This is a genomic window from Lysinibacillus sp. NPDC096382, assembly GCF_044762845.1.
Classification (GTDB): Bacteria; Bacillota; Bacilli; order Bacillales_A; family Planococcaceae; genus Lysinibacillus.
Genome location: NZ_JBIWFC010000003.1, coordinates 112572 through 170242 on the forward strand (window position 1 = coordinate 112572; position 57671 = coordinate 170242).

General features: G+C 36.7%; 55 protein-coding genes (2 of these 55 cut by a window edge). 46 read left to right on the forward strand and 9 right to left on the reverse strand.

The window, feature by feature from the left end; all coding sequences use genetic code 11:
* A protein-coding gene (locus ACIQZA_RS06850) for a methyl-accepting chemotaxis protein (RefSeq protein WP_403009866.1) crosses the window boundary here: on the reverse strand, window positions 1-663 show its start. Its footprint begins 1035 nt before the window's first position; 663 of the gene's 1698 nt are visible here — the first part of the coding sequence; the start codon lies at window positions 661-663; the stop codon falls past the left edge of the window.
* Complete coding sequence (locus ACIQZA_RS06855; protein WP_400936471.1) at window positions 641-2290, reverse strand: pyridoxal phosphate-dependent decarboxylase family protein; 1650 nt, start codon at window positions 2288-2290, stop codon at window positions 641-643. The genes ACIQZA_RS06850 and ACIQZA_RS06855 overlap by 23 nt, the downstream gene beginning before the upstream one ends.
* A gap of 509 nt (window positions 2291-2799) precedes the next feature.
* Between ACIQZA_RS06855 and ACIQZA_RS06860 the strand changes: the two genes are divergently transcribed.
* The 3 genes from ACIQZA_RS06860 (at window position 2800) to chrA (ending at window position 6448) form a co-directional block, all read left to right on the forward strand.
* On the forward strand, window positions 2800-3990 hold the full coding sequence (locus tag ACIQZA_RS06860) for a DHH family phosphoesterase (protein WP_400936469.1): 1191 nt from the start codon (window positions 2800-2802) through the stop codon (window positions 3988-3990).
* A 340-nt stretch (window positions 3991-4330) separates the two neighbouring features.
* Complete coding sequence (locus ACIQZA_RS06865; protein ID WP_400936467.1) at window positions 4331-5176, forward strand: DUF4179 domain-containing protein; 846 nt, start codon at window positions 4331-4333, stop codon at window positions 5174-5176.
* A gap of 111 nt (window positions 5177-5287) precedes the next feature.
* Window positions 5288-6448: a chromate efflux transporter gene (gene chrA / locus ACIQZA_RS06870; protein ID WP_402880949.1), complete on the forward strand. Its 1161-nt coding sequence runs from the start codon at window positions 5288-5290 to the stop codon at window positions 6446-6448.
* Between the two features lie 685 nt (window positions 6449-7133).
* Here chrA and ACIQZA_RS06875 read toward each other — a convergent pair.
* Window positions 7134-7253 carry a hypothetical protein gene (locus ACIQZA_RS06875; RefSeq protein WP_400936463.1) on the reverse strand — a complete coding sequence of 40 codons (120 nt, stop codon included), beginning with the start codon at window positions 7251-7253 and terminating at the stop codon, window positions 7134-7136.
* Between the two features lie 177 nt (window positions 7254-7430).
* On the opposite strand from ACIQZA_RS06875, the gene hemW reads away from it, so the two are divergent.
* From hemW to ACIQZA_RS06960, 17 genes are all read left to right on the forward strand, one after another.
* Entirely contained in the window at window positions 7431-8576 is a 1146-nt protein-coding gene (gene hemW, locus ACIQZA_RS06880; RefSeq protein ID WP_400936511.1) for a radical SAM family heme chaperone HemW, read from the forward strand.
* An 89-nt stretch (window positions 8577-8665) separates the two neighbouring features.
* Entirely contained in the window at window positions 8666-9694 is a 1029-nt protein-coding gene (gene hrcA / locus ACIQZA_RS06885; protein WP_400936461.1) for a heat-inducible transcriptional repressor HrcA, read from the forward strand.
* A 17-nt stretch (window positions 9695-9711) separates the two neighbouring features.
* Window positions 9712-10278: a nucleotide exchange factor GrpE gene (grpE, locus tag ACIQZA_RS06890; protein WP_400936459.1), complete on the forward strand. Its 567-nt coding sequence runs from the start codon at window positions 9712-9714 to the stop codon at window positions 10276-10278.
* Between the two features lie 75 nt (window positions 10279-10353).
* A complete protein-coding gene (gene dnaK / locus ACIQZA_RS06895; protein ID WP_400936457.1) occupies window positions 10354-12192 on the forward strand; it encodes a molecular chaperone DnaK in 1839 nt (612 codons plus the stop codon).
* Window positions 12193-12426: 234 nt separating this feature from the next.
* Window positions 12427-13545 (forward strand): molecular chaperone DnaJ, encoded by a 1119-nt coding sequence (gene dnaJ / locus ACIQZA_RS06900; RefSeq protein WP_400936455.1) that lies wholly within the window; start codon window positions 12427-12429, stop codon window positions 13543-13545.
* A gap of 21 nt (window positions 13546-13566) precedes the next feature.
* Window positions 13567-14508 (forward strand): 50S ribosomal protein L11 methyltransferase, encoded by a 942-nt coding sequence (gene prmA, locus ACIQZA_RS06905; protein WP_400936453.1) that lies wholly within the window; start codon window positions 13567-13569, stop codon window positions 14506-14508.
* A gap of 82 nt (window positions 14509-14590) precedes the next feature.
* On the forward strand, window positions 14591-15328 hold the full coding sequence (locus ACIQZA_RS06910; protein WP_402880943.1) for a 16S rRNA (uracil(1498)-N(3))-methyltransferase: 738 nt from the start codon (window positions 14591-14593) through the stop codon (window positions 15326-15328).
* A 920-nt stretch (window positions 15329-16248) separates the two neighbouring features.
* Complete coding sequence (locus ACIQZA_RS06915) at window positions 16249-17067, forward strand: CsxC family protein (RefSeq protein WP_400936449.1); 819 nt, start codon at window positions 16249-16251, stop codon at window positions 17065-17067.
* Window positions 17068-17390: 323 nt separating this feature from the next.
* Window positions 17391-17555 (forward strand): hypothetical protein, encoded by a 165-nt coding sequence (locus ACIQZA_RS06920; RefSeq protein ID WP_400936447.1) that lies wholly within the window; start codon window positions 17391-17393, stop codon window positions 17553-17555.
* A gap of 114 nt (window positions 17556-17669) precedes the next feature.
* Window positions 17670-19331 (forward strand): BC_2427 family protein, encoded by a 1662-nt coding sequence (locus tag ACIQZA_RS06925; protein WP_402880940.1) that lies wholly within the window; start codon window positions 17670-17672, stop codon window positions 19329-19331.
* Between the two features lie 136 nt (window positions 19332-19467).
* Entirely contained in the window at window positions 19468-20253 is a 786-nt protein-coding gene (locus tag ACIQZA_RS06930; protein WP_400936443.1) for a CsxC family protein, read from the forward strand.
* 457 nt (window positions 20254-20710) lie between these two features.
* Window positions 20711-22060, forward strand: a complete 1350-nt coding sequence (mtaB, locus tag ACIQZA_RS06935) for a tRNA (N(6)-L-threonylcarbamoyladenosine(37)-C(2))-methylthiotransferase MtaB (RefSeq protein WP_400936441.1) — start codon at window positions 20711-20713, stop codon at window positions 22058-22060.
* Window positions 22061-22247: 187 nt separating this feature from the next.
* A complete protein-coding gene (deoC, locus tag ACIQZA_RS06940) occupies window positions 22248-22919 on the forward strand; it encodes a deoxyribose-phosphate aldolase (protein WP_400936439.1) in 672 nt (223 codons plus the stop codon).
* 672 nt (window positions 22920-23591) lie between these two features.
* On the forward strand, window positions 23592-24077 hold the full coding sequence (locus ACIQZA_RS06945; protein ID WP_400936437.1) for a DedA family protein: 486 nt from the start codon (window positions 23592-23594) through the stop codon (window positions 24075-24077).
* Between the two features lie 193 nt (window positions 24078-24270).
* Entirely contained in the window at window positions 24271-24498 is a 228-nt protein-coding gene (locus ACIQZA_RS06950) for a spore coat associated protein CotJA (RefSeq protein WP_142509871.1), read from the forward strand.
* On the forward strand, window positions 24491-24754 hold the full coding sequence (locus tag ACIQZA_RS06955) for a spore coat protein CotJB (protein WP_134018446.1): 264 nt from the start codon (window positions 24491-24493) through the stop codon (window positions 24752-24754). The genes ACIQZA_RS06950 and ACIQZA_RS06955 overlap by 8 nt, the downstream gene beginning before the upstream one ends.
* A 115-nt stretch (window positions 24755-24869) precedes the next feature.
* The gene (locus ACIQZA_RS06960; protein ID WP_053484665.1) at window positions 24870-25439 is read left to right on the forward strand and encodes a manganese catalase family protein; all 570 of its coding nucleotides are present in this window, start codon (window positions 24870-24872) and stop codon (window positions 25437-25439) included.
* A 347-nt stretch (window positions 25440-25786) separates the two neighbouring features.
* On the opposite strand, the gene ACIQZA_RS06965 is transcribed toward ACIQZA_RS06960, so the two are convergent.
* Together ACIQZA_RS06965 and ACIQZA_RS06970 are read right to left on the reverse strand one after the other, a co-directional pair.
* Window positions 25787-26443 carry a potassium channel family protein gene (locus ACIQZA_RS06965; RefSeq protein ID WP_402880934.1) on the reverse strand — a complete coding sequence of 219 codons (657 nt, stop codon included), beginning with the start codon at window positions 26441-26443 and terminating at the stop codon, window positions 25787-25789.
* A 25-nt stretch (window positions 26444-26468) separates the two neighbouring features.
* Window positions 26469-27806: a TrkH family potassium uptake protein gene (locus tag ACIQZA_RS06970; RefSeq protein ID WP_402880931.1), complete on the reverse strand. Its 1338-nt coding sequence runs from the start codon at window positions 27804-27806 to the stop codon at window positions 26469-26471.
* Window positions 27807-28291: 485 nt separating this feature from the next.
* Here ACIQZA_RS06970 and rpsU point away from each other — a divergent pair, with 485 nt between their 5' ends.
* The 13 genes from rpsU (at window position 28292) to recO (ending at window position 39820) form a co-directional block, all read left to right on the forward strand.
* Complete coding sequence (gene rpsU / locus ACIQZA_RS06975; protein ID WP_004227078.1) at window positions 28292-28465, forward strand: 30S ribosomal protein S21; 174 nt, start codon at window positions 28292-28294, stop codon at window positions 28463-28465.
* 311 nt (window positions 28466-28776) lie between these two features.
* Window positions 28777-30105 (forward strand): NfeD family protein, encoded by a 1329-nt coding sequence (locus tag ACIQZA_RS06980; RefSeq protein WP_400936431.1) that lies wholly within the window; start codon window positions 28777-28779, stop codon window positions 30103-30105.
* 3 nt (window positions 30106-30108) lie between these two features.
* Window positions 30109-31113: a flotillin-like protein FloA gene (gene floA / locus ACIQZA_RS06985; protein WP_402880928.1), complete on the forward strand. Its 1005-nt coding sequence runs from the start codon at window positions 30109-30111 to the stop codon at window positions 31111-31113.
* Between the two features lie 26 nt (window positions 31114-31139).
* Window positions 31140-31622 carry a hypothetical protein gene (locus ACIQZA_RS06990; RefSeq protein ID WP_402880926.1) on the forward strand — a complete coding sequence of 161 codons (483 nt, stop codon included), beginning with the start codon at window positions 31140-31142 and terminating at the stop codon, window positions 31620-31622.
* Window positions 31623-31676: 54 nt separating this feature from the next.
* A complete protein-coding gene (locus tag ACIQZA_RS06995) occupies window positions 31677-31937 on the forward strand; it encodes a hypothetical protein (protein WP_049663771.1) in 261 nt (86 codons plus the stop codon).
* Window positions 31927-33045, forward strand: coding sequence for a sporulation protein YqfD (locus tag ACIQZA_RS07000; RefSeq protein ID WP_142509864.1), 1119 nt, complete (start codon window positions 31927-31929; stop codon window positions 33043-33045). Before ACIQZA_RS06995 ends, ACIQZA_RS07000 begins: the two co-directional genes overlap by 11 nt.
* Before the next feature lie 2 nt (window positions 33046-33047).
* Window positions 33048-34004: a PhoH family protein gene (locus ACIQZA_RS07005; protein ID WP_142509863.1), complete on the forward strand. Its 957-nt coding sequence runs from the start codon at window positions 33048-33050 to the stop codon at window positions 34002-34004.
* Between the two features lie 254 nt (window positions 34005-34258).
* On the forward strand, window positions 34259-36382 hold the full coding sequence (locus tag ACIQZA_RS07010) for an HD family phosphohydrolase (protein ID WP_400936426.1): 2124 nt from the start codon (window positions 34259-34261) through the stop codon (window positions 36380-36382).
* A gap of 8 nt (window positions 36383-36390) precedes the next feature.
* The gene (gene ybeY / locus ACIQZA_RS07015; RefSeq protein WP_142509861.1) at window positions 36391-36864 is read left to right on the forward strand and encodes an rRNA maturation RNase YbeY; all 474 of its coding nucleotides are present in this window, start codon (window positions 36391-36393) and stop codon (window positions 36862-36864) included.
* A complete protein-coding gene (locus ACIQZA_RS07020) occupies window positions 36865-37215 on the forward strand; it encodes a diacylglycerol kinase family protein (protein ID WP_400936424.1) in 351 nt (116 codons plus the stop codon).
* A 106-nt stretch (window positions 37216-37321) separates the two neighbouring features.
* Window positions 37322-37735 carry a cytidine deaminase gene (locus ACIQZA_RS07025; RefSeq protein WP_142509859.1) on the forward strand — a complete coding sequence of 138 codons (414 nt, stop codon included), beginning with the start codon at window positions 37322-37324 and terminating at the stop codon, window positions 37733-37735.
* Window positions 37722-38639 (forward strand): GTPase Era, encoded by a 918-nt coding sequence (era, locus tag ACIQZA_RS07030; RefSeq protein ID WP_402880923.1) that lies wholly within the window; start codon window positions 37722-37724, stop codon window positions 38637-38639. Before ACIQZA_RS07025 ends, era begins: the two co-directional genes overlap by 14 nt.
* A 386-nt stretch (window positions 38640-39025) precedes the next feature.
* Window positions 39026-39820: a DNA repair protein RecO gene (gene recO / locus ACIQZA_RS07035; RefSeq protein ID WP_400936420.1), complete on the forward strand. Its 795-nt coding sequence runs from the start codon at window positions 39026-39028 to the stop codon at window positions 39818-39820.
* A 40-nt stretch (window positions 39821-39860) separates the two neighbouring features.
* Here the strand turns inward: recO and ACIQZA_RS07040 are convergent, their stop codons facing one another.
* A complete protein-coding gene (locus tag ACIQZA_RS07040) occupies window positions 39861-41282 on the reverse strand; it encodes an S-layer homology domain-containing protein (protein WP_402880920.1) in 1422 nt (473 codons plus the stop codon).
* 710 nt (window positions 41283-41992) lie between these two features.
* Between ACIQZA_RS07040 and ACIQZA_RS07045 the strand changes: the two genes are divergently transcribed.
* The gene (locus ACIQZA_RS07045; RefSeq protein ID WP_402880917.1) at window positions 41993-43738 is read left to right on the forward strand and encodes an HD-GYP domain-containing protein; all 1746 of its coding nucleotides are present in this window, start codon (window positions 41993-41995) and stop codon (window positions 43736-43738) included.
* A 50-nt stretch (window positions 43739-43788) separates the two neighbouring features.
* On the opposite strand, the gene ACIQZA_RS07050 is transcribed toward ACIQZA_RS07045, so the two are convergent.
* Complete coding sequence (locus ACIQZA_RS07050) at window positions 43789-45174, reverse strand: glycine--tRNA ligase (RefSeq protein WP_142509856.1); 1386 nt, start codon at window positions 45172-45174, stop codon at window positions 43789-43791.
* A gap of 452 nt (window positions 45175-45626) precedes the next feature.
* Between ACIQZA_RS07050 and ccpN the strand changes: the two genes are divergently transcribed.
* The 11 genes from ccpN to ACIQZA_RS07105 all read left to right on the forward strand — a co-directional run bounded on the left by ccpN (window position 45627) and on the right by ACIQZA_RS07105 (window position 55494).
* Window positions 45627-46259: a transcriptional regulator CcpN gene (gene ccpN, locus ACIQZA_RS07055; RefSeq protein ID WP_142509855.1), complete on the forward strand. Its 633-nt coding sequence runs from the start codon at window positions 45627-45629 to the stop codon at window positions 46257-46259.
* A gap of 19 nt (window positions 46260-46278) precedes the next feature.
* Window positions 46279-47091 carry a pyruvate, water dikinase regulatory protein gene (locus ACIQZA_RS07060; RefSeq protein ID WP_142509854.1) on the forward strand — a complete coding sequence of 271 codons (813 nt, stop codon included), beginning with the start codon at window positions 46279-46281 and terminating at the stop codon, window positions 47089-47091.
* A 205-nt stretch (window positions 47092-47296) separates the two neighbouring features.
* Window positions 47297-49129: a DNA primase gene (dnaG, locus tag ACIQZA_RS07065; RefSeq protein WP_402881199.1), complete on the forward strand. Its 1833-nt coding sequence runs from the start codon at window positions 47297-47299 to the stop codon at window positions 49127-49129.
* A 32-nt stretch (window positions 49130-49161) separates the two neighbouring features.
* Window positions 49162-50289: an RNA polymerase sigma factor RpoD gene (rpoD, locus tag ACIQZA_RS07070; protein WP_049663796.1), complete on the forward strand. Its 1128-nt coding sequence runs from the start codon at window positions 49162-49164 to the stop codon at window positions 50287-50289.
* A gap of 303 nt (window positions 50290-50592) precedes the next feature.
* Window positions 50593-51156: a hypothetical protein gene (locus ACIQZA_RS07075; protein ID WP_400936413.1), complete on the forward strand. Its 564-nt coding sequence runs from the start codon at window positions 50593-50595 to the stop codon at window positions 51154-51156.
* Between the two features lie 435 nt (window positions 51157-51591).
* Window positions 51592-51939 (forward strand): c-type cytochrome, encoded by a 348-nt coding sequence (locus ACIQZA_RS07080; protein WP_400936411.1) that lies wholly within the window; start codon window positions 51592-51594, stop codon window positions 51937-51939.
* A 182-nt stretch (window positions 51940-52121) separates the two neighbouring features.
* Window positions 52122-52814, forward strand: coding sequence for a tRNA (adenine(22)-N(1))-methyltransferase (locus ACIQZA_RS07085; protein WP_402880912.1), 693 nt, complete (start codon window positions 52122-52124; stop codon window positions 52812-52814).
* 1 nt (window position 52815) lies between these two features.
* The gene (locus tag ACIQZA_RS07090) at window positions 52816-53937 is read left to right on the forward strand and encodes a Nif3-like dinuclear metal center hexameric protein (protein WP_402880909.1); all 1122 of its coding nucleotides are present in this window, start codon (window positions 52816-52818) and stop codon (window positions 53935-53937) included.
* 15 nt (window positions 53938-53952) lie between these two features.
* Entirely contained in the window at window positions 53953-54177 is a 225-nt protein-coding gene (locus tag ACIQZA_RS07095) for a hypothetical protein (protein WP_323653497.1), read from the forward strand.
* 348 nt (window positions 54178-54525) lie between these two features.
* A complete protein-coding gene (locus ACIQZA_RS07100; protein ID WP_400936405.1) occupies window positions 54526-54774 on the forward strand; it encodes a DUF2164 domain-containing protein in 249 nt (82 codons plus the stop codon).
* Window positions 54775-54957: 183 nt separating this feature from the next.
* Window positions 54958-55494, forward strand: a complete 537-nt coding sequence (locus ACIQZA_RS07105; protein ID WP_400936403.1) for an NADPH-dependent FMN reductase — start codon at window positions 54958-54960, stop codon at window positions 55492-55494.
* Between the two features lie 452 nt (window positions 55495-55946).
* Here the strand turns inward: ACIQZA_RS07105 and ACIQZA_RS07110 are convergent, their stop codons facing one another.
* Window positions 55947-56315, reverse strand: coding sequence for a hypothetical protein (locus ACIQZA_RS07110; RefSeq protein WP_400936401.1), 369 nt, complete (start codon window positions 56313-56315; stop codon window positions 55947-55949).
* A 291-nt stretch (window positions 56316-56606) separates the two neighbouring features.
* Here ACIQZA_RS07110 and ACIQZA_RS07115 point away from each other — a divergent pair, with 291 nt between their 5' ends.
* Entirely contained in the window at window positions 56607-57497 is an 891-nt protein-coding gene (locus ACIQZA_RS07115; protein WP_402880905.1) for a PhzF family phenazine biosynthesis isomerase, read from the forward strand.
* Window positions 57498-57567: 70 nt separating this feature from the next.
* Here ACIQZA_RS07115 and ACIQZA_RS07120 read toward each other — a convergent pair whose 3' ends face one another.
* A protein-coding gene (locus ACIQZA_RS07120; RefSeq protein ID WP_142509847.1) for a hypothetical protein crosses the window boundary here: on the reverse strand, window positions 57568-57671 show its 3' portion. 76 nt of this gene lie beyond the right edge of the window; only the last 104 of its 180 coding nucleotides appear in the window; the start codon falls outside the window, past its right edge; its stop codon occupies window positions 57568-57570.

Below are 57671 nucleotides of genomic sequence, written 5' to 3' on the forward strand. Positions count from 1 at the left end.
ACCAACATAGTTAGTCATATTTTTAATTGGTTTTATAATCCCTTTACTAATGAAATAAGCCACAATAAAACCGAATATCAAAAACATCACGGTCATAATGATACAAGTCCAAAGAGTCTTCGTTTGAAGTTTAGAAATGAAGGAAGCGTCCATATCTAAACCAAAAAGAATATCCGTATCTTTAAATGGTACAAAAATGGATTTATGAATACCGTATTCATCTTTATAAATATCACTAGATTGAACGGTTCCAGTATTTAGCGCTTCATTCATGTCCTTAGTAAAAACATAGCCCTCTTGATAATCATCTTTCTTACTTAATGCCACAATATGTTCTTTGCCATTTGCACGTGAAAGAACGTAAGCATTTTGAATATCGTACTCGTTCATTGTTTCATTTAACTTATTTAATATTCCTTCATATTTATCCTTATCGCCGTTATCTGCAGCTTTAACATCTTCTTTATCTATATCATCAAAAATTGTTTGAGATATTACCTCTAATGATGTCTCAAATTGTGTAATAACAAAATTATCGATAATCTGATAAGACGAAATAAATAATACGATACTAAATATGACCGAAATAATAGCAATTGGAATAGTAAAACTAGCAATATATTTATAGAGTAAAGAGCTTTTAAATTTTTTGACTATACTCAACTTTAACATCCTCCAATACTTTCACCTTTTGTTGTAAAAAATGAATCATATCACTAATATGTTCTGTCTCTGTATAAGGAGAGATTGAAAAGAATTTTGCGGCAGCGACTGGAATTTGTTGTTTTGTATCACTAGTGTTGACAGTGCAAACTCGTGTAGTATCACCGAAAAATACTTCGTCGCGACCTTCTCCTATAATTTCAAATAAAGAAGCGTTAAGGCCATTAATATATTCAATCTGATCTTGTGCATAGCTACCTGATTGTTCAGATTTCCAATTAAAGCCTTCAGGATACAAACGAAATGCTGTAACTGGTCCAATATTAGACTCATTGACTACTTGTAACATTGGAATTTTCTCAGCTAACTGCGCACGGAATGCTAAATTTACACGCACATAATTTGCTAATATTTGTTGGTAACCTTCTTTCCCAAACGCCTGTAATGCAGCGTAAATAGCAATTGAACTACCCATACGAGAGCACTCTAATGTATAACCTGTATGATAAGAACCATAGCCCCGATTACCAACATAAGGTGTGTCGAAGTCCTCGATATCTAATAGCTGTAAATGTTTTCCTTCTTTTATTAAGAATAAGCTTGTTAAATAAGGCGTTTGACCAAGCTTTTGGAAGTCGAAGCAAAGGCTATCTGCAATAGGTAGATATTGCATACGTTCTTTAATTTGTTCCAGTGCTTGTAAAACATTAGTCTCTAACTGAAGTGGATTTGCCTTGAAATCATAATCGTTGAAAAATGCGTAAAAACCACCTAAAGCTGAATCAGCGTGAATATGTATAGGTTTTAATGAATGTTTTTGTTCAAGGTCAGTTGTAACTTTTTTGATTGCTTGTACATCATCAATGGCAAATTGATCTGTAGCGCCTGTTGTAGCAACTACGTACACTGGAATACCACCATTTTCGATCACTTCAGTCATACGCATACGTAAATCTTCGATATCCATTGAATGGTCTTTGCCAGCTTTAATACGAATTAAATGTTTGCTACCGATGCCTACTGCTTCAATTGATTTTAATAAGCTGTAATGTGCATTTTCTGAAGCAAAGCAATATAAATTATTTGGTACGCCATCTTCTTTTGCGTTAGGGAATTGTTTAGCAATCGCAAGACGAAGTCCACTGAAAACAGCCCCTTGTCCACCCCAAGTTGTGTAACCAAAGCTTTGAGTATAGTCGTAGCCAACTAATTTCGACATCATTGCTACTACCTTTACCTCACATTCTGCGGCAGCAGGTCCGTATACATCCCATAGATTGTTACCGTTAAGTAGCGCATTTGTGAATTGTCCTAATATACCAGGAATGCTAGCCATTGGTAAAACATTTGTTACAAAGTTACGTGTATGGTAAGGATGTCCTTGCATCAATTGCGTTAAATCATTCACAACCTGATCAAGTCCGACACCTGAAGTTGGTACTTGATTTTCTTGCATTAACTCTTTATAGAAATTGTCAGAGCGCTCTTTCATTGGTCCAAGAGTTGTTGTTTTTGGGTTTTTTAACTCATCTAATGATGTAACAATTTTCTCTAATAGGGATAAAAAATTCTCCCTTTGTTCGATATTACCATCTTCGCTTTGGAATAATTGTTGGATTTTTTTCATGTTCATCATCCTTTTTAGTTCGTTTTTCCTCTATTTTTTTATTTAACAAAAATAGGTCGTTTTACTAAAATTATAATAACATATTATAACAAAGAATGAGTTTATATTTTATAGGATAATTATTTTCAGTTATTTCCAAATAATCTGATTTAACTTAGAATGAAATATATGGAAAAATATTATAATGGATTATGTTCGTAAATGTTGAATTAAAGGGGTTTTTATGACTTTTTTTAATACAAAGCTAATGATGGGAAAGTGCTAGAAGGAGGTGGGGATTTTTACAATCAATACTATTTTAAAAATAATATTGTTTTATTTAAGAGTGGTGAGTATTTTAATGCTTTATGACTATTAAGGGTAATAAATATCTATTAATTTACTTTTAGTCAAAAAAGATTCTACATAAGTTTTTCATCTGTCTAGTGATGGGAGCATATTACATAAACACGTCTTACAATACCTATAATTTTTTCAATGATAAACCATACTAATATTGAGGTGAAAAAATGTATAAATTGCTATCGCATAATGATTTAGATGGAGTTAGCTGCGGGATTTTAGCCAAGCTTGCCTTTCAAGATCAAGTAAAGGTTAAGTACAATTCAATTTCAGCGTTGGACCGCGAAATTGAGTATTTTTTAGACAATAACGAACAAGATACATTTGTATTTATTACTGATTTATCTCCAAACGAGGAAAATGAAAGGAGGTTAAATGACTATTATATCGCAACGGGCAAAGTTCAATTGCTTGATCATCATAAAACGGCTTTACATTTAAACGATTATGAATGGGGTAAAGTATCAATAGAAGATGAAAAGGGCCATTTAACATCCGCAACGTCTTTACTTTATCAGTATCTTGTTACACATGGATTTTTAGAACAAAGGAATTCCATCACAGAATTTGTAGAGTTAGTGAGACAGTACGATACGTGGGAGTGGGAAAAGAATGATAATCAGCAAGCACGTCGACTCAATGCACTCTTTTTTTTAGTATCAATCGAAGAGTTTGAAGAAAAAATGCTTGAACGTTTAAAGATTAGCGACCATTTTGACTTCGATGAATTTGAAAAGAAAATTTTAACAATGGAAGAGGAGAAGATAGAACGGTACATCCGTCGAAAAAAAAGGGAGTTAGTGCAAACATCGATAGGAGAATACTTTACAGGTGTGGTTTATGCAGAATCGTATCATTCAGAGCTTGGTAATGAATTGGGAAAAGAAAATGTACACCTTGATTTTATAGCTATATTAAATATGGGTGGCAAAAAAATTTCATTTCGTACGATTCATGATCACATAGATGTTTCGGCAATTGCAGCAGAATTCGGAGGGGGAGGGCATCAAAAAGCAGCGGGTTGCTCTTTAACGGATGAAGCTTATGAGCAGTACGTGGCGCAAATATTTCATATAGCACCAATACCAGAGGATGCGAAACGAAATCGCTATAATTTAAGGTTCTCTTCTTTTGGGACAATGTATAAAAACCTTAAGGAAGAATTTTTCCTCCTATATTCAATAAGTGATTTTGATTGGGTAATTGAAAAAAATAAACTTCCATTAGATCAAATCTTTACAAGTTTTTATGAAGCAGAATGGTTTTTAAAAAGAAATTATCAAGCATGGTTAGTGAAAGATGAGTTATTTGTAGATTATTTAATGGAAGAAGCCAAAAAGGTTCGTCATCAAGAGTAAGGATAAAGGATAAAGGATTTACGCACAGTTTTGTGTGTGAATCTTTTTTTACTCTTGGGGAGGTGGTTGTCGATAAAATTCAAAAGTTGGGTGATAAAACATGAAAGTTAGTCGATAAAATTCAAAAGTTGAGCGATAATTCCTGAAAGTGTTCGTTAAACTGAAAAGGTGGATGTCGTACTAATTGTTTCAACACATAAAAGGAATTTAAATTATTTCTATAGATACATAGTGAAATCAGCCAAACCTTGACATCGTTAGAGGTTATATAATGTCCAATTGAAAACTACAATAAATAAAAAGCATTTGTGAAGACATACTTTCTTAAAATGAGGTGTATATGGTGTCCAATGATATACTTCTTGTCGAGAGTGAGCCTAAGGAAAATCGAGGGCGGAAAATATGGTTTATTGTTGTATTGCTTTTATTGGTAGCTACTTGTGTAATTGTTTATTATTTTTTGTTTAAGAAGGATTTAAATTTTGAAGCCTACAAAACAGTGATCGATAAAACTGCTGAAAATAGTCTCGGACGTTTAACGTTAAATGAAATAATTATTGATGATAATCAAATACTATTGAATGCTACCTTTAAGCCAGTAAAAGGCTTAAATTTCGACTACCGAATCTTTTTCTTTCCACAGGTTTTTGTGAATGGAAAAGAGTTCACGGTTAGAAATGGAGGACAGACTATCCAACAATCTGATAAAACCTATACAATCTATAGTAGTGTGAAATTAAGTGAACTACCAGATGATAAAATATTAAACTTAGATATTCGTTATAACGACTGGAACGGCGAAAAAAAAATTGACGTGCCGTGGGAATTTCAAGTGGAAGCTTCACAAGAGCAATTACAAGAAGATAGAAAGGTCTTCCCTGTTGAGAAAAAAGTAAAGCTTTTAGATGGTCAGGAAATAACAATAGAGGAGGTTGTTTCTACACCTATATCAACAACAATATACTTTCATTCAGAGAAAAGCTTACTCAATGAAGCGTTGCATTTTAAAATCCAATCAGCAACAGGGGAATCTTGGCCATTTAACGTAGCATATCCTTTGAATGAAGAGTATACAAAGTGGGGTGTTCGCCTCGATGCATTATATTTAACGGGGAAGAGCTATGAGCTTATTCCGGTAGCTGCAAATGGAAGTGAGCTTGGCTCTGCCGTCAAGATTGGAGATTAAGAACGAAAACATGACTCCCATATTTTTTTAAAACTTTACAATATCTTAAACCAAAAGGTTGATTACCCCTTGTACTATAAATATAGACGACATGGAAAGTAGTTGAAAATATTGCAAAGGTTATGGGAGATTTTTTTAGTTTCGCTTACATTAGGTTGTACATCTTTTGGTGGCCCCACTGCACATTTAGGGTATTTTCAAAATGAATATGTTCAGAAGCGTAAATGGTTATCTGATCATGACTACATTCAGCTTGTTGCACTCAGTCAATTTTTACCTGGGCCAGCATCGAGCCAGGTAGGGATGGGGATTGGCTTATTAAGAGGCGGTTTATTTGGGAGTATTGTGTCATTTGTTGGTTTTACATTGCCGTCAGTTTTGCTACTTATGGCATTTGCGTATTTCTCTGTACATACAGAGATGGATATGGGGTGGATTCATGGTTTAAAATTGGTGGCCATTGCGATTGTTGCACAAGCTATTTTTGATATGTCAAAAAAATTAATCCTTAGTATTCGCCATCTTATAATCGCTTTGTTGGCACTGGTGGCAGTGCTTTTGTGGGTCCATCCACTTGCTCAAGTGACGACTATTATTGTGGCTTCTTTTCTCGGCTATCAATTTTTTAAGAAAATCAATCAACGAGAGAACCCAGAAGAAACGGTTGTACCTATTTCAAAAACGACAGGTAAATGTTTTTTAGCACTGTTTGTTATACTTCTTGTTGGTTTACCAATTGTTAGCCCACTAATACAATATGAATGGTTTACGATCCTTGAAAAGTTTTATCTATCAGGTGCATTAGTGTTTGGTGGAGGTCATGTCGTATTACCTTTACTAGAGGCACAGTTTGTCCAAAGTGGGTTAATAAGTTCTTCAGATTTTTTAGCAGGATACGGATTGACACAGGCAGTCCCAGGTCCATTATTTACCTTTGCTTCCTACATAGGTATGGTCATTGCTGGAGTACCTGGGGCCATTATCGCTACGATAGCTATTTTTTTACCGGCATTTTTGCTAATAATAGGGGCAATGCCTTTTTGGCTAGCTCTTAATCGTTTCGCCGGATTAAGAAGGGCGATGGCTGGTGCAAACGCAGCAGTTGTTGGAATATTAGCCGCAGCTTTTATTCATCCGATTGTGACACAGACAATTCAAAATGGTTTAGACATAGTACTTGCAGCCGCTTTTTTATGGTGCTTGATGAATTGGAAAGTTCAACCTTATTTGCTCGTACTAATTGGCATTTGCGTAGGAATTGTATGTTATTAAGGATACAAAAAAACCAAAACCATTATTGCATTGGTGTTGATTTTTTTTTTGTGAAATGAATTGAAAGCTTAGATAAACGCTTCTTTTCGAATCGCTAGTTTCTTCATATGATGTTATAGAGATTGGCGAGAAATATTTAATTGTTAGCAGCTGCTGAAATATTGCCGTTACACTGCTTTAGAATTTTGCGGATATATAGCTCCTCGTTTGTATGTCCAGTAGAGTTAACACTACATTTGGTTTTCCGGGAGATTACATCGTATATGAGGAAGTAAGTAGAAGTATTGGCAAAACGGATGATGAACAGAAAAAAATCTTCAGTGAAATTTTAACACCAATGTAGATGGATTCACGACTGTAACTATTGGAAGTGTTGTTATTGCGAGTATATATGTATCGATATTATAAGTATTGGATAATGACAAGATGTGGGTTATCCAAAAGAGAAAATAGTATGCTTGAGGAGCCTTCAAGCATACTATTTTTTTACTTTTAAGAAGTTTAAGGAGTCTATTTCTTTCTATTTCTTCTCGCGAAAGGACGTATAGCCAAAACCACATTCAGTATAGGAAAATCGTTTTCATGTTAGAACAATGATTATATGGATGGGTTGTAAAATTTATAATGCCTTTCGTTTGTTTGCTGCTGGTATTCCTAACTCTTTACGATATTCTCTAATTGCTGTTCATACAGAAATTGTCACAAGTTCAAGTGTTGTATATTGTAGTAATTCAAAAGATGTGTGTAATTGAGGTGTCATCATCATTTTCTGTTGCGGTTGTTGCTTTAAAATTATGTCCATCATAATTACTCCATTTCTTGTTTTTAATTAGCACAACAAAAAGGTGTGAATTTTCGGATAATAATGTTAAAGTAACATAGTTTTGATTTAGTTATTTTACTAACTTGATTCATGGCGTTCCGTGCCGCTATTGTTTATAATGAGGAAATGGAAAAGACTAACGAGAAAGAAGGGATAGTTATGGCACGAGGTGTTTACATTCATATTCCTTTTTGTCATCAAATTTGTAATTATTGCGATTTCAATAAATTTTATTTTAAAAATCAACCAGTGGATGAATATATAGAAATGCTTGGCAAGGAGATGGAGCTTGCGACAAAAAAATATCCCGAGAGTTTTAAGCAAATCGAAACGATATTTCTTGGTGGCGGTACACCAACAGCACTATCACCTAAGCAAATAGACAGACTTCTTGAGCTTATTCGTACGTATATTCCGATGGACAATGTGACAGAATTTACATCAGAGGCCAATCCGGACGAGCTTTCAGAAGCAAAAATGCAAGCATTGTTTGACGGTGGTGTAAATCGCTTAAGTATGGGTGTACAATCCTTTGATCAAGAGTTGTTAAAGAAAATTGGTCGTACTCATAGCAACAATCATGTTTATGAAACAATTGCCTTGGCGAAAAAGGTAGGCTTCAGAAATATTAGTTTGGATTTAATGTACGGTTTGCCGGGTCAGACGATGGCACAATGGAAGGACACCTTAGAAAAAGCGTTCGCTCTTAAAATACCACATTATTCTGCTTATTCACTAATAGTGGAGCCAAAAACGATTTTTTATAATCAATACACAAAAGGGAAGCTCCATTTACCAACTGAAGATCTTGAAGCGGATATGTACGATGTGCTAATGAACCAGATGGAGGCGTATGGACTTCAACAATACGAAATAAGTAACTTTGCTCAATCTGGTTTCAGTTCTAAACATAATAAAATATACTGGGAAAATGATGAATATGCAGGATTTGGTGCTGGTGCTCATGGGTATTTAGCGGGTCAGCGTTATTCAAATCATGGACCATTGAAAAAGTATATGGATGCAGTAAATGCAGGGGAACTACCAATTGTCTATGAGCATGTTGTAACAGAGAATGAGAAGCGCGAAGAGCAAATGTTTTTAGGTTTGCGTAAAACAGAAGGAATTACACACTCTATATATGAAGAAAAATTTAAAGAATCAATGTATAGGGATTACTCATATGTCATAGAAAAGTTAGTTTCAGAAGGTCTTTTGGAACAGGATACTAAAGGAATTCGACTTACGCGAAAAGGTCGCTTTGTAGGTAATGAAGTATTTCAACAATTTTTACTAGAAGATTGAGCGATATCGTTGACATAAAATGTAGGATTTGATAACTTAATAATAGTATTAGCACTCCTCTTAGTTGAGTGCTAACAGAGGTGATAATCATGCTAACAAATCGGCAATTACAAATATTGCAAGCTATCGTAGACGACTTTATTATGTTTGCACAGCCGGTAGGTTCTCGCCAAATCTCCAAAAAGCAAGAGATTACATTTAGTCCAGCCACAATTCGAAATGAAATGGCGGATTTAGAGGAATTAGGCTTCTTAGAAAAAACGCACACTTCCTCTGGTCGAGTGCCTTCGGAAAAGGGTTATAGATTTTATGTAGATCATTTGTTGAATCCCCAAGGCATTAATTCGAGGGATATTCAGCAAATCCAATCAATTTTTAACGATCGCTTAGTAGAAGTAGAGCATATTATCAGAAAGTCAGCCAATATTTTATCAGAACTGACCTCGTATACATCGATTCTTTTAGGACCAGATGTTCAAAGACATCGAGTAAAACGATTTTCAATTGTGCCACTTTCTAGCGATACAGCAGTAGCGATTATCGTAACGAATAACGGGCATGTAGAAAATCGCATGTTTAGTTTACCGCCTAATTTTACCGCTACTGATTTAGAGAAAATGGTTAATATCTTAAATGAACGACTAGTTGGTGTTTCATTAGAGGATATTCATAAAGAACTCGAAGCTGAAGTGCTAACAGTATTACACCAGCATGTTCGATCAGCGGATGATTTTATTCACGCTCTCGTGACAGCGACGATGCATAATTCAGAAAGTAAAATTTTCTATGGCGGTAAAACAAATATGTTCAACCAACCTGAATTCCACGATTTAAATAAAGTCCGTATGATTTTGGACTTAATGGAAACGACTAGCCAAGTGCAGTCACTCTTCCATCCTAATGAATCGGGCATTCACATTCGTATTGGTTCAGAAAATAAACAACTAGAAATGGAAAACTGTAGTGTCATTACGACCACTTATTCTATTGGTGAAGATCAGCAAGGGGCTATAGCAATTATTGGTCCAACACGAATGGATTATAAACGTGTTGTTGCTTTACTAGACGTAATGCGCTTGGATTTAACACAAGCCTTTACGAAGAATCGTAGTGATTGATAATGAGGAGGATAAAAGTGACGGAAAAAACTGAAAACAAAGACCTTGTACAGGATTTACAAGCTGAAAATGAGGTAGAAGAGACAGAAGTAGTAGAAGAACAAAAAGCTGAATTAACAATCGAAGAACAGTATGAAGCAAAACTAGCTGAGTTACAAGCAAAGCTAGCCGACGAGGAAAATCGTCATCTACGCTTACGTGCTGACTTCGATAATATTCGCCGCCGCAATCAACTTGATCGTGAGGCTGCTGAAAAGTATCGCGCTCAGAGCTTACTGTCTGATTTATTGCCAGTAATTGATAATTTTGAACGTGCCTTACAAGTTGAAGCGACTTCTGAAGAAACTGCTTCCATCGTGAAAGGTATTGAAATGGTGTACCGTTCTCTGATAGAAGCTGCTGAGAAGGAAGGCTTACAGATTATTAAAGCTGAAGGGGAGCAATTTGACCCTAATATTCACCAAGCTGTCATGCAAGAGCAAGATAGTGAAAAAGAGACGGGTGTTGTCTTACGCGAGCTTCAAAAAGGCTATATGTTAAAGGATCGTGTATTACGCCCAACAATGGTATCTGTAAACGAATAGACTTAGTACTATTTAATTTATTACATTTAGATAGAAAACGCATCATTTGCGTTTAAATAATAGGAGGAAATTTTTATGAGCAAAATTATCGGTATTGACTTAGGAACAACAAACTCTTGTGTTTCTGTACTTGAAGGCGGAGAACCAAAAGTAATTCCAAATCCAGAGGGGAACCGTACAACACCATCTGTTGTTGCGTTTAAAAATGGCGAACGTCAAGTTGGTGAAGTAGCGAAACGTCAATCAGTAACAAATCCTAACACAATTATTTCTATTAAATCTAAAATGGGTACATCTGAAAAAGTTAAAGTGGAAGATAAAGAATATACTCCACAAGAAGTTTCTGCAATGATTCTTCAATACTTAAAAGGCTATGCTGAAGACTACTTAGGTGAAAAAGTAACAAAAGCAGTAATTACTGTACCTGCTTACTTCAACGACGCTCAACGTCAAGCTACTAAAGATGCTGGTAAAATCGCAGGTTTAGAAGTAGAGCGTATTATCAACGAACCAACAGCTGCTGCACTTGCTTATGGTTTAGACAAACAAGATACAGATCAAAAGGTATTAGTATTTGACCTTGGTGGCGGTACGTTTGACGTATCTATTCTTGAATTAGGTGACGGTGTATTTGAAGTATTAGCAACAGCTGGTGATAACAAACTAGGTGGGGACGATTTCGACGATGCTATCATCGAGTATCTTGTAGCAGAATTCAAAAAAGAAAACGGCATTGACCTTTCTAAAGATAAAATGGCTATGCAACGTCTTAAAGATGCGGCTGAAAAAGCGAAAAAAGACTTATCAGGTGTAACATCTACTCAAATTTCTTTACCATTCATTACTGCTGGTGAAGCTGGTCCATTGCACTTAGAAATTGCTTTAACTCGTGCAAAATTTGACGAAATTACATTACCATTAGTAAACCGTACAGTAGGTCCAGTACGTCAAGCATTATCTGATGCAGGTCTTTCAACATCTGAAATTGACCAAGTAATCTTAGTTGGTGGTTCTACACGTATTCCAGCAGTACAAGAAGCTGTACGTAAAGAAACTAATAAAGAGCCACACCGCGGTGTAAACCCTGACGAAGTTGTAGCGATGGGTGCTGCTGTTCAAGGTGGCGTATTAACTGGTGATGTAAAAGACGTAGTTTTACTTGACGTAACTCCACTTTCATTAGGTATCGAGACTATGGGTGGCGTATTCACAAAATTAATCGACCGTAACACTACGATCCCAACATCTAAATCACAAGTATTCTCAACTGCAGCGGACAACCAACCAGCAGTAGATATTCACGTACTACAAGGTGAACGCTCAATGGCGGCAGACAATAAAACATTAGGCCGCTTCCAATTATCGGATATCCCACCAGCACCACGTGGTGTACCACAAATCGAAGTAACATTCGATATTGATAAAAATGGTATCGTATCTGTTAAAGCGAAAGACCTTGGTACAAACAAAGAACAAACTATTGTTATTCAATCTGATTCTGGTTTATCTGAGGAAGAAATCGAGCGTATGGTAAAAGATGCTGAAGCAAATGCTGAGGCGGATACTAAACGCAAAGAAGAAGCAGATCTTCGCAACGAAGCTGACCAATTAGTGTTCCAAGTTGACAAAACAATTGCTGACTTAGGCGAACAAATTACAGAAGATGAGAAAAAATCTGTTGAAGATGCTCGTGACGAACTGAAAAAAGCGCTTGAAGCTGGCGAATTAGAAGGCATTAAATCTGCTAAAGAAAAACTAGAAGGCGTATTACAGCCATTAGTTATGAAAGTATATGAACAAGCTGCAGCAGCTGCTCAAGCAGCTCAAGGTGGCGATGCTGGTGCAGATGCTGGCGCTGGTAAAAAAGACGATATCGTAGACGCTGATTTTGAAGAAGTAAAAGACGATAAATAATAGTAAGTAACACAGTTGAGTGAAGAAGCCAAAGACCGCTTGCGGCTTTGGCTTTTCTCTTTATCTTAGATATATCCACTCACATTTAATCGTCTAGATGCATAGGTTATGTGCGAGAAATGTGAAAAAACATATATGCAACATTTTTAAATGAATATTTAATAATAAAATAGAGGCAGTTTTTTTAACTGCGTGATACAATAGATTTTATGCAAAAAGAGCGGAGTGTGAATCATGGAGAAACGCGATTACTACGAGGTGCTTGGTTTAACGAAATCGGCTTCTAAAGATGAAATTAAAAAAGCATACCGTAAATTATCAAAACAATACCATCCTGACCTTAATAAAGAGCCAGGTGCAGATGAAAAATTCAAAGAAATCGCTGAAGCTTATGAAGTTTTAAGTGACGATCAGAAAAAAGCACGCTATGATCAATTTGGCCATGAAGATCCAAATGCAGGCTTTGGTGGTGGCTTCGGGGGCGGCGGCTTTGGCGGCTTCGAGGATATTTTCAGCTCATTCTTTGGTGGTGGCGGTCGCCGTCAGGATCCGAACGCACCACGCAAAGGTGACGACCTTCAATATCGTATGAATATTACATTTGAAGAAGCAATTTTCGGGAAAGAAACAGAAATCGAAATTCCGAAAGATGAATTATGTGATACTTGCCACGGTTCGGGTGCAAAACCAGGTACTAATCCTGAAACATGTTCAACTTGTCAAGGTGCGGGTCAAGTAAATCAAGCTGTAGATACACCTTTCGGCCGTATGATGAATCGTCGAACTTGTTCTACATGTCATGGTACAGGTAAAAACATTAAAGAAAAATGTTCAACTTGTCGTGGCGAAGGTAACGTTCAGAAACGTAAGAAAATTAAAGTTAACATTCCAGCAGGTGTGGATGATGGTCAGCAAATTCGTGTGTCTGGTCAAGGAGAGCCAGGTATAAATGGCGGCCCGGCGGGGGATTTATATATTATGTTCCGCGTTCAAGGACATAAAGAGTTTGAACGTGATGGCGATGATATTTATTACGAACTAAAACTGACATTCCCACAAGCAGCTCTTGGTGATGAAATAGAAGTCCCAACGGTTCATGGAAAAGTAAAACTACGTATTCCTGTGGGAACACAGTCAGGTGCGCAATTCCGTCTAAAAGACAAAGGTGTCAAAAATGTACATGGCTATGGTACAGGAAATCAATATGTAACAGTAAAAGTTGTAACGCCAGAAAAATTAACTGAAAGACAAAAGCAATTACTACGTGAATTTGCGGAAATCAGTGGTGACATTCCTGAAGAACAAGGAAGCTCACTATTCGATAAAATTAAGAAAAAATTCCAAGGTGAATAATTAGAGGAGCTGAAGAGCTACGTGAAGTGGTCAGAATTATCCATTCATACAAAAAATGAAGCGGTAGAAGCAATTTCGAATATTTTGCATGAAGCAGGGGCAAGTGGTGTAGTTATTGAGGATTCTGCAGAATTTGCGAAGCCACGAGAGGATCAGTATGGTGAAATTTATGCGCTAAATGAAGCGGATTTTCCGAGAGATGGTGTTATTGTTAAGGCGTACTTATCGGAGTCTAGTTTTTTAAATGAAACAGTCGAAGAAATTAAGGCGGCTATAACAAATTTAACGAACTTCAACATCGATATTGGTGAAAATGTTGTATCGATTGTGGAAGTTAACGAGGAAGATTGGGCAACAGCATGGAAGCAATATTATCATCCTGTAAAAATTTCTGAACGCTTTACAATTGTACCAACATGGGAAGAATATGTACCAGTATCAACAGATGAATTAATGATTGAATTAGATCCTGGTATGGCCTTTGGTACAGGAACACACCCTACAACTGTTATGTGCTTACAAGGGCTTGAGAAGGTTGTAAAAGAGGGCGATACAGTTATCGATATCGGTACGGGTTCAGGCGTTCTATCAATTGGTGCAGCTTTACTAGGAGCTAAGAGCGTACATGCACTTGATTTAGACGAAGTAGCTGTTCGTTCAGCACAAGAAAATGTTGCATTAAACAAAGTAGATGATAAAGTATCTGTATTCCATGGAAATCTATTGGATACAGTTAAGGAACCAGCTGATGTCGTTGTGGCTAATATTTTAGCAGAAATTATTATGTCCTTTACTGACGATGCATTTTCAGTTGTTAAACCGGGTGGATTATATGTCACTTCAGGCATCATTGGCGCGAAACGTGATGATGTAAAAGCAGCACTAGAAGCTTCAGGGTTTGTAATCGAAGAAGTATTACTAATGGAAGATTGGGTAGCGATCATTGCCCGTCGACCACAATAAATTGATTGAGGAAGCGCCAAATCGTGAGCCGAGTGCTGGCGATTTGGCGTTTTCTCTTCTTGCTATAAAGGAGTATGGTAACATGCAACGCTATTTTATTGAGACGACCATTGAGGAAGCACGTATTAGTGGGGAGGATGCGCGACATATTGAACGAGTAATGCGTATGAAAGAAGGCGACAAAATCGTTGTAGTTGCACAAAATACCGCTCATATATGTGAAATTGTATCCTTCGAAGCCGATGAGGTACACGTTCAAACTACAGGTGAAATTATTCCTTCTCCAGAGTTACCTGTTCATGTAACAGTGGCATGTGGTTTGCCAAAGGGCGATAAACTAGAACTTATTACGCAAAAGGCAACGGAGCTTGGAATGTTTGCCCTAATGCCATTTGAAGCAGAGCGTTCCATCGTTAAATGGGATAAAAAGAAAGGTGCCAAAAAGCAAGAGCGGCTACAAAAAATTGCAAAAGAAGCAGCTGAGCAATCCCATCGTACACATATCCCAGAAATTTATGAACCAATCTCTTTTAAACAGCTACTAGAACAAGTTGGCCATTTCGACGCCGTATTTATAGCAGATGAAGAGGATGCAAAAGCACAACAACGCACAAGATTTGCGGAGAAGTTAAAAAAAGTGTATGACAAGAAGTCGAAATCCGTTCTTATTATCTTTGGTCCAGAAGGTGGCATTGCTAGAAAAGAAGCAGATGCACTGCTTCAAGCCGGTGCCCAAACGATGTCATTAGGACCCCGAATTTTACGTGCAGAAACAGCGCCACTATATGCACTGTCTGCAATATCTTATGAATTTGAATGAAATAGGCATTTAACCTTGTCAAAAGAGCCTTTTCAAACAATGGCTGTGCATGGGTAAACGGCAATATAATGACGTGTAAGTGCAGTCATTGCAAGGTTTGAAGGAATAGGAAAAGACCACAATCAATGACTGTTTTTTATTAATAATCCTAACAAAAAGAGCCGATTCAGAAAAATTTGAATCGGCTCTTTTACATTGTAGTCCAAAACAGACTCGTTAGAATAGGTTTAATTTTTTAGTAAAATCCTCATTTAAATATTTCCCTATTATCATTGACATTCATTTTAGTTTTTATTTAGGAACTTGTAAGAAATAATTATTTTTCAAAGTCGTTGTTGTTTTATTGGTAGTTAGTTATTTTTTAAAGAAAGCTTTAAGAAATAATGAAGCATCTCTTAATTATTTCTATTTGTGTTTATTTCATAAATTATATTTTTCAAAACATAGGGCATTCACCTTTTTGTATAGTTTAGTTTCGTCGCGACAAACATACCCATTTTGGGGAGAAGCCCGTTTTTTATTGTTTTATATCTTAATTATTTATTTTTGTAATTGCTTCTATGATCTATTCTGCAACCTTAATTGCTACAGGACTATATACTATTTCCTTTCCTGAATGATTTAGTATTTGTTTACATGAAGTAGGTAAAATACCAATTACCGTTTCAATAGTAGTTTAGTTAGTTGGGTTGGATTCGGCATTTTTCGTATTATGGGAAAAAGTAAGTGAATAATTCAACGATTTAACTGTGAGGACCGAGTTTAAAGAAAAGCTTTAAAACACAAGTAAGACTCAACTCAAAAATCCCATTTTTATTATAAGTAAATAAACTAGTATACAAGTCCATGTATAGTTTTAAGTTCTTCATATTCTACTATAGAGCGCTCCTAATACTAAAAAATGAAAAGAGGGAATTTTTTTGAGTGATCAATTAGATATTCAAGTTAATCAAGTCGAACCTTGTCCAGTAACATCAACAGAACAAATACCATTAACTACTGAGGTTACTCCAGTAGTTGCTACACCGTTAGTGACGCCAACTATTAAAGTTCCGGTTGTACTTGCAGAACCAACACTTCAAATTGTTGTAGAGTCGGATATTACGCTTACACCTGCAGCAACTGAAATCAAAAGAGTGAAAAAAAATGTATTCCTGAATCAAGTGAAACTAGTACCTGTTGCTTTTGCACGTATTGGCACTACTGACTTTTTTGCGGTAACAAGAGCTAAATTATTTGTAGCAGGACATATTCGCAAAAATATAGAATATGCTACAGCAGCATGTAACGCGGCACTCCAAGATAGAATTGCCGATGTTCCGTTTTCAGGTTTTACAGACCTTACTTTCCCACAAACACTTGGAGGCCCTACTCCGATTTTAGGAATTTCCGAGTTTGCCGAAGCGAACTTCCTTAATGAAACTACGCAAATGGATGCTCGATTGGATAAAGCATTCTTCCAAAATCTAGTTAAATACAATGAACAACCATTTGGCGAGTTAGTAGCTGCAAACTTCTTTGAACTTGACTTTTCACCGGTTATGGCAGCACCAGAAGGCACTTTCGACACATTACGTGAAAAAATCGTGCTAGAGCTTACTGTAAAAGTACTGCAAGTTCAACAAATTCGCCTTGGAGTTGGCACTAATGTTATAACTCCTGTTCTTACAGGGCTTACTCCTCCAGTTAGTCCGACTCCTCCGACTCCTCCGACTCCTCCTTCTAATCCTTGTTGTTAATCTAGGTTTTTAGAGGAGCATAATAGATAAGAAAGGGCATTTCGTAGGCACTGAAAAAATCTAAAATTTTTGTTGGCAGTTGAAAGTTCGGTTAAATCGAACTTTCAACTGCTTTTTGTATTAAAGGATCTATCAAATAATTGAGTTGAAAACAAAATAGTGGATAGATAAAATTTTGGGTGCGATCGTCTCTCAAACACATGGGTATCTTAATTGCTACCTGAAATTTGGAAAAGTACTCTGTGACAAAAGTAAAAATAAAGCATAAAATGGATTGTAATTAGTGCAATACCTAGATCAAAATAAAAGTAGCTCATAATCGTTTGACAATATTTTTAAAAAAGGGACATTCATTAAAAGCTTTACACATCTATAAATATATTCGAGCAAAAATAGAAGAAAAAGTGTTTAGCTGTTATCAAACATTAAAAGAAATGAAAAGGGCAGTTTTACCAATCCCTATTCATCATGGCAACGTAAGTAAATGAAAACGGGTTATTCGTGAGTTTTTCCCTGAAGAAAACGATTTTGAACATGTTTCTCTTATCGTAGGATTTTATGGATCAAATGTTTCACAATAAACATTATTTGGGAGTGAACGAATGCAAACTCCATGGATTAACTATAAAGTGATGAAAGAGATAAGTTCCGAACAAAAATATAATTGTCAAATTGAACCCATCGAAATGGATCAAGCATCGCAACAGAATTCTCCTTATTCCGATTTTATAAATGATTTCCTTGATGTGGAAAAAGAAAGTGAATTCAGCCTTGCATCACATGTAGATTCCAATTGTGAACTACTCACTCCTTTTGAAACGAATGTAGGGGATGAAATGGATAATCCTCTTGATACAGACGATGTAGAAGAAACCAAGCCCGTGGAAGAACAGAATGATGTATCTCCTCTAGATTTCAATCGTGAAAAACTTATTCCTTTTGAAACGAATGTAGGGGGTGAAATGAATAATCCTCTTGATACAGAAGAAGCAGATGAAACCATGCCTGTGGAAGAACGGGATTTTGTAGCCCAACTAGATTCCAACTATGAACTATCTATTCCTTTTGAAACGAATGTAGGGGGTGAAATGAATGATCCCCTTGATTCAGAAGATACAGATGAGACCAAGCCCATGGAAGAGCAGAATTTTGTAGCTTGTTTAGATTCCGTCATTCCTCCTGAAACTAATATAGAGGATAAAATGAATGATCCTCTTAATATAGAAGACGCAGAAGAAACCAAACCTTTGGAAGAACAGGATTTTGCATCTCCTCTAGATTTCGATTGTGAACTACCTAATCCTTCTGAAACGAATGTAGGGGATAAAATGAATGATTCCCTTGATTCAGACGATGCAGAAGAAACCAAGCCTGTAGAAGAACAGGATTTTACAAACCGAATAGACTTCAAACGTGAAACTTGTAGTCCTTCTGAATCCGATGCTGGGAAGAAAAATATTGATTCAGAAGAGATGGAGAATAACAATTTTACAGATCGTGTTCATGCATTTCCTGGGTCAGTACAAGGGGAAGTATATTCTAAAACCAAAAAAAGCCCATTCTCTACTCACGTAGAAATTGATGATTTTCTTCATGCTCCTATCTGTGGGGAGGCTGTTAAAAATACATTTGATTTTCTTGATCCAAACAATCATCTTACTCCGCAATTTGAAACCAAACTATTTAGTACTACAACGAATTATCCTGAACAACCTGATTGTCGTTTGGTTCACTCAAAAATTAATCAAATTACATTTTTAATGAAAACTGATACTTATGATAAAAATAATCAGGAGAGTAATCCGTCTAAATCAGTTGTTGTTCCCTTACATAACACACCATCAACTAAAAAAGGAGAAATCGATTATCACACTTACAGTTCCGGTGACTTTATGCACATTAGAGCGCCAGTTGTAGTAGGGGAATATAAAATAGAAATATGCCTTGAAGAGAAGATCCTATTTGAAAAAGGAATTGAGGGGGTTAAAGATATCTTGAATGAGGTAGTATTAACCAATTGTAGATTCGTTCCTAATCAATTTTCTCAATCATTAGGTAATGGGACATGTTCAGCATTGAGGGGGAATTTATTTATTGAAGGTTATATTCATCAGAGTATTGAATATACAGCATCCCGCATTGGGAAAGCAGTACCTGCACAAAATGATTCATTAATTCATTCAAATCAAATGTGTCAAAACATAGTATTAGAAATAATCATTCATTTGCTACAAGCACAAAAAATTCGAGTGCCTAAGATCTAAAGGATACTTAAGCATATATCTCTGCTCAAAAAACTCTTTTTAAAAAAACTAGTGTAAATGTCCATATATGGATTAAATCCCTACATATTCTAGCGATATGAGTACTCTCATAAAAAAAATGAAAAGAGGGAACATTTTGAGTGATCAATTAGATAATCAAGTTAATCACGTTAGTAAAGCCGAACCTTGTCCAGTGGCATCAACTGAACAAATACCATTAACTAGTGCTATTACTCCAGTAATCGCTACACCGGTTACGGCTCCAACTATTAAAGTTCCAGTTGTACTTGCTGAACCAACAGTTCAAATCGTTGTGGAGTCGGATATTTCGCTCACTCCTGCAGCAACTGAAATCAAAAGAGTGAAAAAAAATGTATTCTTAAATCAAGTTAAATTAGTACCGGTTAGCTTTGCGCGTATTGACAACACTGACTTTTTTGCGGTAACAAGAGCTAAATTATTTGTAGCAGGACATATTCGCAAAAATATAGAATATGCTTCATCTGCATGTAATGGGGCACTTCGTGATAGAATTGCCGATGTTCAGTTTTCTGGTTTTACAGACCTTACTTTCCCACAAACACCTGGAGGCCCTACTCCGATCTTAGGAATTTCCGAGTTTGCCGAAGCGAACTTCCTTAATGAAAAAACGCAAATGGATGCTCGATTGGATAAGGCTTTCTTCCAAAACCTGGTGAAATATAATGAACAACCATTTGGCGAGTTAGTAGCTGCAAACTTCTTTGAACTTGATTTCTCACCAATTATGGCAGCACCAGAATGTACTTTCAGCACATTGCGTGAAAAAATTGTGCTGGAGCTTACTGTAAAAGTTCTGCAAGTTCAACAAGTCCGCCTTGGAGCTGGCACTAATGTAATAACTCCTGATCTTTTCGGACTTACTCCTCCTACTAGTCTATGATAATCTCTAGTTTTTAGAGGAGCAGAACAAATAAAGGTAGTTCTCTTTAAAAAATGTATTTGGAAAAACAACAACTATGTAATATTTAATGGGCACTAATAAAAATCCAATATTTGAGTAGGCAGTTGAATGTTAGGTTGCATCTAATTTTCAACTGCCTTTTTATAATTATATAACCAAAGGAATTGATTTCTTACATGGGTGTATTGAGGAGCTAGAGGGTTGTTAAATGATGTGGGGAATAGCAGGGCCTTAAAATAAAATGGGGCAAGAAGGATTTTGGTTTTAGTGGAACAGCCTATGAACAAGCAGGTACTCAATACTATAGTGCCTGTTTTTTTATTCAAAAAAATAAGCTTAGCCAAAAAGCTAGGCTCATTATATTTATTTGTGCTATTATAAGACACGTTAATAATTTTATTTATTGTAGTGTACTCTTGAAAGGATGATATATATTATGAGTAACGAGCGACCGAAAATCGTGAGTTTCCATACTCTAGGTTGTAAAGTGAATCATTATGAAACAGAAGCGATTTGGCAGCTATTTAAAGAAGAAGGCTATGAACGTACGGAGTTTGATCGTCAAGCAGACGTTTATGTCATTAATACATGTACAGTCACAAATACAGGGGATAAAAAATCACGTCAAGTTATCCGTCGTGCTATTCGTCAAAACCCAGACGCTGTCATTTGTGTAACAGGATGTTACGCTCAAACATCTCCAGCTGAAATTATGGCGATTCCTGGTGTTGACATTGTTGTAGGTACACAGGATCGTACAAAATTAATTGGCTACATAGACCAATATCTTACTGAACGCCAACCAATTAATGCTGTACGCAACATTATGAAAAATCGTGTTTATGAGGAATTAGATGTGCCAGCATTTACAGACCGTACACGTGCATCTTTAAAAATCCAAGAAGGCTGTAATAACTTCTGTACGTTTTGTATTATTCCATGGGCACGTGGGTTAATGCGTTCTCGAGATCCTCAAGAAGTATTGAACCAAGCTCAACAATTAGTGGATGCAGGGTATCTTGAAATTGTTCTAACTGGTATTCATACAGGTGGCTATGGACAAGACTTAAAAGATTACAATTTAGCTCAGCTATTACGTGATTTAGAGGCAAATGTGAAAGGCTTAAAACGTCTTCGAATCTCTTCGATTGAGGCAAGTCAATTAACAGATGAAGTGATTGAAGTTTTACGCGAATCAAAAATCGTAGTTAATCACTTACACATTCCAATCCAATCTGGCTCTAATACAGTTTTAAAACGTATGCGTCGTAAGTATACAATGGAGTTTTTCGGTGAACGCTTAACTAAACTACATGAAGCTTTACCAGACTTAGCTGTCACTTCTGACGTAATCGTAGGTTTCCCAGGAGAAACTGAGGAAGAGTTCATGGAAACATATAACTTTATACGTGATCATAAGTTTTCTGAATTACACGTATTCCCGTTTTCTCCACGTACAGGTACACCAGCAGCGCGTATGGAGGATCAAATTGACGAGGATATTAAAAACGAACGTGTTCACCGATTAATCGCATTAAATGACCAATTAGCAAAGGAATATGCTTCTCGCTTTGAAGATCGAGTACTAGAAGTAATTCCTGAAGAATTCGTGCATGATGGAAGTAATGAAGAAGGGCTTTTAACGGGCTACACAGATAATTACTTAAAAGTAGTCTTTGAAGGTCCTGAAAGCCTAATCGGTCAGCTTGTAAAGGTGAAAATTATTCAAGCTGGATATCCACATTCTAAAGGACAATTTGTTCGTGTTTTAGAAACTGTAAAATAAAAATAGTGTAACTATGAAGAGAAACACCGTTCGAACTTTGGACGGTGTTTTACTTTTTTGATTAAAGAGATGGCGTATTTATCTTATAGAAATCCCTTACTATAAAAGAAATTAGACGGAAACGTTAAAAAATGTTATGATGCCAAAGAGGTACGTACAACTTGTTGGTAGAGGAGAGTTTATAAAAATGGAACAAAATTTTGCGCGTATGATTGATCACACATTATTAAAGGCTGAAGCAACAAAAGAGCAAATCGAAAAATTATGTGCGGAGGCAAAACAATTTAACTTTGCTTCTGTTTGTGTAAATCCAACTTGGGTAAATTATAGCAGCGAGCTTTTACAAGGCTCAGAGGTCTTAGTTTGCACTGTAATTGGCTTCCCTTTAGGTGCTAACACGTCAGCTGTTAAAGCATTCGAGGCGAAAGATGCGATTGCTAACGGTGCTAAAGAGGTAGACATGGTTATCAATATCGGTGCGTTAAAGGATAAAAACTATGATCTTGTGCAAGCGGATATTGCTGCAGTTGTTGAAGCGGCGAAAGGCAATGCACTTGTTAAAGTAATTATTGAATCTTGCCTTTTAACTGACGAAGAAAAAGTAATAGCATGTGAGTTAGCTGTGGCAGCAGGTGCTGATTATGTGAAAACATCAACTGGTTTTTCTACTGGAGGCGCAACAGCAGAAGATATTGCATTAATGCGTAAAACAGTAGGCCCAGATTTAGGTGTAAAAGCCTCTGGCGGTGTCAGAAGCTTAGAGGATATGAAAAAGATGATTGAGGCTGGAGCAACTCGTATCGGAGCAAGCTCTGGTGTTGCTATTATGAACGGATTAATTGCAGATTCTAATTATTAATAGTAATGAAAAATACTTATTGGTAAGTTATGGGGCTGTTCGTTATGGACTAGCCCCCTATACATTTAGAATTTAAAAACCCCATTAACCCCCACGATTAAAATCCTTCAACAATTTATAACAAATATTTAATCAATCGATCTATTGTCATTATTTCATCCATATCCCCCTCTTTTTAACTTATAGTAGATGATGTATTATTGAGAGTAATTGCAAAAATGTATAGGGAGGAATATGATAAATTTTAGGTTTTACAATAAAGTTTTTATAGATAAAAAAATATTGTAATTGGACTGATAAATTTTTTCTTTATAAGAACATTGTATAGGTACAAACCGACTTCTTACATAACTTAGTAACATAAAGTATCGTAAAATGAACGGGTCAATCATTTGTTAACTACTATATTTTCGTCTGAGTTGCCTCTCAAATTTTTAACTTCTTTCAACAAATGTTTTGGCAGCGAAAGCGAAGCATCAGCTGCAAAAGTCTCCCACTTCTATAGGTGATGAGATAATGTGGAATTAAGTTACTTTTCAGCGGGTGTACAAACATCTGCTATTATGCCAAGGTATTATTGATTAATCATCCCGGTGTTTTAATAAGCAAAAATGGGGTAATATAGATATTTGATAAAAGTAACGAATTGTATTAAAAAAGGAGAAACTATCTGTGGAATTCATAAGCAGTTTTATAAGTCAATATGGATATATTGCTATATTTTTACTTTTATCTTTAGGGATAATTGGCTTACCTGTCCCAGATGAAATCTTGATGACGTTTGTGGGATTTATGTGTCAAGAGGGGCATTTAAACTATCTATTGAGTATACTTTTAAGTTTTCTAGGCTCATCTACTGGTATGATCATTAGCTATTTAATTGGTAATAAATTAGGGAAACCTATACTATTAAAATATGGGAAATGGATTGGTCTCAATAATAAACGGTTCATTAAAGTTGAACGATGGTTTCATCGTTTTGGACCATGGACAATAATTATCGGATATTATGTTCCAGGTATTAGACATGTTACAAGTTACATGTCTGGAATAACTCAGATGAACTTTAGGACTTATCTTGCTTTCGCTTGTTTTGGAGCTTTGACATGGGTCATTATTTTTATTTCTATAGGATATTTTCTTGGTATAACTATATAAAAATGCATAATAGGTACAAAAAACAGCTCGCGTTTTTCGAAATGCGAGCTACTTTTGTGTTCTTTGTACGCGAGTGATTACCAATTTTGTTTTGTGATGTGACTTCCTCCAGATCAAAACTCTACTTTGAATAAAAAATTCATCTACCTCATATACTCCACTGATGTAAATTGATTACAGAAGGGAGGATACAATGTTCACTCAATATAAATATTGGAAGCCTTTTATTAGCCCATTCGATCCATGTCCACCTATAAGGGTTAAAAGTTTTGCTACACCACCCCAATTGTATATGAGTTTTCAACCGCCTGGGCTACCACAATATCAAACCCCTCAAGAAGCCCTTAGATCCGGCACATTATGGCCTCAATTATTTAGCCCCTATCCAAATCCCCAAAAAGGAGGGATGAAGAATGAGTAAAGAGATGCCACCAGAATTTTATAAGCTACTTGAAGAAATACAAGCAATTGATTTTGTAATAGTGGAATTAAATCTTTATTTAGATACTCATCCTCACGATTATGATGCTATCCAGCAATTTAATGAAAACACTGAAATAAGCATGCGACTTAAGGTTGAATTTGAGCAAAAATTTGGTCCGCTTATGAATTTTGGGAGAAGTTATTCAAATTATCCTTTTAATTGGGTAGATACACCTTGGCCATGGCAAGTTTAACTTTATCAGCATTTTGGTAGCGAAAGCGAAGCGGCAGCTACAAATGTTTTGGTTACGTTCCGAATGCAATTTATGCCTAGGTATAATTGATTATGAGTAACTAGGAGGAATTTTTTTGTGGTATTACGAAAAGAAGCTCCAGTATCCAGTAAGGGTGAGTACATGTAACCCAATGCTAGCTAAGTATTTAATTGAGCAGTATGGTGGTGCGGATGGAGAATTAGCAGCGGCACTTCGATATATGAATCAGCGCTATACTATTCCTGATAAAGTGGTTGGTTTATTGACAGATATAGCTACAGAGGAATTTTCTCACTTAGAAATGATTGCCACGATGGTTTATAAACTTACGAAGGATGCCACTCCAGAGATGCTGAAAGAGGCAGGTCTTGGAGAACATTATGCCAATCATGACAGAGCATTATTTTATCAGAATGCAGCTGGATCACCGTTTACGGCAACTTATATTCAGGCTAAAGGGGATCCGATTGCTGATTTGTACGAGGATATTGCAGCTGAAGAAAAGGCACGTGCGACATATCAGTGGATTATTGATTTATCAGATGACACAGACTTGAATGATAGCTTGAAATTTTTACGCGAACGAGAAATCGTCCATTCTCTACGTTTCAGAGAGGCGGTAGAGATTTTAAAAGACGATAGGGATAGCAAGAAAGTCTTTTAATTGCCTCCATCCATTATTTTCTGTAAACGACAGCAAATCGATAGGTACAAGTGTTTTCAGCGGAAGTTCAAACCGCTGCTGACATAGGAGAACTCAGTATAAGAATGCCACGTCCTGTGGAAAAAATCGTGCAAGGCTAAGCACAATGTCCACTCTAGACGCATTGTTTATCTAGGTGACAGCGGCAAATGTTTACTGCGCGAAAGCAAAGCGACAGCGGCAAATGTTTACTGCGCGAAAGCGAAGCGACAGCGGCAATTATGCAAAAGCATAATTGATAAAATATAGCAGGCTGTTTCAGGGGGAAATCACCTTTTGACGCAGCCTCTTTTAATTTATGCTTTTTTCTATTCAATATTTGAAAATACAGTGAGATCCTTTCTATGCCCAATCATAACTAATATATCTTTTTCCTTAATAATTTCATCTGGAGAGGGTAAAATGGTAATATTACCGTCTCGAATTATGGCGATAACACTGACATTATATTTAGCTCGAATGTCTAAATTCCGTAAATTATGGCCAGCCATTTTAGAAGGAATCATAATTTCCTCTATACTGTATTCTTTTGACAATTCAATGTAATTTAGCATATTCGGTGAAAGTAGCTGATTGGCTACACGTTCCCCCATATCTCTCTCAGGGTAAATAACCCATTCAGCACCTACCTTATCTAAAACTTGTCCATGTCTTTTTCCAAGAGCCTTTGCAATTATTTTTTTGATACCTAGCTCTTTTAATAAGGAAACAGTTAAAATACTTGATTGCATATCAATACCTATAGCAACAATGACACAATCGAAATTTCTTATCCCAATGGAGTTAAGAGCTTTTTCTTCTGTCGTATCGGCAACTACTGCATGTGTAACATATTGTTCGGCATCTTCAACTCTTTCCTCGTTAATATCGATTCCTAAAACTTCGTGCCCAGCTTCATACAACTTGCGTGCTACGCTAACTCCAAACCTACCAAGACCTATTACAGCATATTGTTTGATAGACATTGTACACATCGCTCCTTTATCATCGTTATCCAATCATAATATTTCCTTTTGGATGATGGAAAGCCTCTTTTTTCCGTCGATTTGTAATGGCAAAAGCAATTGTTAAAGGGCCTAATCTTCCGATAAACATCGTTAATATGATAAGAAGACGGCCACCAATTGATAGCTCGGGCGTTAGCCCCATTGAAAGTCCAGCTGTTCCAAATGCAGAAGTAGCCTCAAATAAATACATCATAAAACTATGACGTTGTTCAATGATACTTAAGACAATGGTAACAAGTACGACAATCATCATCCCACACATTGTGACTGTTAAAGCTTTTAAAATTGTTTCATGAACGATCCTACGTCTAAAAAGCACAACATCTTCTTGCCCTTTTAATTGAGACCACATCGTAGCAACTAAAACAGCAAAAGTCGTTATTTTAATACCACCAGCCGTTGATCCAGAACCGCCTCCGATGAACATTAGCCAAATGATTAAAAATAATGTTGAATGTGTTAAATCACTAATAGGAAGGGTATTAGAGCCAGCTGTTCTTGGTGTAACCGCTTGGTATAATGAACCAAGAATTTTGCCCCATCCAGATAGTTGCCCAAGGGTTTTACTATTTCCGTATTCAAATAAGAAAATTAAAAGTGTCGAGCCGACTGTTAAAATAAGCGTTGTCGTTAATACAATTTTTGTGTGCACTGAAAGTCGTTTCGTTTCACGGTATTCATATAGTTCATTTATAACAATAAACCCTAAGCCTCCAATCGTAATAAGTGCACAAATAGTTATTACTACGAATGGATCGTCTACGTACTCTGTTAAGCTCTTAAACCCACCCATTAAATCAAATCCTGCATTATTAAAATTCGATATGGCATGGAAAAATCCGAAATAAATGGCCTTACCTACTGGCATATCGAACGAAAAACGAATAGATAAAATGATACCACCTATAAATTCAATCAGTGCGGTAAATAACAGTATCCTTTTAACTAATTTAACTAGACCAGCAATTGAAATATTATTAAATGCTTCCTTTAACAAAAGCCTTTCTTTTAAAGAAATTTTTTTCCCCAATAGCAAAAATAATAACGTCGCGAACGTCATAAAGCCCAATCCGCCAATTTGGATAAGAAACAGAATAACTAATTCCCCAAATATCGAAAATGTATCACCGGTATCTACAACAACGAGTCCTGTTACACAGGTAGCAGAGGTCGCAGTAAATAAAGCATCTAAAAATGAAAGACCTTTACTATCGACCGTTGCAACGGGGAGCATTAACAAAAATGTTCCGATTGAAATGATGACGGCGAAGCCTAGCACAAGTATTTTTGGAGGATTTAATTTATTTTTAAATGTTTTCATGTTTATCTCCTCATTAAACCTTTCATTTAACTTCTTTCAGCAGGTGTCCAAACATCCGCTGAAATAGAACGCCACGCCCTGTGGCAATTTATCTACAAGTTGCTACCGCTGGGTTAGCACATTGCTTTCACGCAAAAACATCTGTAGCTGTCGCTTTGCTTTCGCTACAAAAAACATTTGCAGCTGTCGCTTTGCTTTCGCTACACAAAACATTTGCCGTTACGCTTTCGCGCACATCTGCAGGTCTAAGCTCAAAGCTAATTCCGGACGCAATTATGACGAGATATAATTGATCACTTTGTATGTTTATGGTGTCCAAAAGCAAGCTGAAAATTCTTAAGGTAATAAAACCAAAAATTCATCGGATTAATTCGTACACTTTCTATTGACCATTTTTAGACAATACGTTATAATTCTTTAGTACACAGCAAATGGTTATTTGCCTATTTGTGTATTGACGTGTGTTCGGAGGGAGGGAAAGAGAGATGTCAAAAACTGTCGTTCGCAAAAACGAATCGCTTGAAGATGCTCTTCGCCGCTTCAAACGTACTGTATCAAAAAGTGGTACAATTCAAGAAGTTAGAAAGCGCGAGTTCTACGAAAAACCTAGCGTAAAACGTAAAAAGAAATCAGAAGCTGCACGTAAACGTAAGTGGTAATTTAATTTCCCATTAAAAATCCCTACGTTCATAACACGCAATTGTATGATTCACTGAGCAGAAAAAGATATACCTGAAATTAATCGCATGTCGGTTAATTTCAGGTATTTTACTTTAAGCACTCAAATTTACGTACATATTGAAGAAGCCGAATGTGATCCCTGAGATTCATTCGGCTTTTATGTTATATTCTGATTGTATAAACGTAAATTAATAATTCACGGTATAATAAAATTATTAGGATTTTTGAAACTTTTCGGTTAGTCAGTCGTATATACAGAAGAGAAGCATGTTAGAAGGGAGGGAAAAAGATGCGGAGACGAAGAATCCTCAGTTATTTAATAGTTACTTGGATGACATTTTTGTTAGCGTTTCCATTAACGTCGGCTTTTGCAAGTAGTAAGGTCTACCACATACCTATTCATAATGAAGTAGAACGAGGACTTCACGCATTTTTAGAACGAGCTTTTAAAGAGGCGGAAGAAAACTATGCAGAGGCGATTATTTTAGATATTCATACGCCTGGCGGTTTCGTGAATGCAGCAGGTGATATTGCTATGCTAATGGATGCAACGGATATACGTAAGATTGCGTATATTAACAAAGACGCGCATTCTGCAGGTGCTTTTTTAGCCTTACATGCGGATGAAATCTATATGGTGCCAAATGGAACGATCGGGGCGGCTGCAGTAATTGATTCAGCAGGGAACGCAGCAGACTTAAAGGCTCATAGTGCATGGGTTGCTCAAATGGAGGCAGCTGCAGAATCGAAAGGTCGCGAATCAAAATATGCACGAGCAATGGCTGATGTATCTGTTGATTTACCAAAATTTCGAGCGGGAGAAGGGAATTTATTAACTTTATCGGCTTCTGAGGCAAAAGAAGTTGGATATTCAAATGGAACTGTTTCGAATTTCCAGGAACTTTTAAAAGAAGCGCAATTAAATGGGAGTGATATCGTTCCAGTTGAACCTACGTTTGCTGAAAAACTTGCTCGTTTTATTACGAATCCGATTATAGTTCCGATTTTATTGTCGATTGCAAGCTTGGGACTTGTAGTTGAGCTTTATTCGCCAGGTTTTGGTGTTCCAGGTATAATGGGATTGTCAGCACTTGGATTATTTTTCTTCGGTCATATGGTGGCGGGTTTGGCAGGTTATGAGACATTACTTTTGTTTATTGTAGGCTTAGCGCTTATTATAGCCGAGTTTTTTGTCCCCGGAGGTATTGTTGGTATTTTAGGTGGTGCGCTAATATTACTAAGTCTAATACTGGCAGGTGCAAACATGATGCAAATGATTATAGCGATTTTCATTGCGCTTGTTGTAGCGATAATAGGAATGGTGATCCTGATGAAATTTTTTGGTAAAAAATTGCATGTTTTAAACAAGCTAGTCTTGATGGATGCGACAACAACGGAAGAGGGCTATGTCTCTAACGTGAATCGCACAGAGCTGCTTGGAAAAGTGGGTAAAGTGATTACACCACTTCGTCCGGCGGGTACAATGTTATTTGGAAGTGAACGCATTGACGTAGTATCGGAAGGTGGCTATGTTGATGTTGAGAAACATGTAGAAGTTATTAAAGTAGAGGGCTCACGTATTGTTGTGAGACAAACAGAAAAAGAGATGGAGGAATAACAAATGGGTATTGATTTTGCTTTAATAGGTCCAATTGCGGGGCTAGTCTTATTATTCATTGTTCTCGCGGTATTCTTTACCTTTGTACCAGTGGCGCTGTGGATTTCTGCACTTGCTGCAGGTGTCCGCGTTAGTATTTTCACATTAATCGGTATGCGATTACGTCGTGTAATTCCATCACGAATTGTAAACCCATTAATTAAAGCACATAAAGCAGGTTTACCTGTGACGATTAATCAATTAGAAAGTCACTATTTAGCAGGTGGTAATGTTGACCGTGTAGTAAATGCGTTAATCGCAGCCCATCGTGCAAATATCGAGTTAACATTTGAACGTTGTGCGGCAATTGATTTAGCGGGGCGTGATGTATTAGAAGCTGTACAAATGTCTGTTAACCCGAAAGTCATTGAAACACCATTTATTGCGGGTGTTGCGATGAACGGGATCGAAGTAAAAGCGAAGGCACGTATTACAGTGCGCGCAAACATTGAACGTTTAGTCGGTGGTGCTGGTGAAGAAACGGTTATTGCCCGTGTAGGTGAGGGGATTGTTTCTACAATTGGTAGCGCCTCTAGTCATACGACAGTTCTTGAAAATCCTGATATGATTTCTCAAACTGTATTAGCAAAAGGCTTAGATTCTGGAACAGCATTTGAAATCTTATCGATCGATATTGCAGACGTTGATATCGGCAAAAACATTGGTGCTGAATTACAAATTGAACAAGCTCAGGCTGATAAAAACATCGCCCAAGCGAAAGCTGAAGAACGTCGTGCAATGGCTGTAGCGAACGAGCAAGAAATGATTGCACGCGTACAAGAGATGAAGGCAAAAGTAGTAGAAGCAGAAGCTGAAGTACCGCAGGCAATGGCCGAAGCTTTACGTTCGGGTAATCTTGGTATTATGGATTATATGAACTACCGTAACATTCAAGCAGATACAGCTATGAGAGACTCCATTTCTAAAGTAAGCTCAGATAAATCAGACAAAAATGAACCTAACGAATAAAAAACGGAAAGGAGCAGTACTAATAAGTGGAACAATTAATTATATTTGTGATCATTGCCATAGTCAGCTCTATTTTCGGTAAAGCAAAAAAGAAAGAACAAACACCAATGCCTCCTTTTAATAAGGATTCACATGTTGATCCACCTGTTAAAGCAGAGATGACACCAGAGCAACGACCTGCTTCTAAATCACAGAGCTTTGAGGATTTTGCACGTGAATTTTTAGGTGAATGGAAAAATGAACAGCCTAAAGTGGAAGAGCCGAAAAAAATTGTCGAAGAAACAGTGAATAAGGACATTCCAAGCTATGCAGCTCCACCGTTAATCCCAACTGACAAAGTGAGTCGTACTTCAAATCGAGAAAGTATCGGTCGTTTAGCAGCTGGGAAAAAAGCTGCGGGAGTAGCTGAATCGCAATCTGCTTTTCAATTACCAAAATCAAAAAAATCATTAATGCAGGCTGTTGTAATGGCAGAAGTTTTAGGTCCTCCAAAAGCAAAAAGAAAATAACTAGCATGTCCTCCTTTTTCGATGCATATATTGCCGAAGAAGGAGGCATTTTTTATGAGAAAACTATTTCAATTAACGCCACTACTTGAATTATTACAATATGATACATTAAAAATCATTGGCCCATATCGTTTTCTACATGCTGATGCTTCATCATGCTCTTTTATTTATGCAGACTATCATATTACTGTGCGTGGGAAATCAGTGGAAATTAATGCTCTTAAAGAAGAAATGCTTCATCTTTCTGTAGAGGATTTGCAGGAGCTTCATCTGAAAATGACAAAGGATATGGGTGTGAGCGATAATGTGGAATAATCGGCCGATTATCATACGTATAAAGCGCCATGAAAATGTTCATCCTTTTATTCAAGCATTGCATGCGCAACATGTGCCATTAAAGCGGATTGTCTTTCGTGAGCAAGAGGTTACTTTTGAAACAACGATGCATTATCTACCAAAGATACGCCGTGTACGTAGTCGATACCGACTTAAAGTGGCTATTTATTATGCAGATGAGCTTCAAGTTTTTCGAGCGCAGCTTTGGACTTTACTTGGTCTAACGTTGATGATGTTAATACCATTGCTATGTGCACAGGTTATTTGGCGTATTGATATTAAAGCGGCAACGCCTGAGTTAGAGGAACGTCTAGGAAAGACTTTTCAAGATACATTTCAGCTAGAAACACCCATTTCTAAAAAAGACTTACCCTCAGATGCTGTCATTCGTCAGAAGCTATTAGAAGGGCATCGAGATCTTTCGTGGGTGCATATTGAAAAGCATGGTGGACGTGTAACTTTACGGCCTCAGGAATCCCCGAAACAAACTAAACAAACGAATGAGAAACTAGCGACGCATTTAGTGGCAACAAAAAGTGGTGTTATTACTAATTTTAATATTCAAAATGGTGAACGGAAAATTGCAGTTAACGATACTGCTTACGAAGGTGATGTTCTTGTAAGTGGCGTAATTGAAAGTGGCGAAGATCAAGTTTTTGTTGGGGCAAAGGGAGAGGTCTACGCTGATTATTGGCTCGAATGTTCTTTTAAAATTCCGACAAAGCTAACGATGGAAACGCTACAACAGAAGCAGTGGCGTGTATTAGTGAAAGGCATTCATCAAGAAAAAGAAAAAGTTGACTATGTGCAAAAGAAAGATATACCAAGCTGGCTCGATCAGTATGTGTCAATTGTTGAAGAGCAGTACACTAAAAAAGTGCAAGTGGAGCTTGATGAATCCAAAATAGATTCACTGCTCTTACCATTACTTCATGAAAAGGTAATACGTTCATTACCTGCGAAAACGGTTATCAAAAAAGAAAACCTTTTACAGGTAAAGTGGGGGAATGGTACAGTTGAAGGGAAAGTTCTATTTTTAGTCAATGAAAACATTGCCAGTCCAATACAAGGCCCACAAGGAGAATGATTATGTCAGAACATTTAACTGTATTACAAGTGGATAATCCAAACGAAGCGGTTATGCTACTCGGAATTTCCGATGCAAATATGAAGTTAATCGAAGAGGCACTACAAGTCCACATTATTACACGTGGTGAACAAATTCAGCTTGCTGGTGAAGAGGATGCAAAGGAACAAGCGACATTCCTTTTACATGCTCTTCTAAAGGTCATTCGTAAAGGAATTAATATTGATCAGCGTGATGTTGCAACTGCTATTGAAATGACACAAAAAGGAACGATTGAATATTTTGCAGAACTTTATGATGAAGAAATTGCACGCACGACGAAAGGAAAGCCTATTCGTGCAAAAACAATCGGTCAACGTGAATACATACAAGCAATCCGTCATAAAGACGTTGTTTTTGGTATCGGTCCAGCTGGTACTGGGAAAACGTATTTAGCGGTAGTCATGGCAACGCAGGCGCTAAAAAATGGGCACGTTAAGCGTATTATTTTAACACGCCCTGCAGTAGAAGCAGGAGAGTCTCTAGGCTTTCTTCCGGGGGATTTGAAGGAAAAGGTAGATCCTTATTTACGACCTCTTTATGACGCTTTAAACGATATTTACGGGACAGAACAAACGCAAAGACTTATTGAACGAGGTACAATCGAAATTGCACCTTTAGCATATATGCGCGGCCGTACTTTAGACGATGCCTTTGTTATTTTAGATGAAGCTCAAAATACAACACATCAGCAAATGAAGATGTTTTTAACGCGACTAGGCTTTGGCTCAAAAATGGTCATTACCGGCGATAAAACACAAATTGACCTCCCGAAAAACACGGAATCTGGGTTAATCGTAGCAGAACGTACGCTAAAGTATGTAAAATCCATACATTTCCAAATTTTAGAACAAGGCGATGTTGTACGCCACCCAATCGTAGCAAAAATCATCAAAGCCTACGAAGAACAGCAACTTTAATAGGACCGCTAGCGGTCCTATTAAAGTCTGCACCGAAAGTGAAGTGAAACGGAACGACAGGTGCAACTGAGTTTTAGAAAGTCTGCACCGAAAGCGACTGATTTAAAATTTAACAAGCATGAAAATACTTGGAAAATGGAAAAATTTGTGACAGCTATACAAATTGTATAGCTGTTTTTTTGCTTTCTTATACATTTTTCGGGAAAAATGTTTTTTGAATTGGTATGATAGTAGATAGATAGAGGAGGTGCCGGATGGAGAAACAATTAAAAAAATTTACAGAACTTATTGGCTTCCGCTACTTTTTAATTGTCGTTCTCATCTTAACAGGAGCCCTACAATTTGCTTTTATGTATGGCAATGTTAAAGGTGTTACATATGATTTTAAACCATTACAACTAGCGCCTGAAACAGTACGATCTACTAAAACGATAGAAGATACTTATAAAACACAACAGGAACGAGAAAAAGCAGCGAATGCGGTTGCGCCAGTCTATCAATTTTCTGCGGATGTTGCTAAGCAGCGAGCTGCGATTGTAACGTCTTTATTTGACTATGTTCTCGACGTAAAGGCGGATGTTGAGAGTAGCAAAGAACCTATTCCGATTGACGACCAAGTGACGAAGCTCCGCAAAAAGTTTGAATCCATAGATTCAGAGCAAATGCCAATTATCTTTACTGATTCACAGCTAGAAGGATTGTTAGTACAAAGTGAAGCAGATTTAAAAAGAACAAGTACGCAACTTTCAAAATCTGTGCAGGAATATTTGCAAAAATCTATTCGATCAGAAAATGTATTTGCGGGTCAAAATGATTTTGAGACAAAAATTCGTGGACAACGTGGCTATCCAGATAAAATATTTAATACGGTAGTTTTAATTGGACGGACGAGTATTATCGAAAACGAGACGGTAAACGAAGAACAAACGAAAATTCGAAAGGATCAAGCGAAGGAATCGGTTGAACCAACTCGAATTCTTCAAGGGCAAATCATCGTACAGGAAGGTCAAATTATTGATAATGAGGCATTTCGTCAATTAGAACTTCTAGGTATGGTGAGTAATAAGGCATCGTTGAAACCGATTGCAGGGCTGATTATATTAATACTTTTGGAAATGACGTTCATGTTTGTTTTATTTGAACGTTGGGATACAGATGAGCACAAGAAACGTAATGCCTTGTTGGTGACAGTAATTGTTTATGGTTTATCCATCTTACTGATGAAATTTATAAGCCTAGTTTCTGGTGGCTTCGATGTTACGGTTGCCTTCCTTTTCCCAACAGCTTTGGCAACAATGCTTGTACGGCTATTAGTGAATGATCGTGCTGCAGTACTTATTACGGTTATGACAGCGGCGTCTGCGGGTGTTATTTTTCAAGAGGGCTATTCATCTGTTATGCAGATGGAAATTACACTGTATATCATTTTTGGAGGCTTTGCGAGCTTATTCTTTTTGGGTAGTATGGAAAAGCGTTCGCATATTCTACATGCTGTAGGTGTTATAGGGCTAGTAAATATGTCGTTTATCGCATTTTATTTACTAATGACACAATCTACTTACGGTTTGTCAGAGTTATTGTATTACTTTATAGCGGCATTGATATCAGCTCTATTATCAGGTGCTCTTACAATGGGTCTTTTACCATTCTTTGAATCAGCATTTAGTTTATTGTCGTCGTTGCGTTTAATTGAATTATCGAACCCAAACCATCCGTTGCTAAAAAAATTACTAATGGAGGCTCCAGGAACATATCATCATAGTGTAATGGTGGCGAACTTAGCGGAGGCAGCATGTGAGGAAATTGGAGCAGATGGATTACTGGCTCGTGTAGGATGCTATTATCATGATATTGGCAAAACGAAGCGTCCTGCCTTTTTCATCGAGAATCAAATGTCTGGTATTAACCCACATGATTCATTGCCCCCAGAAAAAAGCGCGGAAATTATAATCGCACATACAACTGACGGAGCTCAAATGCTAAAACGTTATAAGATGCCACAGGAAATTATCGATATTGCCTTGCAGCATCACGGATCTAGTCTGTTAAAGTTCTTCTACTTTAAAGCGAAGGAAGAAGGAAAATGTTTAGCTGATGATACAAAGTACAGATATCCAGGTCCGAAGCCACAAACGAAGGAAGCGGCAGTGATTAGCGTTGCAGATAGCGTTGAGGCTGCAGTTCGATCGATGAAGGAACCGAATGCAGAGAAAATTCAAAAGTTGGTACGCGCAATTATTGATGATCGAGTACAAGACAATCAATTTGATGAATGCGATATTTCAATAAAAGAGTTAAAATGTATAGAGCGAGTACTTTGTGAAACGTTGAATGGAATTTTCCACTCACGAATTGAATATCCAAAGGCAGATAAGTAGGAGGATCTATGATTTTAACAATTGATTTTACAGATGAAACAAATGAAGTGGCTGCTGAGCATATGGAGCTTGTTGAAAAGCTTTTGCAGCATGCTGCGAAAATAGAGAATATTGAGCCGGAAACAGAAGTGTCAGTAACGTTTGTTACAAATGATGCGATTCAAGAAATCAACCGAGAATATCGTGACAAGGATCAACCGACAGATGTTATTTCTTTTGCCTTGGAGGAGTTAGGTGAGGGAGAAATAGAAGTAACATTTGAAGGGATGCCCCGTGTGTTAGGAGATATTATAATTTCAACAGATCGTACAAAAGAACAAGCAGAAGAATATGGGCATACGTTTGAGCGAGAATTAGGCTTTTTAGCGGTTCACGGTTTCTTACATCTACTTGGCTATGATCATATGGTGCCAGAAGATGAAAAGGTAATGTTCGGTAAGCAGGATGAGATTTTACAATCTTTCGGCTTAGGACGAGAATAAATGAATGTTCGCAAATTCGTACGCTCTTTTGGGTATGCCTATAAAGGTATCATTACAGCCTGTACCGAGCAAAATTTCAAGTCCCACTTGCTAAGTGCAGGAATAGTTTTGATTGCTGGCTATTTTACGGATTTATCACATATAGAATGGTATATAGTGTTGCTATTAATAGCACTAATGTTAGTACTTGAAATGATTAATACTGCAATTGAACGAGTAGTGGATTTAGCTTCACCTAACATCCATCCGCTTGCTAAGCAGGCTAAAGATCTTGCAGCAGGCGCAGTACTTGTATTTGCGATATTCAGTGCTATAATCGGATTACTCATATTTATACCGAAATGGTTTTGATATTACAAAAAATTATTAATCGGTCATGAAGTAGTAACAGTTGTGCTGAAGAAATATGATTTATTCAATTACGCCAAGGCGAAATTGATTTGTAGAGGTGAACATAATGACAATTGATATGCATGCATTACTAGAAGAATCAAAAAAAGCGCGTGAAAAGGCTTATGTACCTTATTCAAAATTTAAAGTTGGCGCGGCGATTTTAACGAAAAATGGAGAGGTTATTCATGGTTGCAATATTGAAAATGCTGGCTATAGTATGACCAATTGTGCTGAACGTACAGCCTTTTTCAAAGCTGTGTCAGAAGGTATTTATGATTTTGAGGCGATCGCTATTGTAGCTGATACAGATGGGCCATGTGCGCCATGCGGGGCTTGTCGTCAAGTGATGATGGAATTTTGCAAACCATCTATGCCTGTATATTTAACAAACTTAAAAGGTGATGTCACGGTAACGTCTGTAGGCGAATTACTACCGTTTGCATTCACAACGGAGGATTTAGAGAATGCTGGAAAATAACAAGGGCTATAAGTCAGGTTTTATCTCCATAATCGGTCGACCAAATGTAGGGAAATCAACATTTTTAAACCGTGTTATAGGTCAAAAAATTGCGATTATGAGTGATAAACCACAAACAACACGAAATAAAGTACAAGGTGTACTAACAACAAATGATAGCCAAATGATTTTTATAGATACACCAGGAATTCACAAGCCAAAACATAAGCTAGGGGATTTTATGTTAAAGGTTTCTAAAAATACTTTGCGTGAAGTGGATGTTATTATGTTCATGGTAAATGCAGAGCAGAAACTTGGGAAGGGTGACGAATTTATCCTTGAAATGTTGGCGGGTAATCCAACGCCTGTCTTCCTAGTAATTAATAAAATCGATCAAATTCATCCTGATGAATTAATGGGGATTATTGAAAGTTACAAAGAGCGTTATGACTTTGCTGAAATAGTTCCGATTTCTGCATTACAAGGGAATAATGTTGAAAATTTATTAGCAACATTAGCGAAGTATTTACCAGAAGGCCCACAATATTACCCAGCAGATCAAGTAACAGATCATCCTGAGCGTTTTATTATTTCAGAGTTAATTCGTGAAAAAGTGTTACATTTAACGCGTGAAGAAATACCCCACTCCATTGCTGTTGTTATTGATAAAATTCGCCGTGATGAAGAAAATGAAGATAAAATTCGTGTAGCAGCAACAATTATCGTGGAAAGGGATTCTCAAAAAGGGATTGTCATTGGTAAACGTGGAGCGCTATTAAAAGAAGTAGGTATACGTGCAAGAAAAGATATTGAAATGCTTCTTGGTTCAAAAGTATATTTAGAGCTTTGGGTAAAGGTACAAAAGGATTGGCGAAATAAATCAACACATTTACGTGACTTCGGTTTCCGTGATGATGAATATTAATAGGAAAAGCTGTTAAGTTCCAAAGCAACTTACCAACATTCCTGTTTGTCGCTGTAGTTTTAAATGGAGCTGTCCAATAATTATTGGAGAGCTCTATTTTCACTTCTTTCAGCAAGTTTTTTGTAGCGAAAGCAAAGTGTCAGCTACAGGTATTTGGACACCGCTGAAATAGAGGAACTCTGGTTAAGGACGCCACATCTTGTGGCAATTTATCTGCGCGAAAGCGAAACGACTGTGCAACACATGATTGAGTGACCAACATCGTGTTGCTGTCGCTACGTTAGCACTGCGCTAGCGCACAAAAAACATTTGTTGTCCTAAAGTCTCCGGACGCAATTATGCCGAGGCATAATTGATTGCGAAGCTTGTAGAAAGGAGGAGGATCGATGCTTCATAAATGGGAAGGAATTGTCCTAAAGGTGCGTGCCTATGGAGAATCAAATAAAATTGTAACATTACTAACAAGAGAAGCAGGAAAGGTTGCAACAATGGCTCGAGGAGCGAAGAAGCCTTCCAGTAGGTTAGCATCTGTGACACAGCCATTTACGTATGGCATGTTTATGGTACAGCATCATACCGGTATGGGGACATTGCAACAAGGAGAGCATCTAAATTCAATGCGTCATATTCGTGAGGATATAATGGCAACGGCCTATGCAAGTTATATAATGGAACTTGTCGAACGTGTAGTAGAAGAGGGGAAACCAGAGCCACTTGCATTTGATGTGCTCCTTCAAGCATTACAAGCAATTGAGGAAGGTTACGACCCGGAGGCCATTACATTGTTCGTTGAATGGAAAATGCTACCCTATACAGGTGTGCAGCCTATATTACATGCTTGTGCTACTTGTGGAGCAGTAGACGGTGAATTTGCATTTTCTTTTGTGCAGGGAGGTTTTTTGTGTCATCGTTGTTATCATCATGATCCTTATATCATTCGATTAACACCGACTCAGCTTAAGCTTATCCGAATGTTCTATACTGTACCGATTGACCAAATTGGGAAATTAGAATTAAAAAAGGAAACCAAATATTTTATTAAAAAAATAATTACAACCATTTACGAAGAACAAACAGGAATTCGTTTTAAGACTAAAAAATTTATTGAACAGCTTGAAAGAACGCCTGAATTTCAGTTAAGAACGAGTACTGATCAAGAAAAAACGCCAGAAGACCAATAATATTGATCTTCTGGCATTTTACTTTTTACATTACAATATATTAATATTCTTCTGGATCTTCCATGAACTCGTAAGAAGCAACCCATTTATTAGCGATTTTTAGAAAATCAATATATAGATAAGCAGTTTCACCATTTTTACCTGTTATATGTAAAATAGATGTACCTTCTGCTAATGGTGTAACATTTACTTTCTTATCCTTTATTGTCGCTTTCACAGCTGCTGGCTCAGAATTAAATTTTTCTAAGGCAACATGTGTTGGCTCGAACGATAGATCGCTACTTGAAAACGTTAACTCATCTGTAACTTGATACAAATCAATACTACGCACGAAATCATATGTATTGACATCAGCAGCCATTGTTTGTTGTTGAGTACCATTAGTGAAAGTAAGCAAATATTGACCATTTTTAAAGATAGAAAGTGTAGCAGAATTATTCGTTGATTTAAAATTATATAATTCAGGAGATAAAGCTTGACCATCTGCAGTTTGAATACTTACCTTAGTAGGAACAAATTTTAAATTACTTTCCATTAAGTTGAGCGGTAAGTTTTCTGCATAATCCTCTTCTTTCACTTTTTGAAGCATTGTTTGTAGCTTTCCGTTTACTTTCTTCACATTTACTAAGTAATAGACATCGATAAATTCTTCCGTATCTTCTTTAAAGCCCGTAATAACTAATTTTCCTGTACCTTCTTTTAGCGGTTTAATTGTAATGGACTCTGTCATATAATCTTCTTCATCTTCAACCCATGTAAAGATATCCTCTGCAGGATTAATGCCGCCATAAGAAGCAAAGATATAGTCTTGCTTAAATTGGCTAGCAAAAACTGTGACGTTGCCTTGAGCTTTTTCAGCACGTACAACAAAAAGTGCTAACTGGGAGCGTTTTACATTAGTTTGTGGTCCGAAGGTAGTAGGCGTTGTACCTATTGTAATGCTATTGGCAAAAAGTGTTTTTATATATGGTTCGTATTCGCTACCTTCGTTGACATCATCAAAAGGAATGTAAATGCCGTTTGTAATTGGTAATTTAAAACCTTTCACAATCATTTTTGACATTTGTCCACGTGTAATATTTTTAGTTGGGTTGAAATAGCCATTGGTTCCGCTAATAATACCTGCATTTGCTAAAGCAGCAATCGCGCCATAATTTGCGTCGCCGGGTTTTATATCCTTAAAATTTGGATTTTTTACATGAACCGTATCTAGCTTTAACATACCAGCTAAAATTTTCGCAGCTTGTGTACGAGTAATTGAATTCTCAGGTTTAAAAGTGCCATCGGGGTAGCCTGATATAATGCCACGTTGAGCTAAGTTAATAATAGCTTGACCTTCTTCAGATGACACATTTTTCACATCGGAGAATACCGATGCAGCATGTGCTGGGGGTGCAATGACAATAGCGCTTGTTGCTAGTGCTGATGCCATTGCGATGTGATAAAAACGATTGCTTTTCAAAAAAATTCCTCCAAAGTACATAAAAAATTTATAGCTAGGACCATCCTGTTAAATAGGTTGGAATCTCTATGGATTGTTAAATTATTGTTATTTAACATTTAAGATTAACTATAATACTTTATTTATATCAAAATGATGAAGATGAGAATAGAGGGAATTATATGATGTTAAAAATTAACATGGATAAAATACTTGTTCATCAACGAGTAATGGCTATTATTTCCTTATCGACTGGGACGTATTTTATTGAATGGTATATAGGATTTTTGGGTGATGAGATAGTAATGTGAGATTTTTGCTAGTAATATTAGGACAAAATGAGTATTTTTTTGTAATTTACAGAAAATATTATTTGTGATATAAATTTAACTATAAATTATAAAAATGCGCTTTTAGTTCTATTGTATAGGATTTTATATCTTTTTTATTGTTGTTAATAGCTGTTGTTAAAAGAATAAGTTAGATATAAATTACTAATTTTGGAATGGTTTTTAATATAAACATAGTAGTAACTATTCATTTGTATACCATAAACTAGTTGAAAAGGCATTTTAATCTATGATATTGTAAATAATATAGATGATATTTAACTTCTTTCAGCGTAAGTCCAAACATCCGTTGAAAGAAGTTAAAGCCTCCAGACGCAATTATGCCGAGGCATAATTGATGAACAACGCAGTCTATCGAAGAAGGAGGGAGTCACATGATGCTTGGATATTGCATATGTGGCAGAAAATATGCTAAGAAAAGTGACGTTAAGTATTGATGAAGTTGAAGCCAATGATATTTTAGCTGAAGATATTTTTTCTGATTATCGTTTACTCGCTAAAAAAGATTTAGTTTTAACGGAACGAATTATTGCTTTACTTAAGCTTAGAAAAGTAGACGAACTATCTGTCTATTTACCAACTAATTCAGTCCGAATTGTTCATGATTTAAGTATGCAGCATACAAGGGATTGCTGGGATATATTTGCACCACTTATCGATAAAAAGGATGAGGTAGATGAGTATAAAGATAAGGTGAATAACCTTTTTATGACTACATTAGAGAATGTTGTGCATGAGTTGCGCTATGGTCAAATTTTAAAAAGTATCCAAGATACTACTTATGTACAAGGTGTTTTTGAACAAATTTTAGAAAAAAAACATCGCTATGAATTACTTATGCGATTAAAGGAATGGGATGAGTATTCTTTTGTTCATTCGTTTGATGTTTTCGTTTTAGGTACTATCTTTGCACGTTATTTAGGTTTAACGGATATTGTAACGTTAGCAAGGGGCTATTTGTTCCATGATATTGGGAAGGTGTTTATCCCGCAAGAAATATTAAATTTAAAACGAAAATTATCAGAAGATGAGTTTGACATTGTTAAAACTCATACGACTAAAGGTTACGAGTTGCTCATAGAAAATGGGGAAGAGGATATTGCCTATTTAGCACGTGATCATCATGAACGCTTTGCCGGTAAAGGTTATCCGAATCAGCTTTGTGAGGATGATATGCGTGAGGGAGTTCAATTACTGCAAATAATAGATGTTTATTCAGCTATGACATCAAAGCGTGTATATCATTCGGGATATGCTGCAACAGATGCATTAGCTGTTTTATATCGTGATCGACATTTATATAACGAGAAATTTATGCACAAATTTGTAGAGTGCTTAAGGATTTATCCTGTCAACTCGGTCGTTCAATTATCTGATAATCGAAGTGCACAAGTAGAACTTGTCTATGATTTATTCCCAACGTTACCTAAAGTTAAGTTGTTGGATGAACAAAAGTCAATGATTTTACCTTTAAATTATAATGTGAAAATTGCGAAAATGATTGATTATCGTGCTAACAGCTTTGAAGAAATTTTTAATTTATTTATAGAACAATTAATTCGTTGTGACGAAAATGGCTTAAGAGTCTACTTTAATAAATTAATAGATCATTTACATCCTAAAGAAATTATTTTAAAAATATTTTTACCTGCCTTTCGAATTCTACGTTTATTAACAAGGGAGATTCAAATAGATTTGAAAAAATATAGGAACTCTATTACTATATTAAAGAAACTATTAGAAGAGCAATTACATATATTGTATATGGATTATCAGCATGAGAAAACAACAGTATTAGTTGTGGAAACTTCACTACGTGAAAATTTCTTTATAAAACTTGTGCAAAGTATTTTGTATATTGATAAAATTGTGCCGTTCTTTATTAATCCAGATGATGACCAGAGCATTACGCAATTAATGGAACATTGTAACGTAAATGTAGCTTACTTTATTGGGGAAGAGCTGACAGCTGATAAGAGAGTTCGCCCGATGCGAGAAGGAACATTCCTTTTTTATTCGCTTGTAGATATTGAGGAACTACTTATAAGCTTAGTAGGCATGAATATGAAAAAGTTTTCATTTGAGGAGAAGATGCAAGAGCGCTTGTTTTCATTATTAAAGACATAATAAGAGGGAGTCGCTTAAAATGCGACTCCCTCTTTATATACTGATGAATTTTAGAATTGAAGATGTTTTTCGATGTATGCTTTAACATCTGTAATTGGCATACGAACTTGAGCCATTGAATCGCGATGACGCACTGTAACTTGACCATCCTCTTTTGAGTCAAAATCGTAAGTGATACAGAATGGTGTACCAATTTCATCTTGACGACGGTAACGTTTACCGATTGATTGTGACTCGTCAAAGTCAACTGGGAAAGATTTACGAAGCTCTGCCCAAACATCTGTAGCTTCATCCGAAAGTTTTTTAGAAAGTGGTAGAACCGCAGCTTTAAATGGTGCTAGAGCAGGGTGGAAGCGTAAAACTGTACGCTTATCATCGCCTTCAAGCTCTTCCTCGTCATAAGCATCGCAAAGGAATGCTAATGTTACACGGTCTGCACCTAAAGAAGGCTCGATACAATATGGAACATAACGTTCGTTTGAGACTGGGTCAATGTAAGTGAAATCTTCACCAGAATGCTCCATATGCTGTTTTAAATCGAAATCTGTGCGATCCGCTACGCCCCATAGTTCGCCCCAACCGAATGGGAATTTAAATTCAATATCAGTTGTAGCATTTGAGTAGTGAGACAATTCGTCGTCTTCATGATCACGAAGACGCATAGAATCTTCCTTCATGCCTAAATTTAATAACCAATTTTTACAAAATTCTTTCCAATATGCGTGCCATTCAAGGTCCTCGCCAGGCTTACAGAAAAATTCAAGTTCCATTTGTTCAAATTCACGTGTGCGGAAAGTGAAGTTACCTGGTGTAATTTCGTTACGGAATGATTTACCGATTTGAGCAATACCGAATGGTGTACGTTTACGCATTGAACGTTGTACGTTTTTAAAGTTCACGAATATACCTTGTGCTGTTTCTGGGCGTAAATAAATTTCATTAGTAGAAGATTCTGTTACACCTTGGAATGTTTTAAACATTAAATTAAATTGACGAATATCTGTAAAATCAGCTTTACCACAATCCGGGCACACTACGTCATACTTAATCATCGTTTCTTTCATTTGATCAAATGTCATACCATCGACAATGATTTCATCGCCTTTTGCTAGCGCAGCGTCCTCGATGATTTTGTCAGCACGATGGCGCGCTTTACATGCTTTACAATCAATCATTGGGTCATTAAAGTTGCCAACGTGACCAGAAGCAACCCAAGCTTTTGGGTTCATTAAAATTGCAGCATCTATTCCAACATTGTGCTCTGATTCTTGGACAAACTTTTGCCACCACGCTTTTTTAACATTGTTTTTTAATTCAACACCTAGCGGACCGTAATCCCAAGTGTTTGCTAAGCCTCCGTAGATTTCAGAACCAGGGAAGACAAAGCCGCGATGCTTCGCTAAAGATACGATTGTTTCCATTGATTTGTTTGCCATAAAAAATAGCCTCCTTCATAGTTTTCACAGAGTGAACATTGATTTTGTTTTAGCGAATTTATACAATTCGCTAGAGATTTTTTTAATTTAGGTAGGACTAAATTAAAAATAGCACCCGTCTCCGGGCACAATGAATGCCCAGGGACGAGTGCTAAAACCCGCGGTTCCACCCTGATTGTTTTAAACGCGTTGTTTAAAACCTCTTTTCAAAAAAGTTAGCTCAAGGAGTGCCTTTTCTCTGCTACTATGTAGACTTTCACCATCTTCTACTCGCTTTAAAGTGGAACAGATACTTTTTTCCCATCATCGCCTATAAAACGCAAATCGCTCGAAAATACATTTAGAGCAAGCGTATGTGTCAATATTGTAGCATGTAGTTCTTTTCTTCGCAATAATTATTAAAATAGTATATAATAATTGAGCATAAGTATAACACTATTAGATTTGAGGCGGTGAGTCCAATCGAACTCAATAAACGTCAGGAAGACATTTTACAAATTGTGAAAGAAAACGGCCCAATCACAGGCGAACATATTGCAGAACGTCTCAATCTGACAAGAGCAACTTTAAGACCAGATTTAGCAATACTCACAATGGCGGGCTTTTTAGATGCTAGACCTCGTGTTGGCTATTTCTATTCAGGTAAAAAAACATCCGTTACATTGACGGATAGTATTAACAATTTAAAAGTGAAAGATTTCCATTCAGGACCAGTTGTTGTACCGGAAACAATGACTGTTTACGATGCGATTTGCTTCATGTTTTCAGAGGATGTTGGAACACTCTTTGTCGTAGATAAAAATGAGTTTTTGACAGGAGTACTTTCTCGAAAAGATTTACTACGAACAAGTATTGGCACGCAGGATTTAAACAAAATTCCTGTACATATAATTATGACACGAATGCCAAATATTTCGTACTGCGAGAGAGCAGATTCTTTAGTTGTTGCAGCGAATAAACTAATTGAACGAGAAGTTGATTCGCTACCAGTAGTAGAGCCACAAGAAGGTGGTTTGAAAATCGTTGGTCGTCTTACAAAAACGACGATTACACGAGCTTTCTTATCACTGGCACAGAATGACTAAATATTTGAAGGAGAGCAGCATGAAAAGACTACGGGTTTTTGTTGTATCTGATTCAGTCGGTGAAACTGGTGATCAAGTCGCGAAAGCGGTTATTAGCCAGTTTCGACCTAGTTTGGAAAACACAGTGATTCGCCGTTTTCCTCATATACAATCAGAGGAGCTCATTCGGAAAATTGTATGCCTTGCAGCGAAACAGAATGCTTTTATTGTGTACACGCTTGTTCGCCAGGAGATGCGATCGTTATTACATGAACTGTGTGAGCAAGAAAATGTCTATGCTGTCGACATCTTAGGGCCTGCTTTAAAAACAATGACAACATTTGTGGAAGAATTCCCATTAGAAGCACCAGGAATTGTTCACCAGCTAGATGATGATTATTTTAAAAAAATAGAGGCTATTGAATTTGCAGTAAAATATGATGATGGTAGAGATCCACGTGGTCTTTTACAGGCTGATATTGTGTTAGTCGGTGTTTCACGTACCTCTAAAACACCGTTATCACAATATTTAGCACATAAACGCTATAAGGTGGCGAACGTACCTTTAGTACCAGAAGTGGAGCCACCAGAAGAACTATTACAAATTGATCCGAAAAAATGTTTTGGTTTAATTATTTCTCCTGATAAATTAAACTCAATTAGAAAAGAGAGACTAATGTCTCTTGGCTTGAATGATGATGCTATCTATGCGCAGCATAATCGAATATTAGAAGAAATCCAACATTTTGAAAAAATTGTCGCTAAAATCGGTTGTAAGGTTATTGATGTGACAAACAAAGCTGTTGAGGAAACAGCGAACGTCATTATTGAGCATATCTTGAACTGTAAATAAGAAACGGATGATGATAAACCACCTCATGTGAGAGGCGGTTTTTTTGAGTCCGTTTTGAAAATAGTATAGATAAAAACTAATTTTTGTTTTATAATAATAAAATTGTGGTAAAAATATTTATTAAGAGAAAAATCCTATTTTTTTGTCGAGAAATAAAGGATTTTTAAATCGGATAGCGAATTGTGTTTTAGAACGTAATTTAAAGATGGTGATGGATTTGGCAGGGAAGATTCCTGAAGAAGTGATTGAACAGATTCGCTCACAATCGGAGATTGTTGATGTCATAAGCGAATACATGCAGCTTACAAAGCGTGGGCGCAATTGGTTTGGGCTCTGTCCATTTCATGGAGAACAAACGCCATCTTTTTCTGTGTCATCAGACAAACAAATTTTCCATTGCTTTGGTTGTGGTGCAGGCGGTAATGCTATTACTTTTGTAATGGATATAGAAGGTATTTCTTTTCCTGACGCTGTCGTGAAACTTGGTGAACGTGTTGGCATACAGTTAGATATTGGGCCAAGTTTACCTGAAGTAACGAAAAAGGTATCTAAAGCGGAAGAAAGGATGAAAGAAGCTCACGCTTTTGCAGCAGATTTTTTTCATCATTTACTGTTAAATACCGAAGATGGTGAAGAACCTTTAAATTATTTGCTAGAAAGAGGATTTACAAGGGAACTTATAGAATCTAATAGCATTGGATGGTCTCTCCCAAGCTTTGATGCATTAACGATATTGCTTGAAAGAAAAGGTTATAATTTACAAGAAATCGCGGAAAGTGGTTTAGTAATCAAGCGTGAAGGGGAAGAACGCTATTTTGATCGTTTTAGAGGGCGTATTATGTTTCCCATTCGTGATGAGAACGGAAAGATTATAGCATTCTCAGGACGAATCCTTACATCTACTGGTGAAGAGGCAAAATATTTAAATAGTCCAGAATCACCAATTTTTCAAAAGAGTGAAGTGCTATATAACCTAGATAAAGCACGAACCTCGATTAGAAAAAATCGTCAAGTAGTATTGATGGAAGGATTTATGGATGTTTTAGCAGCAACCTCTGTGGGTGTAACGAATGCTGTAGCAACAATGGGCACTTCGCTTACGAATCAGCATATCACAAAGCTAAAGCGCTTAGTAGAGCAGATTACCATTTGCTATGACGGTGATAATGCTGGGTTTGATGCGGCGAAAAGAGCAGCACAGTTACTTCAAACGGAACGTATGAAAGTCAATATTGCGGTGTTACCAGATAAGCTAGATCCCGATGAATACATTCGTAGTTTAGGTGGACAAGCATTTAAAGAACAAATTTTGGAAAACCCTCATGCGTATATTGCTTTTATGATGATGCATGCTAGACGAAATAAGAACTTTCAGTTTGAAAATGATACGCTTCAATATATTCAAGAAGTTCTTGAACAACTGGTAGGTAGATCATCACCAGTTGAACGAGATTTGTATATAAGACAGCTATCGAAAGAAACAAACATCTCGGAAGAAGCGATTTATGCTCAATTCCGAAAGCTAGAGGCCAATCAGGTTCGTTCTGCAAAAGTAGAAATGCCTGTTCAAACGCCTTCGATGCCGGTCACTCAGCAACATAAGCCTATGGACGCAGCTGAACGTGCCGAACGTTTATTACTGGCTCATATGCTTCATAATATAGATGTAGTGGACAGGGTATTACGTAGTGAGCAAAAAGATCCATTTGTACGAGATGCTTATATGGCAGTTTTTGTTCGCTTAGTAGGATTTTATGAGGAATATGGTCATCCTGATTATCAGCGTTTTGTTGAGATATTAGATGACTCTGAATTACGCAAGATTGTAATGGAAGCAGCTTTAGCGGAAAGAGATCCCGACCAAGCAGATGCAGAGGTCACAGACTCAATACGTCAGCTGCAAAAATATAGAATTGAGCAAGAAATTCAACAAAAGATGCATGAGTCAAAGGAAGCGGAGAAGATGCATGAGTATGCGCGTGCACTTGAAATCGCCCAACAGATTATTCATTTAAGAAAATCGTTATCGGCGATTTAACCCGATTCGGTTGTTTAGAAGGAGGAAGGTTTATGGCGGACAAGTCAGAACGTTCAAAAGAGGTAGAAGTAGAAATTACATTAGATGAAGCAAAAAAAATACTACAAGAAAAAGCAAAAACAGAAGGTGAAATTTCTATGAAAGAAATTTCAGAGAAACTAGCGCCTTATGAATTGGAGAACGAAGAGATTTTCCACTTTGCTGAGGATCTTGAAAAGGCTAAAGACATTCAAATCATTGGAAAAGAAGAGTTTGAAGAAGAAAGCTTAATGAAAGAAGAAGCAAACGAAGAGACTTTTGATTTAAATGATTTGAGTGTACCACCAGGTGTTAAAATAAATGACCCTGTACGTATGTATTTAAAAGAAATTGGTCGAGTTGATTTACTTTCTGCCGAGCAAGAAATTGCCTTAGCTGAGCGTATTGAGCAAGGTGACGAAGAAGCACGTAAACGCCTAGCTGAAGCGAACTTACGTCTTGTTGTATCGATTGCAAAGCGATATGTTGGCCGTGGAATGCTATTCCTTGATTTAATTCAAGAGGGGAATATGGGTCTTATCAAGGCAGTTGAGAAATTTGACTACCGTAAAGGTTTTAAATTTTCCACTTATGCAACATGGTGGATTCGCCAAGCGATTACACGTGCAATTGCGGACCAAGCACGTACAATCCGTATTCCAGTGCATATGGTAGAAACAATTAATAAATTAATTCGTGTACAACGCCAATTACTACAAGACTTAGGTCGCGAGCCATCTCCAGAAGAAATTGGTGAGGAGATGGATTTAACACCTGAAAAAGTACGTGAAATTTTAAAAATTGCACAAGAACCAGTATCTCTTGAAACACCAATTGGAGAAGAAGATGATTCACATTTAGGAGACTTTATTGAGGATTCAGAAGCTCAATCTCCATCTGACCATGCAGCTTATGAATTGTTAAAAGAGCAATTAGAGGATGTGCTAGATACATTAACTGACCGTGAAGAAAATGTCCTGCGCTTACGTTTCGGTTTAGATGATGGTCGCACACGTACATTAGAAGAGGTAGGGAAGGTATTTGGTGTAACACGTGAACGTATTCGCCAAATTGAAGCTAAGGCTCTTAGAAAGCTACGTCACCCTTCTCGCAGCAAACGTTTAAAAGACTTCTTAGAATAAAGATAAAAAGTTGGGCTATCTAATTAGTAATGACTAATTGGATAGCCCTTTTTTAGGCTACTATTATATTCGCATGAAATAGGAGAATACCTGTGAACGTAAAGTAAATACCCGCGCAAAGTTTCCATCATTTTCCCTAGAACATACTAAACATAGTAAATATTTTTTCGATAAATGTTATAGCGAGTAATTAGAATGAGTCAATCTTGATTATTTTTGCTACTTTATACAGATGTGTTATTAAAAATTTTAAGATAAAATTGTAATAACAACCATTATTAAGCAATGTTTGGAGTATACACTATGACAAATCCTCGAAAAAAAATAATTTTGAATGAGATTTTGTTTTGGAAGCAAAATAAACTATTACCAGAGCATTACTGTGATTTTTTAGCGGCTCTATATGCAGAGGGGTCAGATATAGAGGAGTTAGAACCAGTACATCATAAACAGGCTATATTACCTTCAGAAAAGAGAAGGCTGCTACTTATAATTGCAGGTATATGTATTGCAATGATTACGTTGCTGTCTATTTATTTTACAATATCTTCTTTAATGATAATTTTAACGGTTGTCGTTGGAATAGCTGCGGTGATATTATTTTTGACGGCGTTTCGAATGGCAAGAAAAAATGATCTTTTAGCCCCTGTTTTCCATTTATTGGGTGCTGTTTTATTATTTAGTATGTCTATTCGAATTTACACTACATATTTTAATGGCAATAATATTGCATTGTTTTGCTTGATTGCAGCAAACTGCGGGGTTTGGCTTTGGTCAGGTTTAAAAATGAAGCTACTTTATTTTACGGTCTCAGGTGTCCTAGGTTTACTGGCATTGATTAGCTATTATATCATAAACTTATTATAGGAACTCATTTTGTAAAATAGTTTCGCTGACAAAGACAAGAATCTGTTTGCTTTCCAATAGCTAACGGATTCTTTTTTGTTTTAAAATTATGTCTGTAATTGAGCCTACACTCTGTTGGTGAAGACTATAATCGTATAGCTTATTTAGCTAATGGATTATTACATAAAGAAATTTTGATTTTCTTGGTATATGACTGTACAAAGAGAGGAAAGATAACAGCGTGTAAAGAAGTCGTTCAGAAGATAATGGATAGTCCAAATATTGGGGATTTCAAGACATATTTTATCCAATAGTTACAGAAATGTCGAAATTGTTACAAACAAAGGAAAACTTAGCGAATAGGCTTTTCGTTTCATGGTTAATGAAGTACAATATTAGATGTTGACTGATTCTATATTATCATAGAAGTAGATTTACAATGAGGAGGGGAAACATATGAAAAACAATCCAGTCGTTCCTTACATCTTAATTTTAGCATTTGGTATTGGTCTTATTTTCTTTATGTCTTTAATGGGCGCAGAGAATAAAAAGGAAATCGCTGCTGAAAAAGAGGGTGGTGGCGAAAAAACAGAAGCTACTGATGACTCTGCATTAGTACAATCTTGTGTTAGTTGTCATGGTAATGACCTAAGTGGTGGTTTTGGTCCAAACTTACATGGCAAAGATGAAGCTCGTATCGTAGATGTTTTAACAAACGGAATCCCAGGAACTCCAATGACGCCTGGTATGAAAAACGAAGCGGAAGCGAAAGCAATCGCTAAGTACATTTCAACTCTAAAATAGTCTAAAAAAAGTAGCTGTACTGAAAGCGTTTAATCGTAATCGGTACAGCTACAATTTATTTATCTTCATTTCAGTTAAATAAAAATGGAGTTGCTCAAAATTTGAGTCAACTCCATTTGTTTTTTTTCACGACATCATACATACTAAGAAAGAACACTATTTAAGACAGGCGGTAAAAATAAATGAACGCACAAAAATTATCAAAGCGATTAGAAACAGTAGCAAAATATGTACCCTCTGGTGCAGTTGTAGCCGATATTGGCAGCGACCATGCATATTTGCCATGCTACTTAATTCATAAAGGTATTGCTTCTTACGCAATAGCAGGGGAAGTTGTGAAAGGACCATTTGAATCAGCAGTTGGACAAGTGCAAAAGGAAGGTTTAACAGAAAAAATTACAGTACGACTCGCGAATGGCTTAGCGGCTGTTGAAGAAGCTGACCATGTAGATACAGTTACTATTGCTGGAATGGGTGGACCTCTTATTGTCTCCATTTTGGAGAAGCATCCTGAAAAATTGCAAGGGGTAACAAGGCTTATTTTGCAACCAAATATTCATGCTAAAGTGATTCGCGCATGGGCATTAGCAAATAATTGGGCAATCCAGGACGAAGAAATTTTAGAGGAAGACGAAAAAATTTATGAAATTCTTGTTTTGCAAAGAAGCACAATGACGTTATCGGAACCGGAAATTTTATTTGGTCCGAAATTAATGCAACGAAAATCACCATCATTTATAAAAAAATGGTCACGTGAAAAAGAAAATTGGCAGCGTGTATTAAAGTCCATTGAAGGGGCAGATCAAACACCTGAAATTGATGAAAAACGTGCAGAGTTAGTAGCTCTACTCAATTTAGTGGAAGGGGTTCTATGAGATGAAAACAGTTAACGGTCAGGAAATTATACAATTGTTCGAATCATGGTCGCCTAAAAAACTAGCATGTATGGAAAATGACCCAATTGGTCTTGCAATCGGTACATTAAATAAACCTGTCAGTAAAGTATTAGTCACATTAGATGTTAATGAAGCAGTAGCTGAGGAAGCTATTGCTCAAGGATGTGAGCTAATAATAGCGCATCATCCACCGATTTTCAGACGACTTTCGAATATTCGTACGGACAATCCTGCTGGGCGTTTATATGAAAAGCTAATAAAAAATGATATTGCCGTTTATGCTGCACATACGAATTTAGATGTAGCTGAAGGCGGTGTTAACGATTTACTAGCGGATGCTCTACAGCTTGAAAACCGTTCTATTTTAGAAGAAACATATGCGGAAAATATGTTGAAGCTAGCAGTTTTTATACCGACTACAAATGCCAATGATTTACGTGAGGCATTAGCAAAGGCAGGAGCAGGTCGTATTGGAGATTATGAAGCGTGTAGCTATACTACATTAGGAGAGGGGCGTTTCCGTGCACTAGAAGGTGCGAATCCACATGTGGGCTCTATTGGTGAATTACATGTTGAAGAAGAAGTGAAGGTAGAAGTTGTATTTCCGGAATCTATAAAAAATCGTGTATTAAAGGCAATGTTAAACGCACATCCATATGAAGAACCAGCTTATGATATCATTCGCTTAGACCAGCAAACGAATGTAATGGGCTTAGGACGAGTTGGTTATTTACCACAAGAAATGACTCTTCATGAATTTACGCAATTCGTCAAACAGCAGCTAGACGTACCCGCTGTCCGTGTTGTTGGTGATTTACAGTCGAAGGTGAAAAAAGTTGCGCTTGTCGGTGGCGACGGCAATAAATATATCTATTCTGCGAAACGTGCTGGGGCAGATGTATTTTTAACAGGAGATATGTATTTCCATACTGCACAGGACGCTCAAGCAATTGGTCTACAAATCGTAGATCCAGGACATCATGTGGAGAAAGTGATGATTGCAGGAGTAGCTAAAAAGATGGCAAGAATGTGTGAGGATAAAAAATACTCTGTTGAATTTGTACAATCTACTATTCATACAGAACCGTTTTTATTCGTGTAAGAGAGGGGAATATCTATGGCGAATGAAAGACCTGCCGGCAATAAGGCCGGCAAGTTATGGATGATGGTTGGTTTGCTGATTGCTGTGTTTGGGATAGGTTTGACATTAATGACGAATACGATGAATGCCAAAAAAATTGATACTATGACAGAGCAATGCGAAAAAGACGGTGGAGAAGCCATCGTCTCAAAGGAAAAGAATTTTCTATCAACAAACTATTCATTTAAATGTAAACAGTAATAAAAACAAGGCTGAATTATCGTACTAAATATAATTCAGTCTTTTTGTGTTGTTGAAAAACTATTGTGTCAAAGAAAATTAAGGTGTCCTATTAAATAAAGTATGATTTTCGGCAAAAATAGGGGCTGATTTCCGTTCCAGCTGGGCGCTTTGTAGCTGTCGCTTTGCTTTCGCACAGATAAGTAAGTCCTCCTTATTTACACATTCACCGAAGTTTTCTTGACTAATTTATTTTTCAACACTATACAAAGGCTATAGTTAATATAATTCATTCTTTTTGTGTATGCATAGATTAATTTGAGAGTGTTATGATAGGTGAGTATATTGGAATGAGAGGAGAGCATTGAATTGTTTATTCGTTTAACAAAAGAACAACAGGAAACAATAATCGCTGATATTCAACGATTTTTCTACAACAATCGTGATGAGGATATTACAGAATTTGAAGCAGAAAGAATATTAGACTTTATAAAGGAAAATATTGCTCCACATATTTATAATGCGGCTATCTCGGATGCAAAATATGTTGTAGAAAGACAATATGCATCGATTGAGGATGAACTTGCAGCATTAGAAAGACCGATTAAAATAAATTAATCTGAATTAAATAACTGGAAATTTTTATAAATATATGATATTTTTATCTTGGATTAAAGATAATTTAATTCGAAGTAAAAAACATGGTTTCATTAACCTTGTCCAACATGGCTAAGAGAACCGTTTTTAGTATTAAATGAATGATTCGGTCACAATTTGAGGGATGAATGAAGGAGGAACAACATGTTGAAAATAGGGGTAATTTTAGGGAGTACGCGTGAAGGTCGTTTAAGTCCACAAGTGGGCGAATGGGTAAAGGAAGTCGCTGGAAAACGTGGTGATGCGGAATATGAAATTATAGATATTGCAGATTATAAACTACCACTTCTAGGTGAGCCAGGCGGAGATGCTTCAGGAGCAGCTACATGGTCACAAAAAGTTGCTGCATGTGATGGCTTTGTGTTTATCGTTGCAGAGTATAACCATTCTATTACTGGGGCATTAAAAAATGCATTAGACTACTTACGCGTGGAATGGAATAATAAGGCGGCGGGTATTGTTTCTTACGGTTCTGTTGGTGGAGCAAGAGCTGCTGAACATTTACGTGGAATTCTTGGTGAGTTATTAGTTGCAGATGTTCGCGTCCATCCTGCTTTATCATTATTTACAGATTTCGAAAACGGCACAGTATTTAAACCAAAGGATGTGCAAGCAGATTCAGTAAATCAAATGCTAGATCAACTTATCCCTTGGTCAACGGCATTAAAAACAATTCGATAATTACCTTTAGCAGTATGCATAGTAATAAATGCATATTGCTTTTTTTATGCGCAGCACGGGCGCAATCTTTAGGTGGTTATACCTGAGTCATGAAGACATAAGTAGTGGTGAGCCAATAGCAAGGGTGTGCGTAGTGACGTGGAGTATTGAATCATTACTTGATCGAATGGTGTGGTTCACGAAACCAATCTAATATCGCTAACGGATAGGTCAGGAGAATATTTAGTATGTACTTATGGGAGGTTTGGAAGAAATCTAGGACAAGAATAAGAAAGCTTATTCGATAAGGATACCTTATTAAGCCTATGAATGGGAAAATACTTGCAAAGGGTATTAGTGAATACGAAAAGCTTAAATTAAGTAAAGCCCTTAACAATACTGGAATCATTAAGGGCTCAAAAGTCTACAAGCTTGATATAAACCGCCGTATACGGAACCGGACTACTAGATTCTTAGTAATTAGATATTACACCCATACCAGAACAGCTAGTTCCTGAGAAACAAGTTAGCTCTAAAGTATATTTAGCATTTTTAGTCATTGGAACTTGATAATTAGTAGAAGCTCCTGCAGCTAAACCTATAACCGGACCAATGTTCACGCCATCTTTCTTAAGAACATAACCAATACCAACTTTACCTGTATTTACAACACTAATACTACCTTGTCCATTCGCTGTTATAGCTCTAGTTTGGTTTGATGAAAGACCATCAATATTTACTACAGCATTTTCGAAAGGGGCTGCATACGCAGTATTACTACCTAAACCAAATACTCCTAATGCCAAAGTAGTTGCTAAAACCAAATGTCCTAATTTTTTCATAACTATCACCTCCTATGTATTTAATAGTTATATTACATTAATGTGGTTATAAAGTAAATATATTACTTGTAAAAATTATCTATTTATGTAAATTCGTTTGTTAAAAAATAAGTATTTTATACTGCAAGGATATTATGTAGCCATAAAATGTAGATATAAAGAATAAAGTGGAATATAGTAAATTATATTGAGTAAATGGTAGTAGTAAGGAGAAAAAGCAAGTCGCTAGTTGAAATAAGCCTTTATTGTACCTGGCTTCCATTAGACTTTATAAAAGGAAGGGAAAAGAAAATGAAAATGGTTACCGTCCATCATTATGATGCGTTTAGCACGATACCTAATATGGGAAATCCAGCAGGTGTCGTCGTAGAGGGAGATCAATTTAGTGAATTAGAAATGCAGGCTATTGCTAAGCAAGTGGGCTTCAATGAAACTGCCTTTGCGTTAAAATCGGATAAAGCAGATTTACGTATACGTTATTTCATGCCAGGGCATGAGATGAATTTATGTGGACATGCAACAATGGCAACGATATATGCACTAAAAACAAAAGGTTTACTAAAAGATAAGTCAAAACTGACTATTGACACGAAAGCAGGAATTCTCCCAATTGAGATAAAAGAACAAAAAGGGAAAATTCATATGACTATGCAGCATGCAGCACCTCAATTTAAAGCATTTAACGGTTCAAAAACTAAGCTTGCACAATCTATTGGACTAACAGAGGAAGCGATACATCCTGAATTACCGATAGTCTATGGAAGTACAGGAATTTGGACATTGCTAGTACCTATAATAAATTTATCATACTTTGAAAAAATGACTCCGCAAACTGCAGATTTTCCGGATGTCCTTGAAGAAATGCCAAAAGCATCCGTGCATCCTTTTTGCTTAGAGGCATTTGATAAGTATGCAGATATGCACGCACGACATTTTTCATCACCTTATTCTGGAACAATTGAAGATATAACTACAGGTACAGCCTCTGGTGTTATGGGAGCATATTTTGCAGAGTGTATGGATCGACAAGCACAATTGCCGAAGACACTAATTATTGAACAAGGTCAGGAGCTTGGGAAGGATGGGCGTGTGCATGTACATGTAAAAAATGATGAGGGCAAATTGACTATTTCTATTTCAGGAACCGCTGTATATGTGAAGGAGCTAAATGTGCAAATATAAAAAAGAGGACCGCTAAAAAACATTTTTATTACTTAAGAAGCGGCCCCTTTTTGAAATGCCATCCATTCCATTAATGTTTTATTTCTTCAATGACTTTTTCTTTTAAATTTGCATCCATAGAGGAAAGTTTAACGTTATTAGTGAGACGTTCTTGTAACTCTCTTTCTGTCATAA

What these genes read in the sequence shown, in the direction of transcription:
- ACIQZA_RS06855 (WP_400936471.1), bottom strand. Translation starts at nt 2,290, where the DNA reads ATGAAAAAAATCCAACAATTATTCCAAAGCGAAGATGGTAATATCGAA.
- ACIQZA_RS06860 (WP_400936469.1), top strand. Translation starts at nt 2,800, where the DNA reads ATGTATAAATTGCTATCGCATAATGATTTAGATGGAGTTAGCTGCGGG.
- ACIQZA_RS06865 (WP_400936467.1), top strand. Translation starts at nt 4,331, where the DNA reads ATGGTGTCCAATGATATACTTCTTGTCGAGAGTGAGCCTAAGGAAAAT.
- ACIQZA_RS06875 (WP_400936463.1), bottom strand. Translation starts at nt 7,253, where the DNA reads ATGATGGACATAATTTTAAAGCAACAACCGCAACAGAAAATGATGATG.
- hemW (WP_400936511.1), top strand. Translation starts at nt 7,431, where the DNA reads ATGGCACGAGGTGTTTACATTCATATTCCTTTTTGTCATCAAATTTGT.
- hrcA (WP_400936461.1), top strand. Translation starts at nt 8,666, where the DNA reads ATGCTAACAAATCGGCAATTACAAATATTGCAAGCTATCGTAGACGAC.
- dnaK (WP_400936457.1), top strand. Translation starts at nt 10,354, where the DNA reads ATGAGCAAAATTATCGGTATTGACTTAGGAACAACAAACTCTTGTGTT.
- dnaJ (WP_400936455.1), top strand. Translation starts at nt 12,427, where the DNA reads ATGGAGAAACGCGATTACTACGAGGTGCTTGGTTTAACGAAATCGGCT.
- ACIQZA_RS06910 (WP_402880943.1), top strand. Translation starts at nt 14,591, where the DNA reads ATGCAACGCTATTTTATTGAGACGACCATTGAGGAAGCACGTATTAGT.
- ACIQZA_RS06925 (WP_402880940.1), top strand. Translation starts at nt 17,670, where the DNA reads ATGCAAACTCCATGGATTAACTATAAAGTGATGAAAGAGATAAGTTCC.
- mtaB (WP_400936441.1), top strand. Translation starts at nt 20,711, where the DNA reads ATGAGTAACGAGCGACCGAAAATCGTGAGTTTCCATACTCTAGGTTGT.
- deoC (WP_400936439.1), top strand. Translation starts at nt 22,248, where the DNA reads ATGGAACAAAATTTTGCGCGTATGATTGATCACACATTATTAAAGGCT.
- ACIQZA_RS06950 (WP_142509871.1), top strand. Translation starts at nt 24,271, where the DNA reads ATGTTCACTCAATATAAATATTGGAAGCCTTTTATTAGCCCATTCGAT.
- ACIQZA_RS06955 (WP_134018446.1), top strand. Translation starts at nt 24,491, where the DNA reads ATGAGTAAAGAGATGCCACCAGAATTTTATAAGCTACTTGAAGAAATA.
- ACIQZA_RS06965 (WP_402880934.1), bottom strand. Translation starts at nt 26,443, where the DNA reads ATGTCTATCAAACAATATGCTGTAATAGGTCTTGGTAGGTTTGGAGTT.
- ACIQZA_RS06970 (WP_402880931.1), bottom strand. Translation starts at nt 27,806, where the DNA reads ATGAAAACATTTAAAAATAAATTAAATCCTCCAAAAATACTTGTGCTA.
- rpsU (WP_004227078.1), top strand. Translation starts at nt 28,292, where the DNA reads ATGTCAAAAACTGTCGTTCGCAAAAACGAATCGCTTGAAGATGCTCTT.
- ACIQZA_RS06980 (WP_400936431.1), top strand. Translation starts at nt 28,777, where the DNA reads ATGCGGAGACGAAGAATCCTCAGTTATTTAATAGTTACTTGGATGACA.
- floA (WP_402880928.1), top strand. Translation starts at nt 30,109, where the DNA reads ATGGGTATTGATTTTGCTTTAATAGGTCCAATTGCGGGGCTAGTCTTA.
- ACIQZA_RS06995 (WP_049663771.1), top strand. Translation starts at nt 31,677, where the DNA reads ATGAGAAAACTATTTCAATTAACGCCACTACTTGAATTATTACAATAT.
- ACIQZA_RS07000 (WP_142509864.1), top strand. Translation starts at nt 31,927, where the DNA reads ATGTGGAATAATCGGCCGATTATCATACGTATAAAGCGCCATGAAAAT.
- ACIQZA_RS07005 (WP_142509863.1), top strand. Translation starts at nt 33,048, where the DNA reads ATGTCAGAACATTTAACTGTATTACAAGTGGATAATCCAAACGAAGCG.
- ACIQZA_RS07010 (WP_400936426.1), top strand. Translation starts at nt 34,259, where the DNA reads ATGGAGAAACAATTAAAAAAATTTACAGAACTTATTGGCTTCCGCTAC.
- ybeY (WP_142509861.1), top strand. Translation starts at nt 36,391, where the DNA reads ATGATTTTAACAATTGATTTTACAGATGAAACAAATGAAGTGGCTGCT.
- ACIQZA_RS07020 (WP_400936424.1), top strand. Translation starts at nt 36,865, where the DNA reads ATGAATGTTCGCAAATTCGTACGCTCTTTTGGGTATGCCTATAAAGGT.
- ACIQZA_RS07025 (WP_142509859.1), top strand. Translation starts at nt 37,322, where the DNA reads ATGACAATTGATATGCATGCATTACTAGAAGAATCAAAAAAAGCGCGT.
- era (WP_402880923.1), top strand. Translation starts at nt 37,722, where the DNA reads ATGCTGGAAAATAACAAGGGCTATAAGTCAGGTTTTATCTCCATAATC.
- recO (WP_400936420.1), top strand. Translation starts at nt 39,026, where the DNA reads ATGCTTCATAAATGGGAAGGAATTGTCCTAAAGGTGCGTGCCTATGGA.
- ACIQZA_RS07050 (WP_142509856.1), bottom strand. Translation starts at nt 45,174, where the DNA reads ATGGCAAACAAATCAATGGAAACAATCGTATCTTTAGCGAAGCATCGC.
- ACIQZA_RS07060 (WP_142509854.1), top strand. Translation starts at nt 46,279, where the DNA reads ATGAAAAGACTACGGGTTTTTGTTGTATCTGATTCAGTCGGTGAAACT.
- dnaG (WP_402881199.1), top strand. Translation starts at nt 47,297, where the DNA reads ATGGTGATGGATTTGGCAGGGAAGATTCCTGAAGAAGTGATTGAACAG.
- rpoD (WP_049663796.1), top strand. Translation starts at nt 49,162, where the DNA reads ATGGCGGACAAGTCAGAACGTTCAAAAGAGGTAGAAGTAGAAATTACA.
- ACIQZA_RS07075 (WP_400936413.1), top strand. Translation starts at nt 50,593, where the DNA reads ATGACAAATCCTCGAAAAAAAATAATTTTGAATGAGATTTTGTTTTGG.
- ACIQZA_RS07080 (WP_400936411.1), top strand. Translation starts at nt 51,592, where the DNA reads ATGAAAAACAATCCAGTCGTTCCTTACATCTTAATTTTAGCATTTGGT.
- ACIQZA_RS07085 (WP_402880912.1), top strand. Translation starts at nt 52,122, where the DNA reads ATGAACGCACAAAAATTATCAAAGCGATTAGAAACAGTAGCAAAATAT.
- ACIQZA_RS07090 (WP_402880909.1), top strand. Translation starts at nt 52,816, where the DNA reads ATGAAAACAGTTAACGGTCAGGAAATTATACAATTGTTCGAATCATGG.
- ACIQZA_RS07095 (WP_323653497.1), top strand. Translation starts at nt 53,953, where the DNA reads ATGGCGAATGAAAGACCTGCCGGCAATAAGGCCGGCAAGTTATGGATG.
- ACIQZA_RS07105 (WP_400936403.1), top strand. Translation starts at nt 54,958, where the DNA reads ATGTTGAAAATAGGGGTAATTTTAGGGAGTACGCGTGAAGGTCGTTTA.
- ACIQZA_RS07110 (WP_400936401.1), bottom strand. Translation starts at nt 56,315, where the DNA reads ATGAAAAAATTAGGACATTTGGTTTTAGCAACTACTTTGGCATTAGGA.
- ACIQZA_RS07115 (WP_402880905.1), top strand. Translation starts at nt 56,607, where the DNA reads ATGAAAATGGTTACCGTCCATCATTATGATGCGTTTAGCACGATACCT.